Raw genomic sequence first — 57034 nt, forward strand, 5'->3', positions numbered from 1 at the left:
GACGACCGACCAGTCGTCCACACATAACCGAGGGTGCACCAAACCCGGGACGGTTCAATGATGGCCCTCGGAGGCTGCGCGGGCAAAGTGTCGGTCGCCCAGAACCCGACGTGGGACGCTACGGCACCGACAAGCTCGGAGAAGCCGGCGGCGGTGGATCTGCCCACCGGTTGCGAGCAGCAAAATGTCATGTCGCTCTGCCAGACCTATGACGTCAGCGGCGGCATGGCGGTGCAGACGAATGTGACCGTGTACGCCGAGACCGGCAATCCCAACGCGAACACTGAGTCCACCACCTGCGAGAAGCTCGCGAACAACACCGAGGGCTTCGCGTTCGGCGGACCGCAGGACGGGATGCTCGCCGGCCAGTCGACCCAGTTGTACTTCAGCGCCCCGGACTACAAAGGTCCCGGGCAGTATCCCGCTGGGGGTGCGTACATCGGCGAGTTCCAGAAGGACAACGGCGGTTCGGCGACCTTCGAGGTGAAGCCCGACGGATCCGGTGTCGTCACGATCAGCGGACTCCAGTCCCACGCCGGCGACAAGATCGACGGAACCATCAAGTGGACCTGCGTCGAGGCAAAGAAGTGATCCGGGTGCAGCCTTTCGGGCAGTAGCCGCTGCCCGATCGGTACGGCGGATCGTCGGGTGTCCGGGCCCTGTCAAGATGTGCAGGTGGAGCTGGCAGTGCGGGTTCTGGGGCCGACCGTGATCGAGGCCGGTGGCACGAGCGTTCGGGTCGATCGACCGTTCGAACGTGCTCTGGCCGTTCGGCTCGCGCTGGCCCACGGTAGCGGCGTACCCGACGACACGCTGATCCGCGATCTGTGGAGCGAGGACGCTGCGGCCAAGCCGGTCGAGCGGTTGCGGGCCTTGGTCTATCGGCTGCGGCAGACGCTTGGCGATCACGCGTCCGCGATCCGCCGAACCAGCAGCGGCTATGCCTTGGCAGCCGAGCCGGTCGACCTGGTCGCGGTGGATGCTCTGGTCGGTGCGGACCAGCTCGACGAGGCGCTTCAGCACTGGCGTGGAGAGGCGCTGGCCGATCTGCGGACCTTCCCGTTCGGTGCGTTGGAAGGTGTTCGACTGGATGCGCTGCGGCTGAGTCTGCGCACCCAGTCGATCGAGGCCAAACTCGCAACCGGCCAGAGCGATCCGGCTGAGCTCGAACAGTTGGTTGCCGAGAACCCCTTGCACGAGCGGGTCGTCGGGCTGTCCGCGATCGCGCTGTACCGCAGCGGCCGTCAGGCCGAAGCACTGCAACGACTAGCTGGTCTCCGCAAGGCGCTCGTCGACGAACTGGGGATCGATCCGGCTCCCGAGACCATCGCCCTCGAACTGCGGATTCTCCGGCAGGATCCGGATCTCGCCGATCAGCAGACAGTACGTCGTACCGGGGTGGGGAGGAGTGCATTCGTGGGTCGCGACAGCGAGCTGGAGACCCTGCTCGGATTGCTGACCTCACCGACGTTGATCACCCTGACCGGTGGACCCGGTATGGGCAAGACGCGGCTGGCCCGTGAGATCACGGCGGCCGTTCAGTCGCGCAACGGCCGGCCGATCGTGTGGCTCGACCTCGCCACCCTCGGCGTGGGCGAAGCCGTCCTGCCGGCGCTGGCCGCCGCCGCAGATGTCGAGGCGGGTACTGGTGATCCGCTGCCGCGGATCCTGGACAAGCTGGGCGGCGCACTGCTGGTCGTCGACAACGCCGAGCACCTGGTGGACGAGGTCGCCGAGCTCTTGCTGCGGATCCGCAGCAAGGCCGTCGGCCTGGCGGTGTTGGTGACCTCACAGCGTCCGTTGCGGATCAGCGAGGAGGAGGTCCATCAGGTTGGGCCGCTTAGCCGCGAGGCCGCCGGGGTGTTGTTCTGCTCGCGCAGCGGTCTCCAACCCAGCGATCAAATCGACCTGATCTGCGAGGCGCTCGATCGGCTGCCGCTGGCCGTCGAGCTCGCCGCCGGACTCACCCGGACATTGACTGTCGACCAGTTGGCTACCAGGATTCAGCACCGGCTCAGATTGCTTGTCTCCGGCAACCGTGACACGGGCATCCGGCACAGCAGCCTGCGGGCAGCTCTGGACTGGAGTCACTCGCTGCTCGAATCACCGGGCCAACTGGTGCTCCGGCGGCTGGCCGTGTTCGTGGGCGGCTGCACGCTGGAGGCGGCCGAGCAGGTCGTGTCCGGCGACGGCATCCACCCGGCCGACGTCGTACCGATCCTGGTCGATCTCACCGACCGCTGCTTGATCGGCGTGGAGCTGGATGGCGAGGGGGTTCGCTACCGGCTGCTGGAAACGGTTCGCGACTTCGCGCTCGAATGCTTGCAGGCTGCGGGCGAGGAGACCGCCGTACGGCGTCGTCATGCGGAGTGGTGCACCGAACTCGCGGCCAGGACCGAGAAGTACGGCGGATCGAACCATCGCGAGCTCCTGAGCGAACTCAGCCAGGAGGAAGCCAATCTGCGCGCAGCCCTCGACTGGTCGCTCGGACCGGATGGCGATTCCGGCAGGGTGCTGGCGATCGCGGCGCCGACCTGGTGGTACTGGTGGAGCCGCGGTCTGAAGGAGCCGGCCCAGGACTGGCTCCGCCGAGCGATCGAGATTGGCAAGCCGGAGCGGACTCGCGAGTGGGGTGTCGCACTGCGATCGCTTGCCACGTTGACCCGCTACAGCGGCGGGTACGCCGAGGCGCGCGTACTGGGTGAGCAAGCGCTCGAGCTGTTCCGCGAACTCGGGGACCACATCGCCGAGGTTTCCGCCCTCGTCGGGTTGTCGATCACGAGCATCACCCTGCAGGACTTCGAGAATGCGTTAGCGCAGGGGCGCCAAGCGATCGACAAGGCGGAACCGCTGGACAACCAACGGATGCTGGGAACAGCCGTCAATGTCACCGGCGTTGCCCTGCGCAACCTCGGCCGCTTCCGCGAGGCGGAGGAGATGTTCACCCGAGTCCGCGACCTCTGGAGCGACGACCCCCGCGGCCTCGCCGCGGCGCACAACAACCTGGCGACGGTCGCGTGGCAGTTCAAGGAACTCGAGCGCTGTCGCGAGCTGTGCCTGGAGTCGCTGCGCCTGTACCGCGAACTCGACCTGTCTGAGGGGATGGTCGACGTACTGGAGTTGCTAAGCAGCCTCGAGGTAGAGGAGGGCCGCCCGGCAGTCGCCCTCCGCCTGCTGACCGTCTCAGCCACCCAACGCCTCCGCATCGGCTCGCCCCTAGTCATTCCAGACGAACTCGCCGCCCGCGCCCGCGCCGAAGAACTAGCCCGCCGCATGCTAGGCCCCGACGCAGCCGCCGTGATCACCACAGCCCAAGACGAACCAATCGCCCCTGTAGTCGATTCCTTACTGGCATGACCGCCGAGCGGTGTCACGGATGTGTGATGTCGGTGAGACGGGGGCTCGGGAAGCTCAGGTGACAACTCATTTCCAGCGGGAGTAGCACCTGATGAAGAGAATTGACTACCGGTACGCCGTCGTGGCGGTTGCCCTGGCTGTAGGCGTGCTCAGTGGTTGTTCCGACCAGCCGGCGGCGGCGCCGAAGCCGGTCGTGAACACCACCCAGCAGGCCAAGCCGACGGGACCGACCGGGGATGCGAGCGAGCCGGTTGCGCCGACCGGAGAGCCCGCCGGTGACCAGCACCCGTTCTGCGCCAAGGTGACGGCCAACGGCGAAGTGCTCGACTCGATGTCCGATACCACCGCGATGAGCGACGCCGAGAAGAACAAGATCAAGGAGCAACTGACCGGGTTGGCCGAGGCCGCTCCGGCCGAGATCAAGCCGGTCATGGAGCAGATCGCCACCGGCTACGAGAAGTTGATGAACGGCAAGATCACCGCCGAGGACGAGGAAGAAGCACAGGCAGTCTCGGCGGCGGTTCTCAAGTTCGGCGAGTGGATGACCAAGAACTGCACCACCTGATCTGCGCAAGGCTGATCGTGTGCACGGAGGGCGGGCCGTGCACACGATCGTTGCCTGCTCAGGACGGCCAGGGTTCGGTCGTCACCGCGGTGGTGAAGACGGGCTTGTCGGCCTGGGTGACGGTGACTTGTACGACGCCCTGCGCGGGACCCGGCTCGGCGGTGACGAAGCACGGTTGGTCGAACTCGACGTACCGAAGGAACTTGGTGTCGAAGCGGGTGGTGGCCACCGGGGTCGGGGTGGTGGCTTGTGCGGCCTGGGCCGCGGCTTCGAGGAGGACCATGCCGGGGACGTGGTCGTGGGGATGGTCGAACAGGACGCAGTGCGTGGTGTCCACGCGCAACTGCCAGCTCAGCGGCTGGTCGATCGGAGTCAGTACGACGTTGCGGGTGTCGCTCCGACCCACCAGTGCCGGAGCGACGGGGGCGGTGAGCCGGATCGCTTTGCCGAATGCCTCCTTCGCGGAGGCATAGGGGCCGCGGAGGCGGTCGTAGATCGCCGGGGGATGCGCGCTGTAGCGCACCTCGGCGCCGCCGATCCGGCGGCCGTCGCTGACGGCGTCGATCCGCGAGACCAGGTAGACCGACCCCATCCGGCGCCGGGTGACGCTCGGGTGACTGACCAGCAGGGTGACCTTCTTCGCGCTGGTCTGGACGTCCAGCGCGCTCGGAAGAATCCACGAGTTGATCTCTTCCCAGCCGAGCCGGTGACCGAGCGGAATCGAATGAATACGTTGGCTGAGTAAAGCGAGTGCTTGCCGAAGGCTTTCGGTGAAGATCAATGGTGTGTAATGGTCGCGCTCTGTGTAGAACACGTGACTCTGCGGCCAGATCGCGGTGACGTCCTGGACGAGATCGGGCAGTTCTCGCCAGTCGGTGACGAGGGCCTCGTCGGATTTGGCCTTGCGGACAAGCGATTGGATGGGTGGTTCGGTCGGTGGCGCGGCGTCGGTGGTCACGGTCATGGCAGGTTTCCCCCCTGTGGGACGACAGGAATGGGACACGGACGGGTGGTCCCGCCCAGTGTCCACGTATAAATTAAATAATGTTGTTCTTTTCGTGAAGCGATTCGGGTCAGATTGCAGGGGAGAGGATGTCTTCATGGCTCCACGGGTGGTGAAACAGGCGCGCGCCGAGCGGACCCGGGCGGCGGTGATGCTGGCCGCGGCCGAGGTGTTCGCGGAGAACGGGTTCTCCGGTGCCAGTGTCATGAAGATCGCGGACCGCGCCGGCGTGACGCTGGGTGGGGTGTATTTCCACTTCCGGTCGAAGGAGGAGCTGGCCCGGGCGATCGTGGCCGGCCAGCCGGAGTTCGTCGTACCGCCGGAGACGTCGCACGGCCTGCAGCGGGCGATCGACGTGACCCGGGTGTGGGCGCGGCAGCTCGCGGAGAGCCCGATGCTGCGGGCCGGCGCCCGGCTGGTCTGGGAGCAGGACCGGTTCATGCCGGCGGGGGAGAACTCCCATCAGCAGTGGACCGGCCTGATGGCGGCCGATCTGCAGTCCGCGGTCGACGACGGTGAGCTGAAGCCCGAGGTGGACATCCAGGCGATCGCCCGGATGATCGTCAACGCCTGCACCGGCGCTCAGATGCACTCGTACGTCGAGACTGCGCACGAGGACCTGGTCGAGCGGGTCGAGGAGATCTGGCGCTGCCTGCTCCCGGCCCTCGGGGTATCTGACGAGTGCAAGGGAATCAAGGGGATCGGGCGTGACTGAAGCACTGGCCGGCAAGACGATCATGATCACCGGCGCCTCCAGCGGGATCGGCGCCGCGGCCGCCCGGTCGTTCGCGGCGGAGGGGGCGGCCGTCGTACTGATGGCTCGTCGGAAGGACAAGCTCGAGGAGATCGCCGCGGAGATCCGGGCGGCCGGCGGCCGGGTCGAGGTCGCTGCGGGCGATGTGACCGACTCCGATGCGGTGGAGCAGGCCGTCGCCACAGCGGTGAGCGCGTTCGGCGGGTTGAATGGTGCCTTCAACAACGCGGGCTGGGGGACGATCGGGACGCTCGTGCACGAGACGAGCGACGACGACTTCGAACGCACGATGGGCGTCAACGTCCGCGGGACCTGGAACTGCCTCAAGCACCAGTTGCCGGTGATGATGGAGTCGGGTGGCTCGGTGGTCAACACCTCCAGTACGGCGGGGGAGTTCGCCACTGGCGCTGGTGCGGCCTACGTTGCCGCCAAGCACGCCGTACTGGGTCTGACCCGGGCTGCTGCGGCTGAGTACGGGCAGTACGGCATCCGGATCAATGCGCTGATCGTCGGCACCACCCGCACCGAGTTGATCGAGGAGGCGATCCGCGCGTTCCCGCCGCTGGAGCAGGGAGCGGTCGCCCGGCAGATCCAGCCGCGGATGGCCGAGCCGATCGAGGTGGCCCGGGCTGCGGCCTGGTTGATCAGTGATCAAGCCTCGTTCATCACCGGCGGAGCGATCCCCGTCGACGGCGGCGCGAGCGCGATTTAGCCATCTAGTGCCACTTGGCCAGATGTTGACCGGACTTCGTTGACGAGAAAAAAAAGATCACTATGATTTTAGTGTCCTGGGGGGACGCTGCCGGTGAGGTCTCGTTTCGAGGGGCATGTGAGGTGAGCAGTGGCACAAGGGACTGTGCGCGTTCTTGTGGTCGAAGGGATCTCGGCGGAGATCGAGGCCAGACGGCAGGATCTGCGCAGGCAAGGGTATGCAGTGAGCAGTGTGGACACCGGAGCCAAGGCGTTGCGGGCGCACCGGAGTTCCGATTTCGTCTTGCTGGACTTGGATCTTCCCGATATCGACGGGCTCGAGGTGTGCCGGTCGATCCGCGGTGCCGGTGACAAACCGATCATCACGGTCTCCTCTGGTGGGACGGAGACGGATCGGATCCTGGCTCTGCAGGCCGGAGCGGACGACTGTGTGGATGCACGCTGCGGTTCGCGGGAGATGCTGGCCCGGGTCGAGGCGGTACTGCGGCGGACGCTGCCGTGCCGGCAACCGGGCCGGGTGATGACGGTGGGCTCGTTGAGCCTCGACGTTCAAGCGCATGAAGCACGGGTGCGTGGTGAGCCGGTCCGGTTGACCGGCAAGGAGTTCGAGCTGTTGCACAAGCTGGCCTCGCATCCGGACGAGCCGGTGTCGCGCAAACAGTTGATGGCCAGTGTCTGGGAGACGAGCTGGGCCGACTCGAGCCGCACGATCGACACCCATGTGCGGAGTCTGCGGGCCAAGCTCGGATCCAGTTCCTGGATCATCACGGTCCGCGGTGTTGGCTACCGGATCGGCAGAGGATAAAGAGGTGCCGTGTCCGTCCCGGGAAAACCCCACGACGGACACGGCCTCTTCGGCGATCAGGCTGCGTTTGGTCGCCGGCTCGGGAAGCCGTGCTTGCGGGCGAGGACGGCAACCAGCAGCACGGGGATGACCAGCACGAGCACGCCCCAGGGGAACGATTTCGGGCCGAGGACCGCGAGCAGGATGCCGCCGACAGCGCCGCCGCCGGCCATGAACGAGTTCCACGTGGTCACCAGGAGCGCCTGCCCCCGATCGCCACCGGCGTCGGTGACGGCCGTCTGCAGCAGCGTCGTGACGCCACCCCAGCTCAGGCCCCAGATGACCATGGCGGCGTACACCACGAGGTCGCTGTCGGCCGCGAGTCCGAGCATCGCCGCCGCGATGACGAACATCGCCGCGGAGCCGATGGTCAGGCCGCGCAGCTTGCGGTCGACCAGTGCGCCGGTGACCACGATGCTGACGACCGAGGCGATACCGAAGACCAGCAGTACGACGTCGCGCCGTCCGCCCATTTGGTACTCGTCGAGGAAGGTCGAGATGTAGGTGTAGAGGATGTTGTGCGCCAGCACCCAGGCCGCGACCGTGAACAGTACGGCGACGACGCCCGGAAGCTTGAGTGCCTTGAAGATCGGCTCACGCTGTCCGACCGGCTGGCCAGGTGTGGACGGGACGGACAGCCCCATCCAGCCCAGCAGTAGGACCGAGAGTGCGGCCACGATGCCGAAGGTGACTCGCCAGCCGAAGAGGTTGCCGAGGAACGTGCCGACCGGGATGCCGAGGGCCAGTGCGAGGGGGACACCGGCCATCGTGATCGAGATGGCTCGGCCTTGCAGGTGTGGCGGCGCCAACCGGCGCGCGTAGCCGACCAGCTCGGCCCAGACCGCGGCCGCTGCGATACCGGCCAGCAGGCGGAAGCCCATGGTCAGCACGTAGCTGGAGGAGATCGCGGTGACGATGTTCGCGAGGCCGATCATGGCGACCGCGAGCAGCAGCAGTTTCTTGCGGTTCCAGGTCGCGGTCGCCACGGACAACGGGATCGCCGAGACGCCGGTCGCGATAGCATAAATCGTCAGCGACTGGCCTGCTGCGGACTCGCTGACCGACAGGTCGCGGGCCATTTCCGGCAGCACGCCGGCGGGTAGGGCCTCGGTCAGGATGCCGACGAACGCCGCGGTGCTCAGCGCCAGCAGGGGTGACCAGGGGAGCTTGTTGTTCCCGCCCCCGACGGGCGGTGGAGAGATCTCAGTCTGGGAAGCAGCCATGGGAGATATACTCAAACCTTCTCATTGATGTACAGGTCAAGGTCTTTGGACATGTGAGGTGCACCACATGCGGATCGGAACTCTGGCGGAGCGGACCGGGACGTCCCGGCGGTTGTTGCGCTACTACGAGGAGCAGGGCCTGATCGGCTCGCAGCGATCCGCCAACGGCTACCGGGACTACGCCGAGTCCTGTGTGGACAAGGTGATCCAGATCCGCGGCCTGCTGGACGCCGGACTGCCGACCCGGGTCATCCGGGAGGTCCTGCCGTGTATGGACACCCCGCGGGCGATCCGGATCTCCGCGCCCACCGAGGAGACGGTTGCGCTCCTCGAAGGCGAGCGGGACCGGATGTCCGAGCGCATCCGCTTCCTCGAGCGCAACCGCGATGCCATCTCCGAGTACCTGGTCGCGGTCCGGGAGGCTCAGGCAGAGGGCGCCCCCCAGACCCCGAACCCGTCCGAGGCCGCGGTCTCCGCCTGACCGGCGTACACGACGTCGTTGGCCAGGACGACACCATGGCTGGCGATGTCGAAGATGATCCGGTCGCCGTCGGCGATCCGATACCCCGCGTGCCAGCTGGCCTTGTCCGACCCGAGGAGCAGGTAGTTCACCAGGCCGGGCCGCCGCATGCCGGCGTAGGAGAAGAGGTTGTCGACCATGTCCGGGACGCGCTGGAAGATCGAGTCGGCGCCGGCTGAGAAGTCACCCTTCCAGGCGACCTCGCCGTCGCGTTCGATGATGATCTGCCCGGTGACGGTGGTCGGCGGTTCGCCGAGGAACAGCCACGGGGTCAGCGACGTGTCACAGAGCTTCGCGTACGGCGTCCATCCCCACGGGTTCTGCAGATGCAGCCCGATGTCGTTCAGGTCGTTGCCGAACGTGTAGCCGGCGTAGTGCGGGTTGCCGAACTCGTCGTTGACGAAGACCAGCCCGACCTCCGGCTCCTCGAGTAGTTCGTCCGCCGTGGACGGCACGGTCAGCGGACCGCCGTTGGTCTCCAGCCACGAGCCGAAGCCCTTGATCAGCCAGTTCGGCGCCTTGAACTCCTCGTCCGGAGCAGGCGGCGCCGGGAACTTGGAGCGATGCGTGCCCATGAACCCGGTGACGAGCGAGTTGTTCGAGGCGGGCAACAGCGGCGGCAGGAAGTGCACCTCCGGGTCGTCGGCCGAGACCGTGATCGTGTCGGTCCCGGAGGTCAGCGAGTCCAGCAGCGCCTGCGTGCCGCCACCGGCCAGTACGGCGTTCCGCAACTGGTCCTCGGCCACCGGGAACAGGGTGACTGGCGCATCGGTCGGCAACCCCACCCCCGCGTAGCGCCGGCCGCGGAACTCAACTTCGAAGATGACGGTGGACATTGCTCTCCTTGGTGTTGGTCAGGTGGGTCAGGACTTCGGTCAGGCGGTCGATGGACGCGCTGATCCAGGGCAGCGTGAGCGGGTCCGGCGCTATCAGGGCGGCTGAACGCTCGGCATCGGTCTCGCCGTACAGGCGGCTGGTCGCGGCCCGGATCCGCAGTGAGCGCTGGGGTTCGCCGAACGCCGTGCCGGGGAGCAGGGCGACGCCGTACCGGGTGCTGAGTAGTTGGGTGAGTTCGTCGCTGCTGTTGACGCCGAGCTGACCGCGAAGCGGCTCGAAGTCGGGGTAGAGGTAACAGGTGGCCTGGACCGGGGCGAGTTCGGCGCCGATCGCGGTGAAGACGGTGGCAACTTCCCGTACGACGCGTTCGTGCAACCGGCGAGACGCCGTCACTCGCTCGATCACCTCCGGCGGTTCGGCCAAGGCGTACGCAGCCGCCGCCTGGACGGGAGCCGTCGTACTCGACCAGACCTGGCTGGCGATTCCGATGAGCCGGGTGCGGAGTTCGTCGGTTGGCAGGCGGGCGATGCCGAGCCGCCAGCCGCCGACGGCCAGGTTCTTCGTCAGGCCGGTGGTGACGACTGTGCGTTCCGGTGCGTAGGTCGCCGGGGAAACGGTGGGTGCGTAAGCCAGGTCGCAGTAGATCTCGTCGGAGATGATCACCAGGTCCAGTTCGCGCGCCACTTCGGCGAGTTCGCGAACCGTCTCGGGCTTGGCGATCGTCCCGGTCGGATTGTCCGGCAGTGTCACCACGACACTGCGCGGATTTCCGCCTTTGGCTCTAGCGTTGAGCACGCGTCGGCGGAGCTCGGTCGGATCCGGTACGCCGCCTTCCCCGGGCCGCGTCCGTACCGGAATCGACTGCAGACCGGCGAGCTGCGCCTGCGCGGCATAGCTCACCCACGTCGGCACCGGTACGACGACATCGCCGCCGACCGCGAGCATGAGCGCGAACAGCAGCGGTTTCGTCCCCGGCCCACAGACCACGTCGGCCGGATCGGTCGGCAGACCGCGACGACTCCAGTAGCCCGCAGCCGCCAACCGCAGTTCGGCCGAACCGGCCACCGGCCCGTACGCGTTCCGGCCCGCCGCTGCGATCAGGCGCTCGCGCAACTCCGGCAGAACCGGTAGCCCGATCTCACCGGTGGCCAGGAACAACACCTGCTCCCCGGCCAGCCGCCGCCGTTCGAACTCCTGGTCGGCGGCCAGGGTCGCAGACATCTTCATGCGTAGAGCTTTCGCAGCTCGACCTTGCGAACCTTGCCGGTCAACGTCTTCGGCAGTACGTCGACGACTTCCAGTCGCTCCGGGTAGAACCGTTCGTCCTGACCGGCCGACCGGAGGTGCGCCTGAATCTCCTGCAGGGTCGGCCAAGTGTTGCCGTGGGCAACGGCGACTGCCAGGATCGGGTCGTCCGTCGAGCCGGTGGTTCCGACCAGCGCTGCCTCGGTGACCTTCGGGTGCTGGGAGATGACGGCTTCCAGCTCGGCCATCGGTACGACGATTCCGTCCCGCACGATCGTGTCTTTCGCCCGGCCGAGGATCCGGATGCCGCCGCGACCGTCTTCACGCGCCACGTCACCGGTGTCGAACCAGCCGTCCTCGGACACCTCGGCGTCGAACACGTCCTGCTGCTTGAAATACCCGAGCGCTTGCGATGCGCCGCGGACTCGCAGCCGGCCAACGGGAGCACGCTTCGACGGGTCGTGGCAGAGGTCGACGCGAATCTCCATCGAGTCGATCGGCCGGCCGTGGCTGTGCGCGGCCCAGTCCTGGTCGTAGTCGAGCCGGGTGATCGTGATCGGACCGAACTCCGACATCCCCCAGACCGAGTACGTCCGCGACCCGAACGTCGATCGCATCTCGTCGACGAGCCCCTGGAGCACCGGCGCCGCACCGGTGACCGTGTGCTGAAGGCTCGAGACATCGTGCGGATCGGCCTGCTGGACCCGTGCAACACCGCTGAGGGTTGGAGGGGGACCGTACAGAAGCGTGGCGCGATAGCGCTCCACGAGGTCCAGCAGGCCGGCTTTGTCGGGACCGTCCTGGAAGGCGACCGTCCCGCCGAGCAAGACGCTGGCGAGCACCCCCTGGCCGAAGCCCGAGTAGTGCACCAGCGGTGTGGTGTTGGCGACGACCAGGTCGTCGCTGAGCATGAACGCGTCCACATAACCCCGTACGCCGGAATGCACGGTGTTCTGACTGTGGACAACACCTTTGGAGAAACCCGTCGTACCGGAGGTGAACAGCACGACGAAGGGATCATCAGGCCGCAGCTGTCGACCCGTGAGATCGGATGTGTCTTCCCAGTGCGTGCGAATGAAGTGGTCATGGAACGCGGCCGTGCCGACCACGATCAGGTGCTCGAGCGGCAGCTCGTCCTGCATGGCGCCGATATCGTCGGCCAGCTCCGGGACGGTGATGCACACCTTGACCTCGGTCAGTGCGAGGCGGTGGTGCAGTTCGTCACCTTGGCACTCGGGAGCGATCGGGACGATCACCGCGCCGACCGCCATGGTCGCGAACATCAGCGGCACGATCTCCCACCGGTTCGGGAGTTGGACCGCGACAGTGTCACCGCGCTCAATCCCCAGCTGTAGAAGGGCTCCTGCGAACCGATCGGTCAGCGTGGACAGCTCCGAGTAGTCGAGAGTGTCGGTATGGGCCTCGTCGAGCCGGCGGCCAGCGATGGCGAGCTTGCGGGGCCGTTCGCGAGCCTGCTTGCGCAGGTCGTCGAGGAAGGTGTCGTCCCGCCACCAGCCACGACGCCGGTACTCCGCAGTCATCGGCCGCGCTCCGCACGTCGTACGGCGAGGAGTTCGGGCAGCGGATCGCCCGCACCGGCCTTGGCAATCTCCAGCAGGGCCTGGGTGTTGAGCTTCACCCGGTTGCCAACCCAGTCGAAGACCCACGCCTTGCGGGCCTCCGCCTCGAGATCGAACGGCACGACGCGAGTGACCGCGAGCGCCGCCGAGGCCGCGCCGCCGATGTTCGCGATCACGCCAGGGACCAGTACGGCGCCGGCCGCGCGCGCCTTCTCCTGAGCCTCGGGAGTGGAGGCGATATTGGCGCCCTCGACAACGAGTTCGGCCCGGAGTCGGTGCACGTTCTCGTCGTTCAGTGCACGCTTCTGGGCTGCGAGGATGAGCAGGTCCGCGTCGACATCCAGCCAGGCGTCCGATTCACTCGATACCGTGACGTTGGCCGGCAAGCGCGTGCGGTCGATCCGGCCGAACTCGTCGGTGATCGCGATCAGTTCGTCGACCGGCAACCGGTCGGCGCTGATCGTGCCGTCGATGTCGGCAACCCCGACGACCACGTGACCGCGGGCCTGGAGGAACTGCGCGACCGCACGGCCGACCGCGCCGAAGCCCTGGACGACGACCCGCGCTTGTTTGCGGCCGCTGGCCTCCAGCGCAGTCACCGCGCCGACGCCGACACCGTGGCCGGTGCAGTCGATCAGCGGCTCGTAGTACGTTCGCCAGTCGATCGGCATGTCCGGGGCGCCGAGGCGGTAGCGCGGGTCGTACTTGGCCTCTTCGAAGAAGATCGCGCGGTCGGCCGGGGTTACGCCCATGTCGATGCCGAGGTGGATTCCCCCGTGCAGCAAGGGTTTCACGGTCCGGCCGAAGGTCTTGAACGTCGTCTCCCGGTCGGTGCCGTCGGAGACGATGCCGGCCTTCGCGCCGCCGATCGGCAGACCGGCCAGGGTGAACTTGTGGGTCATGTCGCGGGCCAGCCCGGCCACCTCCGCCTCGGTGACCCCGGGCGTCATCCGGGTACCGCCCATACCGAGGCCGTCGTACAGGGAGTCGATGACGACCCAGCCCTTGATCTCGCCGCCGGCGCCGTTCAGGTGCACGGTCAGGGCGGGCTTGTCGTGCTCAGTCATGCGAGAAGTCCTTTCAGAGGAAGAGCTGGGCGAAACCGCGGAGGATCTCGCGGCCGTCGTCGCGGAACTCGAGGTGGGCCTGGGATCCGAGGATCCGGCCGTCGTCCGAGCGCAGGAACTCGACCGGCGCGTGGTCCGAGCGGCCGATGGACCGGAAACCGACCGGTGCCGCCTGCAGATACAGGGTGTGCCGGTGGAAGACCGTCACGGTCGGCTTCACGAAGGTGAACAGTGCCTCGCTCTTGTCCACCTCGGCGTCGTGCCCGCCGACCCGCTGCTCACCCTCGGCCAGCTCCGCGCCTTGGGAGACAGCGATGATCTGCATCCCGCCGCAGATCCCGAAGACCGGGACGTCGGCGGTCATGACGAGATCGATCAAGGGCTTGTAGTACTCGGTGTCGTAAGCCCGCACCTTGGTCCCGCTCAGCACGATCGCCTGGTGGCTGCCGCTCAGCTTCGCCGGCACCTCGGTGCTGCTGACTACATCGGTCGCCGCCCCGAAGTCCTCGAACCGCTTCCGGAGCTGAGGCAGAGACAAGGTCTTGTTGTTGACGACCAGCACACGAGCTTGCGCCATGGTCACTGCTCCTTAAGGGCTTGGGTGGCGGTGCCGTCGCGGCCGGGCGCCAGCTCTGAGGCGGGAGCTCGGGTGATCACCGTTCCGGTGCGTCCGGCTAGCAGGTCGGAGACGGGGGCGCTGCCGATGACGACCTCGGTCACGCCTTGCGCCAAGGCCTCGCCGGCGGCACGCAGCTTCTTGCGCATGCCTCCGGTGGCGCCCTTGTCGCGGAAGGCCGCGGCCGCGTCGGCGTCGATCCGCGATACCGGCTGGTCGTCGATCAGCAGGTGCGCGACATCGGTGACCAGGACGAGGTTGGTTGCCCCGATCGCACCCGCGATGGCCGCAGCTGCCCGGTCGGCATCGGTGTTGACCTCTTGGCCGAGCTCGTTGCTGGCCAACGGCGTGACCAGGTAGACGTGACCGGGGCGGAGGTTCTTGAGCACGCTCGGCTCGACCTTGGTGATGGGGCCGACCAGGTTCTCCAGTTCCACCAACTGCTTGCCCTGCCACCACCAGCGCTCGCCGGGGCCGGCGTACACGAGACCGTCGCTGCCGAGTTTCCGCTCGAGCGTGATCCCGCGGTACTCGAGCCGGGTGGCGACGTCGTCGGCCATCACCGTGCTGACCGTCTTGATGTCCTCGATCACCTCGGTGGTGGTCCAGCGACTCTGGTTGCCGTAGCGGTCCCGCAGAATCGCGGACGGGTCGCTGTACCGCGAGCTGAGCTGCTTGAGCGGTTTCGACCAGCCGTGCACCAGTACGACGGGGTGTTCCGCGGCATGCACGGCCAAGTCGTTCCACCAGGCGCCGGCGAGGTCGTCGAGGCAGCTGCCACCGAGTTTGACCACGATCGGGCTCATGCGGGCATCACCGGCTGCATCGTCAGCCCACTCTCCTCGGGCAGTTCGAACCGCAGGTTGGCGGCCTGAATCGCTTGTCCGGCTGCGCCCTTGACCAGGTTGTCGAGCGCCGCGAGAGCCACGATTCGCTTGGCCTCTTCGTCGTACAGGACGGTCACGTCGCAGTAGTTGGAGCCGAGCACAGCCTGCGGATCCGGGACCGGGATCAGCGTCTCGTTGTGCCGCCGTACGCGGACGAACTGCTTGCCCTTGTAGAAGCGGGTGTACGCGCGATGGAGGTCGCGTTGGTTGACCTCTTGGTCGGTGAAGACGTAGCTGCTCGTCATCAGGCCGCGGACGTGCGAGACGCCGTACGCCGACATGGACAGCGAGCCGATGGTTCCGGGCTTGGCGCGCTCGAAGAAGTCGCGAACCTCACCGGCATGGCGGTGGCCGGTGGGGGAGTACGGGGCGATCGCGCCGTTGCGGAGCGGGTGCAGGTCTGTCTTGCGCATCGACAGACCACCACCGGACGAACCGCTCTTGCCGTCGATCACCACCGTCTTGAGGTCCAGGCCGAGCTCGAGCGTGAGCGGGGCCAGGGCGAGCGTGATGGAGGTGGCGTAGCAGCCTGGCAACGAGATCAGGGTTGCTTGTGGCAACTGATCGCCGATGAGCTCGGGGACGCCGTACACGAAGCGGTCGGCGAGCTCGGTGCTGCGGTTGACCTTCGGGTACCAGCGGTCGTGCAGCTCGGTGGTACGGATCCGGAACGCGCCGCTGAGGTCGATGATCGTCGGCCCTTTGTCGGCCAGCAGTCGTGCCAGGTCCGCCGAGACGGGCGCGGGGGTGGCGAGGAACAGGACATCTGTTTTGTCCGCAACGGCCTCCGTCACGGCTTCGACCGTGAGGCCGAGGTCCATCCGGAGGCCGGGGTGGAGCTCCGCCGGGCGGCGGCCGAGGTTCGACGAGCCACCGAGGAAGGTGAGTTCCAGCTCGGGATGCTGGACGATCAGTCGGATCAGGTCGCCGCCGGCCAGCCCGGAGGCGCCGACGATTCCGGCCCGGATCATCCGAGCACCTCCTCGAGATAGTTGCCGATGGCCACGGCCACGTCGACACCGGTCGCGGTGGCGACACCGCGGAAGCCGGGCGCGTGGTTGACCTCGTTCACGACGTAACCCTTCGGCGTACTGAAGAGATCGACGCCGTAGATGCCCGGGCCGAGGACGTCGAGAACGCCGCTGACGATCTTGGCGACGTAAGGGTCGTCGGCTGCGGCGCGACTGGTGTTGCCGAGGGCTGCGTTGTTGCGCCAGTCCTCGCCGCCGGTGGTGAACTCGGCGACACCGACGAGCTCGGTACCGACGACCAGGCAGCGCACCGAGGCGCCGCCGGCCAGGAACGGTTCGACCAGACAGGCCTGCTCGAACGCGTGACCGAGGTCCTCGACGTAGTCGTAGACGGAGTGGGCGAGATCCGAGTCGCGGATCAACGTGACGCGCTTGCCCATCCCGCCGTACACGGGTTTGAGGACGACCGGCAGCTCGAACTCGGTGAGTGCCTTGGCGAAGTCCGAGCGGGAGAAGACCATCCGGAACTCCGGGACCGGGATGCCGGCTTTGCGGAGCGCGGTCCGGAGGACGGCCTTGTTCTCACACAGGTTGATGGCGTGCGCCGAGTTGATCACCCGGGTGCCGGACTCCTCGGCCAGGGTGGCGATCAGGCCACCCCGGGTGTAGCTCCGGCTGCGCAGCAGTACGGCGTCGAAGCCGGCCAGCGCCGAGGCGTCCGGGTTGCCCAGGCAGAGCGACTCGTCGTTGATCCACTCTACGGACAGGCCCAGTGCGGGCCCGGCCTGGATCAGTTGCCGCTCCTCCCAGGCGATCCGGTCCGCGACGATCGCGATGGACTTCGTGGGCATCTCACTGCCCCCAGTCGCGCAACTGCACCTCGACCATCGACAGGCGCAGCTGGCCGTCCTCGATGCCCTCGACGCGCAGCGTCAGCATGCACTCGGGGCAGGAGAAGGTCTCGCCCTGGACGAGCGCGGGAACGGTCAGGTCGGTCTCACACTCGGGGCAGACACCGGAAAGGGTGGCGGTGGACATCGGTGAACTCCAGTCTTCTTTTAAGGGTGGTTTAGATTGCCTGGAAGTCGACGGCGGCTTTACGGATACCGTCGCGATCGAGCAAGTGGCGGCCGGTCTCTTCCTGCCGGGTGATCAACCACGGGGTGAATTCGTCGACATCGACCGTCAGGCCGGAATCCTTCAATGCCCATTTGACCAAGGCCGGAGTCAGGCGGGTGCGGACCAGGAGTTCGCGGGAATTGCCGACCAATTCCGCCGGAACGGTTTCGTAGGCTTCCGGGTTGGTGAGTTGCCCCGGCAATTCGTAGGCGAAGGCGTGCGGCGACGTCGGTCCCGACTGGAACGCCGTACCGAGGCCTGCGCCGCGCAGCGCAACCTTGGACAGCTCGGTCAGGTGCGACAGGTCGAACCGGTCGTCGCCGTGCACGATGCGCAGTGCCATCAGCAGCTCGGCCAGGGGTGCGTTGCCGCCGCGTTCGCCGATGCCGCCGACGGTCGCGGAGATCCACTTGGCGCCGGCCCGGATCGCGGCGAGCGAGTTCGCCACGGCCATACCCAGCATGTTGTGCGAGTGGATCTCGATCTCGGAACCGTCGATCTCGGTGAGGCTCGCGATCTGGTCCTGCATCTGCCACGGCGACAGGTAGGCAACGGTCTCGGCCACGCGGAACCGGTCCGCGCCGACCGCGAAACCCGCTGTGACATAAGGAACCAAGCGCTCCTTGGGGGTGCGAGCGCCGTCCTCACCGCTGAACGTGACGTGGAAGCCGCGGTCCTTGGCCTGCGTGATCGCGGACTTCGCCAGCGCCTCCAGGAAGCGCGGGCTGGGCGATCCGAGCTTGAGCTTGGCGTGCTGCTCCGAGGTCGGGATCGAGTACATGATGTGGTGGACGCCGAGCCGCTGCGCCTCGTCCAGGGCGGTGGCGACCTGCTGGCGGTCGCGGACCACCACGAGCGACATGCTGCGCTCGGGACCGATCGCCTCGTGGGTGGCCTCGATCAGATCCGCGTCCTTGCTGTTCGGGCCCGAGATCATGCCGACCTCGACGAGCTCGATCCCGGTCTTCACCAGCAGATCGGCAATGATCGCCGCGTCCTGCGGGCCGAATTCGACCCCGGCCATATGGGCCGAATCCCGCAACGTGGCGTCGGACAATCGGGGGCGGATTTCCTGCCCTTCGGTGCTTACCGCTGATTCCATTGCTGTTGTGCTCCCTTGGCTGCGGATGGCGAGTTTCCGGCCGCGGGGCAGCCCCGGGGTTCGTGAGAAGCGGGGCGGCTTCGCGAGCTGTTCACCACCTTGCGGGGGCCGGACCAGGCGGGGCAAGCAGGTCTGTGTCAAGGATTGTGGAGCCTTGTGAGGCCGCGCGAGGATGCGTGTCGAAATCTGCCGACCGGTGGTTTTTCGTGATGATTCCGGCTCTGCTGAGGAATCACGGATACGTTTCCTGAGATCTGGCCCGCAGTTGTGAAGGGAAGGGATTCAGCGTGCTTCCGAAATTCCCTGGTGACAGCAATGACGGTGCTGGGGCGGTGATCGAGCAGGTCCGGCAGTTGGCCGGTCACCTCGCTCGTCCGACCGTCGCCACGCGCGATCGGCACCGCGAATGGGACGAGACCCTGTTCAAGGCCCTGACGGTTCCGGGCACCTTCGGTGGCGGGCTGACCGCCGTACAGACGGCTGCGTTGCTGACGGCGTTGGGGGAGGGATCGCAGGATCCTGGGCTCGCTCTCGCGGTTGCTACGCATGCGGTACTGGTGACTGTGCCACTGCGGACCTTTGGGACCGAGGCGCAGCGGTCGCGTTATCTGCCGTCGATCGCTGCGGGTGATTGGATCGGTGGGCTGTCGTTGCTGCAGACCTCCGGTGGCCCCGCGGTGGTGACGGCCCGAGCCGCTGGTGCCGATTGGGTACTGTCCGGTGCGCTCGAACTGGTTGCCCTCGGCCCCAAAGCTCATCACTTCCTGGTGGTCGCTGAGCACAGCACCGGATCTCGTACTGCGTTCCTCGTCGATGCCGACACCCCTGGTCTTTTCATCGAGGAGTCGACGCCGGCGGCGCTGCGCACGTGTCCGTGGGGACGGGTTGTCTTCGACGACTGTCAGGTGCCGGCCGATGCCGTCCTCGCTGCGGTCGGCGCCGCCGCCACTTCGGTTGAGCCGCTGCTCGCTGCGCTCGACTGGGTCTTCGTCAGCGCTGCGTGGCTGGGCATCCTCCGTGCTCTCGCGACTGACTCGCTCGCCGCCTCCCGCACGCGTGCGTTGTGTGGCGCTCACGTGCTGGATTCTCAGTCGGCCCGCTTCACCTTGGCCGACTTGGCAATTCAGAACGAACTCGTCTCCGGACTTCTTGAGAAGGTGGCAGGTCAGCTCGACGAATCGGCGCCGACCGCGTACCAGGACGCCGCATCCGCCCGCCTGTTTACGGCGTTCGCCGTACGGGCTGTGACTGAGGCTGCGGCGGAGCTGGCCGGTCCGGCGGCCGCGGACGAGGGGCAGTTGGTTGACCGCGCGTATCGCGATGCGCGCTTCTTCGTCTCGTCCGGTGGCGGTTCGGAAGTCCTTCGCCCGGTGATCGCCGCGTCGATTCTTGAGGATTGATGATGACTATTACGTACGACGGGATTGCGGCGCGTGCTGCTCAGGTCGACGCCACCGGTTCGATCCCCACCGAGAACTGGCAGGAACTCGTTGCCAGCGGCTACTTCGGCGTCTTCCACCCGGCTGAGTTGGGCGGCACCGGAGGCGATGCGGCCGCGCAGGTCGCCGCGATGGAGGCACTGGCCCGGGCCTGCTCCGGTACCTACTGGACCGCGACCGTCTCGGCCTTGCTGTGCGGCAACCTCCTGCGCACGTATGGGAACTCGCGGCATGACGATTTGGTTCGTTCGCTCATCAGCGGTGAGCGCCTGGCCGCGTTCGCGATCGTCGAAACGGCGGCTGGGAGCGACGCATCCACCTATCAAACGCTAGTACGCCGCACTGGCGACGGCTTCGTGATCAACGGCGAGAAGTCGCGGATCACCAACGCTCCGCGCGCCGACCTCGCGGTGACGTTGGCCCGGCGGGAAGTCGGCGACGGTGGTCCCGAGTGGTGCCTGGCCTTCGTCGAACTCGACCAGGCCGGAGTCCGCCGTTACGAGATCCCGCACATGGGCCTGCGCGGGATGCCCTGGGGCGGCATCGTGTACACCGACGCTCACGTCGACGAAGCCAACGTCATTCCCGTCCCCTTCACCGAACTCGCCGAAGGCATGACCTGGGGCTGGCTCCTCGTGTCGATCGCCGCTATCGCGACCGCTGAATCAGCGCTGGCCGCTTCAGTCCGGCACGCCAAACAACGCGTCTCCTTCGGCCGCCCGTTGGCCCACATGGAAGGCGTCCAAGCCCAGTTGGCCGACTCCCGCGCCCAGCTCGACGCCGCTCGCGTCTTGGCCCTCCGCGCCGCCACCGAACGCGTAGCCGGCAACTCTGCCAAGGACCTGATCGGCATGCTCAAGGTCTACGCCACCGAACTCGCAGTAGAGATCACCCAACGCGCCGTCCAGATCCACGGCGCGTTGGGCGTAACCCAGGGCCACGAAGTCGAACGCCATTACCGAGACGCTCAGATGAACGTAGTAGGCGCCTTCGCCACCAACCGCCTTCGCGAACAGCTGGTCGAGAACCTCACCCAAACCCCCGCCACCTACCGCCCGTCCACCTGGCGAAACCCAGTCACCATTAACCCGGCCCCCACCTGGTGGATCCCGACCACGGGCTACTGATCACAGGCCGGCCGAGGCACCGCCCCGCCTCGGCCGGCCTGTCTCACCGAATCATCAGCGTGGCGCCAGCGCGAGCAGAGATGTTCTGCACAGTGCTGAACACCATGTCCACGTTGTTGTCACCGGCGCAGTCCACGGTTCCGGTGTGCTGGCCCCAGGCCTTCACGGTGTAGGGGTCGTACGTCGTCAACCAGGGCGCACCCGAATCACCCTGCCGAGTCACACCGGCGTCGGCGTCAACGCACGTCTGCTGGTTGAGCAGGACCCCACTGACCACCACCGAGCTCGTGCGGGACGCGATTCTTCCGCAGACCAGGCCGGTGATCGCCCCGCTCGAACAAACCGTCACCCCGGTGACTGTCCCGGTGTCGATCCCCGTGACGTCGCGGTATGCGTCGGTGTCCGCACCGCCGACGTACACGATCGGAAGCACGCCGCCGACGGTGACCTTGACGAAGGCGAAGTCGATGTACTCGCTGTTGTTGAGGTACCTGGTCCCGATGTAGCCGATGCGCTGATTCTTGTCAGCCTGGAAGATGCTCGTGCCGGCGGACGCACAGTGGCCGGCGGTGCTCACGTACCCCATGCCGTCGGAATGGCGGGTCCAGTTGAACCCCGCCGTACAGGTGGCGGTGCCAACGGTGCGGGGGTCGTTCTGGTCGTCCCACAACGCCATGCCACCGAGGTACGGCGAACCTTGGTAGTACCGCGACTGAGCCTGCGGGGCCGCGCCCGGCGTGATGTCGACCGCGCTACCGAAGTTCTTCCGCGCCGCAACCTGGAGGGCGGCCGCACCTTTCACCGCGTGCGCCTTGATGCGGCCAGTCAGCTCGTCGACGGACCCACTCAGCACGTTGTCGACGGCCGCCTTCCCGCCCCACTTGCCTCGGTCCTGCATGAACCTGGCGATCAGCGCCTTCTGCTCGTCCAGCGACAACGGCACTGACCGGTACCTGGTGGTGACTGTCGAGGTCGCCAGCCGGCTGCTGATCGCGGCCTGCACTTCTTGCCGACGGTCAGCCTGTTTCGCCTTTGGCTGCACGAGATTGATGTACAACACCTTCGCGGCCGCGTCCCAGTGCGCACCGGCATACGAGCCTGCGTACTTGGCGGCAACCTTCTCGGCTTCATCAGCCGCCGCAAGCACCGGAACCTCTTCAGCCGGCGTCAGATTCCCGGCGGCTGTTGGTGGGGCGGGAGGCTCCGCGGCAACAGCTGGCACACCGATGGCACCAAGCACCAACGCCGTCGAAACCAAAATGGGCAGAGCAAAGCGAACTCTTCGCATAGGACAGTTCCTCACTGAGGTCGCACCGACTGTGCTGATCGCCCCACCAACAATGACCGCCCCCCGCACCCCACGGCACCCCTCTCCCCACATTTGCACGAACTGGCAAGAGTCGGGCTCGGCGGTCTCCGGTGGCTGAGGTTCGCTGGCATGCGGCCGGTGTCGTGGGTGCCGGGTACTCACCGCTGCGGCCGGCTCACAGAGGATGTGTGGCTGGCCAAGCAGATGGCTGAGCGGGATGGCGAGCCCGCGACCGCGTGCACGTGGCCTATGGCTGACGGGCTCGGGTTGCCGCAACAGCAGGATGCCGAGGCCGCGACCAGCGTGCACGTCGCGTGTGGTTGCTGCTGCGACACGTGGTGGAGGTGGTTTTGCTCGATCCGCGGAGTGCGACTGCCACAGAGCGGCAGCGATCTTCCGCCAAGCGCCGCCACCAACCGATCTCATCGCACGAGGTGGTGAGTGTGGGGCGCATCTTGGACCGCCGAGGCCCATAACCTTCCCCACCCCGCCCAACCACCGCCGACATACCTCCCCGCCCACGAACCACCCGACGTACGTCCGCCCCCGTCAACCACCTGACACGCGTCGCAACCCCGGCCAACCACCCGACGTGCCCTCCGCGCTCACCAACCACCCGCCATACGTCCCGGCCCTGGCCAACCATCCGCGACGGTCGCTTGATGGACAACCTCTTCGTCGACCGCGACCCAAGCCCGTCAGCCGTAGGTGGCGTGCACGCGGTCGCGGGCTCGCCATCCCGCCCAGCCACCTACCGGGCCCAGCCACACCTCCTGTCTAGGTCGGCCGCAGCGGCGGGGACCCGGCACCCACGACACCGGCCGCGGACCAGCGCACGGAGACCCCCACTCCCTCGGTGGGTGATAGTTCGCAGTCACGGAGAGACGACTTTGTTCCACGGAGGTGCGGAAGGACAGGAGGTGGTGGGCGGATTGGGGTGGGGAGGGCGAGAAGGTAGGCGTGGGTGGGGGTGTACGTAGGTGACTACGTCCTGTTGGTCGGGTGGGTGGGGAGGGTTAGGTGGCCGCGGATGGCGGCTCTGGTTATCCAGGGGACGGCGGTTAGGGTGCCGGCGGTTAGGAGGATGAGGGCGGGGCGGAGGCCGATGGCGGCGCCCAGGAGGCCGCCGGTTAGGCCGCCGATGGGGCCGGTGCCCCATTCGATGAGACGGATGACGGCGCCTACGCGGCCTAGCAGGGCTGGCTCGATGGTGTGTTGGAGCATGGTGGCTCGGATGATGATGAGGTGGACCACGCCTAGGCCGAGGAGGAACTGTCCTAGGCCGATGGTGGCGATCACCAGGAGGTCGGGGCCGTTGGCGAAGGGGATGAGGATTCCGCCGCCGACGAGGATCGCGGCGATGACGGCGGTCCAGGCGGTGCTGAAGCGGCGGGTGAGGGGTGTGGTGATGAGGCCGGCCAACAGCGGGCCTAGGGAGCCGATGACGGCGATGGCGCCGATGGCGGCTGGGGAGAGGCCGAGCTCGCGAACGGCGTACAGGACGTAGAGGGCGAGGACGCCCCAGTGGAAGAAGTCGGCGCTGCCTTTGCCGACGGTGATGGCGACGATCCCGGGCTGCTGCCGGAAGGCGGCGAAGCCGGCTCGGATGGACAGTCCGAAGCGAACCTTCTCCGAAGGCGGTAGCGGATCCGGACCACGGCCGCAGGCTTGCAGTACGGCGGCCACCAGGAAAGACGCGGCATCGACAGCGACCGCAATAGGTGCCGTGAGCAACTGAACGAGCACACCACCGAGCCCAGGACCGGCAACCGCGGTGACCGAGTCCGTGAGAGCGATACTGCTGTTAGCAGCGGTCAGCTGCCGCCGGTCGGTGACCAACGCGGGCACATAGGCGGTATGCGCCAATCCGTAAGCGAGCGCGAGGGTCCCCACGGCGAAGGTCACGACGTACAGCTGCCCCATCGTGAGCACCCCGAAAGCGGCCGCCAGCGGAACGGTACCGATCAGCACGCCCTGCCCGATGTTGGACCAGAACAGCAGCCGCCCACGCCGGAGGCGGTCGACGTACACACCAAGGAACAGCGCAAGCACCAAGCTCGGCAGCGACTCGAGTGCAGTCAACACACCCATCGCGGTCGGCCCCGCAGACAGCGTCAGTACGGCGATCAGTGGGATCGCGAGCTCGCTAACCTGCGTACCGGCGTTCGACAGCAACTGAGCCGTCCAGAAGAACGCGAACGGCCGGTTCCGCCGCAACGGGACGACTTCGGACATCCCCCGAGTATCCGATGAGCCGTCGTGAGCAGCCACCGATTTCGTTTCCTATATGATGTACGATCAAGCGTGCTTGATGTGACGGAGTTCGGAGCGGACCCCACCGGGGTCGCCGACAGTACGGCGGCCGTGGCGGCAGCGATCGAGGCCGCGCGGGATGTCGCCGGCCCCAAGGGGTTGGTCTTCCCGAAGGGGACTTACCACTTCTACCCAGACCAGGCCGTCCCCCACGAGCTGTACCTGTCGAACACAGCCGGCGCCGACCCCGCGGTCCGCTTCAAGCGATTCGCGCTGTACGTCGAGGGCATCGACGACCTCACCATCGACGGTCAAGGCTCGCACTTCCAGCTGCACGGCCAACTCGGCCTCTTCGCCGTCCTCGGATCCACCAACGTGACGCTGACGAACTTCGAGTTCGACCACTCAGCCCCGCGCATCATCGACCTGACGGTGATCGAGACCGGCCCGGGCTACCGCATCGTCTCCGTCCCCGCCGGCAGCCCGTACGTCGTCGAGGCCGGCCAAGTCTCATTCCTCACCGACCCAAGCCCGTACGACGGTCAGCCGTACTGGCGCCACTCGTCGGACGAACTGTCCAACGGCCAGCAGGTATTCGACCCAGTAGCCGGCCTAGCAAGCCGCCGCCCACCGTGGTTATTCGAGAACGTCATCTCGGTGACCGATCTCGGCGAACGGCGGTTGCGCATCGACTACGGCTCCGAGGCAACGCCAGACGGGCTAGGAATGGTCTATTCGCTCCGCGAGGTTACGCGAGACACAGCGGCCGGATTCATCTGGCAGTCGAAGGATGTCGCGGTGACCGATCTGCAGGCGCGGTACCTGCACGGGTTCGGCATCCTCGGCCAGTTCAGCGAAAACATCGTTGTCTCCGGCAATGAATTCGTCACCGACCGCGCATCCGGGCGGATCGCAGCGGCCTTCGCGGACTTCGTGCAGATGTCGGGTGTCAAGGGAACCGTGACGATCACCGGCAACACCTTCGACGGTGCACATGACGACGCGATCAACATCCACGGGACCTATCTTCCGATCACCAAGATCGACGGTCGCACCTTGCACCTCCGCTACGCGCACAACGAGACGGCCGGGTTCCCGCAGTTCGCCGTCGGTGACGAACTCGAGATCACCAACCGGGCCAGCCTCCGCGCGGTCGGCCAAGCGACCGTAACCGCCGTGACCGGCCCGACTGGCCGAGACTCAAGGCAGCTGACCACGATGACCGTCGTACTCGATCGAGACGTACCAGCCGACGTGGTCGCGGACCCGGAAGCGTTCGCCGTCGAGAACACCACCTACACGCCGGCGGTCCGAGTCGCCGGGAACACCTTCCGCAACATCCCCACCCGCGGAGTCCTGGTCGCCACCCGTCGCCCGGCCGTCATCGAGGACAACGTGTTCGACGGCCTGGACATGTCCGCGATCCTGATCACCGCCGACGCGTCAGGCTGGTACGAGTCCGGTCCGGTCCGCGACCTGACGATCCGCCGCAACACCTTCCGCCGGCCCGTCAGGAACCACGCCAGCATCCTGATCAACCCGGAGAATACGGTCTTCGACGGTCCGGTCCACGAGAACATCCGGATCGAGGACAACACCTTCGAAGGCGGCCTGGTGGTCGAGGCCAAGAGCGTCCGAAACCTTGCCATCCGCAACAATCACGTCGATGGCGGGACCTCGGACGACAGCTTCCGCTTCACCGATTGCTCCGAGATCACCCTGGAGAACTAGTACTCCGAACACAGACACCCGACGCCACGCTCGATCCACTCGGGGAGTCGCCAATCGGGGTGCCGCTCGATCATCAGCGCCCGAACCTCCTCGGCGATCGTCTCCACCGGCAGCGCGGAGTCCCGTCGTACCCAGGTCTCGTCCCGCAGCTCGGTCAGGTAGTCGCGAACGTCGACCAGCAGCCGCGTGTCGCCAACAGCTCCATGGCCGGGTACGACGATCGCCGGGTTCGACGCGGTCAGATGCTCCATGACCTTGATCCAGGCGACGCCGGAGACATCGGTCTCGTACGGCGGGAACCACGGGAAGATGGCGAACTGACCGGTCTCGACGAGGTCGCCGGTGAAGACCGCCGAGACGTCCGGTACGACGATGAGCTGGTCGCCGTTGCTGTGCGCCCGCCCGGTCGGCCGTAGCCGGACCACCCGACCGCCGAGGTCGATCTCATGGCTATCGGCGTAGACGAGATCCGGTGTCGGCTGCGAAACACCGTCGAGTTCGCGGGCGACCGCGGGGCCGAGCTGATTGAACATCGCCAGCGTGCTCTCCCACTTCGACGATAGATCGGTCGCCTGGGTGGAGTTCACCAGGTACGTCGCCTCGCCGGCGAACGCCGTTGCGCCGAAAGCGTGCTCCGGGTGGAAGTGAGTCGTGGTCAAGTACAGTCGCCGGCCCGCGGCGTACTCGGTGGCGAACTTCAGCACCTGCTCGGCGTTGCGCGGGCCGAGCCCAGTGTCGACCACCAGGACCGATTGTGAGCCGCCGATGATGCCGATGTTCGGGACCAGATCGACGTCCTGGTTGGGGATCACAACCAGATCCCGCGCGATCTCTTGAGCGGTTGAGGTGTCGACGATTGGATGGTCGGTCATGTGATCATCCTTGGTCGATCGATCAGACCCGTCCAAGACTTCTTCCGCATGGCCGATACCCACTGGGTATCATCGCTGGTCATGGACCTGCGACTGCTGCGCTACTTCGTGGCGGTCGCCGAAGAACTCCACTTCGGGCGGGCCGCGACCCGCCTGCACATGAGCCAACCGCCGCTCAGCCGGGCGATCCGCCAGCTGGAAGCTGACCTCGGTACGACGCTTCTGCATCGCTCTGCCGCGGGTGTTTCGCTCACCCCGGCCGGCGCGACGCTGCTCACCGAGGCCCGCAATCTGCTGGCGCAGTCCGAGCAGGTCCGCGCGCGAGTGAATGCCGCGGCCAGCCTCACGGTTGGGATCCTTGCCGACAGCACCGATCCCGGTATCGCCCGCCTCGCCGACAGCTACCGCCGTTTGCATCCGACCGTCACAATCACCATCCGCGAGGCCGACCTCACCGACCCCACCTGCGGGCTCCGCACCGGTCTGGTCGACATCGCCATCACCCGCGCTCCCTTCGACCCGACCGGTTTGCACCTGCACGAACTCCGCGCCGACCCAGTGGGCGCCGTACTCCGCACTGATGATCCACTCGCCTCGCGCGACCACCTGGCGCTGGCCGACCTGGCTGACCGGGCGTGGTTCCAGTTCCCGCCTGGTACCGACCCGGTGTGGCAGTCCTTCTGGAACGGTGGCGAATCTCGCGAGGGCCCGGTTGTCCGAGCCGTTCAGGAATGCATCCAGGCTGTGCTCTGGAACGGGACCGTCGGTCTCGCCCCGCTCGGCCACCACCTGTCGGACGAACTGGTCGTCGTACCGGTCATTGACCTCCCGCCCAGCCCAGTAGTAGCCGCCTGGTCTGCCAGCGACACCAACCCGCTGATCCCCACCTTCGTGCGGCTCGCAGCGACGGCGTACACGCCTTAGTGCATCACCGTCGCGATTAGCGCGGTCCCCGGAGCGGTGCGGCCGCCGGGGCCCGGTGTGGGGGTGACGTGCTCGATGTCGAGTGGTTCACCGCACTCGGAGCAGGCGACTGTCGGTGTCGTCCGGTGGCCGCAGGTCGTGTGCGTGAACTGGATCGGCGGGCCGCCGTCCGGAGTCACCCACCGGTCGCCCCAGGCGGTCAGCGCCATCAGGATCGGCAGGAGCTCGCGGCCCGCTTCGGAGAGCGTGTACCGGTAGCGCACCGGGTTGTCCTGGTACGGCGTCCGCGCGATCAGGCCGCCGTCCATCATGGTTTCCAACCGGTTGGTTAATAGATTCCGCGAGATGCCCAGGTCGGTGACCAGTTGGTCGAACCGGTCCAGCCCGAGGTAGAGATCGCGCAGGATCAGCGGCGACCACCAGTCGCCCATCACCTCCAGCGACTGGGCGAGCGAACAGTGGAATCCCGCGAACGACGTGTTCCGCATGATCTCCATCCTAGTCAGTTGCGTTATTGAACGCACTATCCGTAGGTTGGGTGCTGAAGCCGAGTCAGAGGAGTGAGCGATGTACCACCGATTCGTTGCGGCCCAGGTCCGGAAGGCCTTCGCCGAGATCACCGCCGGCAACTGGGAGGCGATGGTCCAGGGCATGGCCCCGACCTTCACCTACCGCTTCTACGGCGACCACGCCCTGTCGGGCGAGCGCCACACCCACGAGGCGCTGCGCCGCTGGTGGGAACGAGCCTTCCGGCTGTTGCCCAACACCCGGTTCACCGTCGACGACATCCTGGTCTCCGGCTGGCCGTGGAACACCCGCGTCGCCACCGCCGTCACCGTCGACGTAGGCCTCGCCGACGGCACGCGGTACGAGAACGTCGTCAACCAGTTCATCCGGATGAGCTGGGGCAAGATCACCGAGGTCCGCACCCTGGAAGACACGGCAGTCCTCCAAGCGGCCCTGGACCGCCTGGCCGCCGCCGGCTACCCCGAAGCCCACGCCGAGCCCATCACCGGCTGACCTATCCGGACCTGCGCCACTCACTAACCCTCCTTTGGGCACGTCGGGCGGCGGATGTTGAGCGTGAACTGCATCAGCTGAGCGAGGTTGGTGAGTGGGGGCGGTCCGCCCTACGACCAATCCGGCGGGGCCGCGGCTCCGAAGCACCTCCATGGCGACGAGAGCGGTACGGCGATTCGCGGGCGTGGTCGGTGGGGTTGTGGCGGCCGGTGCTGCGCTGGCGGTCGGCTACCTGGTCGCGGCCGTGACAGGCGGCCCCTGGCCGGTCGATGCAGTCGGCGTCCAGGTGATCGACCTGTCGCCGGGCCCAGTGAAGGACTGGGCAGTCCGCGAACTCGGTACCGCGGACCGCCCGCTCCTGCGGGTAGGCATCTGCGTAGTACTCGTCGTGGTAGCCGCCGTCGCCGGCCTGATCGCCAGCCGAGGCGGTCGCCGCATCGCGGTGGGGTTGGCGGCCGGCCTGGGCTTGGTAGGCCTGGCCTTCGCCATCATCAGCCGCTCAGCCGCAACCGGCCTGCTTGACCGCCTGCTGCCGTCCATCGCCACCCTGCTCACCGCAGTCATCAGCATGTCGTTGGTGGCGCAGGTGTTCAAACCCGAATCACCCCAGCCACACAAGCCGTGGCAGCTGGGGCGTGAGGTGGCGGGGTCGGCGGGGCTCGGGGAGGAGGAGCCGCCGGCCTCTGAGAACGAGCGGCCGGTGGGGTTTGATCGGCGACGGTTCTTGGTGACGGTGTCCGCGTTGGGTGTGGTGGGTGCTGCGGGATGGACTGCGACGAGGGTGCTACCGGTTCGGGCCGGGGAAGCGTTGCGGGAGAAGTTCCGGGTGCCGGTGCCGGGTGATCCGGCGAGTGCGGTTCCGGCGGCTGCGCAGGTCGACGTACCGGGGGTGACGAGGTTTGCGACGCCTAATGCGAAGTTCTATCGGGTCGACACGCTTCTCGAGGTTCCGCGCATTGATCCCGACGACTGGGAACTGCGGATCCACGGGATGGTGGACAAGGAACTGCGGTTGTCGCTCAAGGATCTTGTCGATCGGCGGTTGGTCGAGCGCGACATCACGTTGACTTGCGTCTCGAACGAGGTCGGCGGACCGTATGTCGGCAACGCTCGCTGGATCGGCGTACCGGTTGCGGACCTGCTAGCCGAGGTCGGGGTCCGCGCCGGGGCCGACGCCGTGAAGTCGACGAGCATCGACGGACTCACGATCGGTACGCCGTTGGCCGCGCTCACCGACGGTCGCGACGCCATCCTCGCTGTTGCGATGAACGGGGAACCGCTGCCGTTCGAGCATGGGTTCCCGGTTCGCATGGTGGTTCCGGGCTTATACGGCTACGTGTCGGCCACCAAGTGGATCGTCGACTTCGAGGTCACTCGCTTCCAGGACTTCAGCGCCTACTGGACAGACCGCGGCTGGTCAGTCGAAGCCCCGATCAAAACAGCCTCCCGAATCGACGTGCCCAAAGGGCTATCGACCATCAAGGCCGGTCCCGCGATGGCCGCCGGTGTCGCCTGGGCTCAGCAGCGTGGCGTCGACAAGGTCGAGGTCCGCGTCGACGACGGCGAGTGGCAGCCCGCCGTACTCGCCGCCGAGGACACCATCGACACCTGGCGCCAATGGACGTTCCGCTGGAACGCAACCCCCGGCATGCACCGCCTCACCGTCCGCGCCACCGACAAGGCCGGCGAAGTGCAGACCGCCGCCCAGGCAGCACCCCGCCCGAACGGTTCCTCCGGTCTGCACGACGTCGTCTTCACTGCCGAAGAGATTTGACCGTCGCGATGACCTGGTCCACTTCTTCGTCGGTGTTGTAGTAGTGCGGTGACAGCCGCAGGCACCAGTTGACGTTCTTGTCGCCGAAGTCGAACTGCGCAAAGTTCCGGAAGCTCAACGCCGAATTGATGCCTTGGGCATCCAACGCCGACTTGAACTCTTCCGGCTGCCAGTCGTCGACCGCGATCGTCACGAGCGCGCCCAACTGCTCACCACGGTCGAGCGCCCGCACGCCAGGGATCGCGTCGAGCCCGTCGCGCAACCGGGCGGCCAGTTGCGGGGTCCGCCGGGAGATCGCCTCGATACCAACCTCCCGCGCATACCGTACGGCGGCCGCGCAGCCGAGGACGGTTGCGTACGGGAACTCCCATTCCTCGAACCGGGACGCGGTACGGCTCGGGGTATACGCGCCCGGCGCCGTCCAGTTCGCACCATGCATGTCGATGAACAACGGCTCGTGGCCGGCGGCAAGCGCCCGGTCGGACACATACAGGAATCCAGATCCGCGAGGCCCACGGAGAAACTTCCGGCACGTTCCGGTGAGGAAGTCGGCGCCGATCTCCTCGACGTCGATCGGGTACTGGCCGACCGACTGGCAGGCGTCGACCAGGTACAGCAGGCCGAGTTCGCGGCAATGCCGGCCGATCTCGGCGACCGGCTGGACCAGTCCGGAGTTGGTCGGGATGTGGGTGGCGGCGACCAGCCGGGGTCGGTGCTCCTTCATCAGCAACGCCATCGCCGCCACATCGACGCCACCCTCGGGCAGATCGGGCGCATGCACGAGCTCGATGCCGAATCGCTTGCGCAGCGACAGGAACGCGATCTGGTTGGAGATGAAGTCGTTCCGCGTGGTGAGGATGACGTCACCGCGCTCGAACGGGATCGACGACAGCGCGGTCGAGTAGGCGTGGGTCGCGCTGCTGGCGAAGGCGAAGTTGTCCGGCCACCCGCCGAGTAGTGCAGCCAGCTCCACATAGAACTCGCGAACCTCGGCAGCGCGGGATGCGGATGCCTCGTAGCCGCCGATCTGGGCCTCGAGTTGCAGATGCTCGAGCATCGTCGTCAGCACCGGAGTGGCGAGCAGTCCGCAGCCGGCGTTGTTGAAGTGGATGACCTGTTCGCAGCCCGGAGTGTCGGCGCGGAGGGCGGGAAGCGATTCTCCCCAGGTCGCAGAAGCGCTACAATGTGCTCTCATGAATGACAGTAGCACTTCTGCGGAGCTGCTGACGACGCTGCGAGCTGTCGTCCGCGAACTCGCACCGGGGGACCGGTTGCCGAGCAGTCGTGAGCTGATCGACCGCCATCGGGTCGGTCCGGGGACGGTCGCTCGGGCGATCGCGCAGCTCACCGCGGAAGGTGTCGTCATCACCAGGCCGGGCAGCGGCACCTACGTGGCGCCGCGAGCACGCCGTACCGACGCTGTGATCGACACCGGCTGGCAGACGGTCGCGCTCGCTGACCGCAGCGTCGACGCCCAATCGCTGGCCGACTCCGCGGCGCCGGAGGGGGCGATCCGGCTGGACGGCGGGTACCTGCACGGCTCGCTGCAGCCGGCGCGGGCGTTGACCGCGGCGCTCGCTCGCGCGGCCCGACGGCCTGATGCTTGGGATCGCGCCCCGGCGGCCGGCTTGAGTTCGCTCCGGACGGTTTTCGCGGCTTTGGCCGACGCCGATGTCCGCGCGGACGACGTGTTGATCACCTCGGGCGGGCAGAGCGGACTATCGATCGCCTTCCGGGCCATCGCGGCGCCGGGCAGTCCGGTGCTGGTCGAGTCGCCGAGCTACCCGGGCGCCTTGGCGGCGGCCCGAGCGGCCGGGCTGAGCCCGATCCCCGTTCCGCTGGACGAGTACGGCGTACGGCCCGATCTGCTCGCGGAGGCGTTCGCTCGGTCGGGAGCGCGGTTGTTCTACTGCCAACCGACGTACCAGAATCCGACCGGAACCGTACTGAGCGACGAACGGCGGCAGCAGGTACTCGCGGTTGCCCGGGCGGCCGGCGCGTTCGTGCTCGAGGACGACTTCGCGCGGCTCCTGCATCACGGTGGAACCGTGCCGAAACCCTTGCTCAGCACGGATCGGGACGGGACGGTCATCTACCTGACCTCACTGACCAAGCCCGCCGCGCCGAGTCTGCGCATCGGTGCATTGATCGCGCGCGGGCCAGTCCTCGAACGGTTGCGAGCAATCCGGCAGGTGGACGACTTCTTCGTCGCACGTCCTTTGCAGGAGGCAGCGCTCGAGTTGCTCAGCTCGCCGACCTGGGACAGGCACCTGCGCGGCCTCGCGGTTGCGTTGCGGGATCGGTGTGGGGCGCTGGTCAACGCACTCGCGGATGCCCGGCCGGACTGGGAGGTGAGTCAGGTCCCGTCCGGCGGCCTGCACTTCTGGGTGCGTCTGCCGACCGATGATGTAGCCGCCGCTGCCGAAGCGCGGCAAGCCGGCGTCATCGTCAGCCCCGGCGGCCGCTTCTTCGCGACTGAGAGACCGGGCGCCTGGCTTCGCCTGAACTTCGCCGCCACCGCCGACCTCGCCGACCTGTCGGCCGCCGCCGACCGCCTGGGGAACGTTTCCAGTCAGTAACGAGACACGATGTCTCGAATCTGATATCTTCGGTACGGCGAGGTGCGTTGCCTCGTTCACGCTGGGGAGGAATGCCATGTGCCGGGCCTGCGGCTCGACCGACCACCAGCCGGGTCCCGCCCGGTCGCCACGTTTCGCCGGACTGCGCAACCGCGATGCGCGGCCGTACCTGTTCGGGACCGGCCTGGCGATGATGGGCGACAACGTCGAACACGTCATCACCTACTGGGTGTTGTGGCGTGAGTTCCATTCACCGGCGCTGGCCGGCTTCCAGGTGATCAGTCACTGGTTGCCGTTCCTGCTCTTCTCGGTGCTGTCCGGGTCGCTCGCCGATCGGTACGACTGCCGGCGGATCATCCAGTCCGCGCAGGCGTTGTTCATGTTCGTCTCGCTCTGCTGGGGTCTGCTCTTCCTGACCGACTCGCTGCAGATCTGGCACGCCTGTGTCCTCTTGGTGCTGCACGGTTGCGCCGGCGCGCTGTGGGGCCCGGCCGAGCAGATGATGCTGCACGACTTCGTCGGCCGCGAGGACCTACCAAGCGCCGTACGGCTCAATGCGACATTCCGAAGTCTGGGTGTGTTGTGCGGCCCGGTTGTCGGCTCGCTTTTCCTTCTCCTGCTGGGCCCAACCGGCGGCATCTTCGCCAACATCGCCATTTACTTGCCGTTGACAATCTTCTTGTTCCGCACCCGCTTCACCGGCCATCTCCGCGAAGGCGTCGTCTCCCGCGCCCGCCTCGGGCCCATCGCCGCCCTGCGCGCGAGCCGCGGCGTACCGCTCGGCCCGACCATCGCCGGCATGATCGTCCTGGCCGGCCTCGGCTCGTTCTTCGTCGGCGCCTCGATCCAAACCGCGATGCCCGAGTTCGCCGAGGACCTCGGAGCAGGCTCCGCCGGTCTCACGTACGGCGCTCTGCTCTTCGCCAGCGGATTCGGTGGCGTCGTCGGCGGCCTCGTCATCGAAGCCACCGGCTGGCTCCGCCCCACCGTCAGAACCGCCGTAGCCGGCACAGTCCTCTACGGCCTCAGCATCGTGGTCTTCGCCATCACCAGCAACTACGTGCTCGCCCTGGTAGTCCTCGCGATCAGCGGTGTCGCGAACTTCGTCTCGATGTCGATCTCACAAACCGTCGTACAACTCGAAGCCCCACCCGCCGACCGAGGCCGAATCATCGGCCTCTACAACACCTCCTCCGGCGGCCTCCGCATCGGCAGCGGCCTCACGGTCGGCCTCACCGGCGCCGCCATCGGCATCCAACACTCCCTAGCCCTAAGCGCCGCCATCCTCACCATCGCCGCCCTAGCCACCGGCGCCTACGCCGCCCTACCCCGAAAACCCCTCCCCACCTAAACCCCTCACCCCCACCCATTTGACTCTCGGGGCAATCGGGCCATCCACTGCCGCCGCGACCGAAGCCACCGTGCGCCCGCGACCGAAGCCACTGTGTGCCCGCGACCGAAGCCACTGTGCGAGTGCGAGGAGTTGCCCGGCGAGTGGGAGGACCGTGCTCCCGGAAATCGAATTCCAGCGACATACTCGCCACACTCGAGTGGCAGCCGCACGGTGAAGCCAGTCGGCGAGCGCACGGTGGCTTCGGTGGGCGCCGGGGTGGGCGCAGGGTGGCTTCGGTCGCGGGGGGTGGGGCCGACGGGTGGGCGCGTCGAAGGGTTGAGCGTGCGCGGCACGGTGGCTTCGGTCGCGCGCACGGTGGCTTCGGTCGCGGGGCATGGTGGTGCGGACCTGGGGGCCATCACAAGTGGATGTTCTGGGGGAGTTTGAGCGTGGGGGCGGGGGAGGGCGGGTGATTGTGATGGGCTGTGGGTTCGGGCGCAACGAGGACCGGCCCGGCAGTCGGGGAAGACTGGCGGGCCGGTGGGGTGTGTGGGTTAGTTGGATCGGGCGGCTAGTGCGGTGCCGTCGGCGGCGGGTTGGCGTTGGGCGCCTACGGTCCAGAGGCGGGTTCCGGTGGATTCGGCGCCGGTGAGGGTGCCGATTTTGGCGGCGGGGCTGGTGGTTTCGGCGAACTTGCCGTTCTGGAGGGCGATCACGAAGGGGTGCTCGGTGACGATGCCTTCGGAGGAGGTGGTGAACTTCTCGCCGACCGCGATCGGCTGATTGTTGTGCAGGGTGATGTCGTACAGCTGCGAATCCGTCTGCGGTGTCGCGACCTGCTTCCACGCCTTGCCGTCGTAGTGCAGGACCAGCGGGCGCTCGCCCTTCACGGTGTGTACGACGCCGGAGGCCCAGATGTCCGTCGGGCTTGCCGCGACCATGCCCGTGGGGATGTGCGAACCATCAGCCGGTACGTCGTCAACCAGCTTCCATGTTTTACCGTCGAAGTGCGCGATTCCGCCGTTCAGTCCCAGCCAGGCGTCTGTCGCGGACAGGACCGTCAGCGTGTTGCCGTTGATGGAGTTCTCGAGGCCGGCGGTCAGTTGCTGCCAAGCGCCCTTGGCGTAGCGGTAGACGACCGCGTGTTCGCGGCCGCCGACATCCGCCCAGCCCGACACCCACGGCGTACCGTCCGGGGCGATCGTCACGTCGCTGAAGGACCCGGCCGGGACAGACGGTCCGGGGACGACCTTCCACGCCGTACCGTTCCAGCGCATCGCGAACGGCTTCGACTGCTCCGGTACGGCGTGGTCCTCGCCGACCGCCCAGACCTCCTTGGCGCCGGCCACCGCGACGCTGTTGAGAGTCGCGTTCGTGCGCACCGGCTGCGGTGTCTCGACCCAGCGCGTGCCGTTCCAGCGGAACGCCAGTGGCCGGGTATCGCTGTAGGAATCGATCAGGTCGACGCCGACCGCCCAGGTCTCGCTGCCCTTCGAGTCGATGTCAGCCAGCGAAGACGGCTTCGACTTGGTGGGTGTCACAGTCCAGGTCAGAGCTGCCTGGGCGGTCAAGGTTGGTGCCATCAGGACACCAGCCAGGGCAGCGGTCAGTATGGTCTTGCGCAGCATCATCGATTCAGATTCTTTCCGTAGTTGGCGGATGGGAAGCTCCACGAGTTGTTGTCGACCATCTCGAGGAGCTGGTCGATGGAGAGCGGTGGTTCGGGGCGCGTCGCCGGTGTCTTCAGAGCGAGGCTGTTCGTGCTGGTCAGGCTGATCGCGCGCCGGTCCGGGTACTCGAGGATCACCGAGTTGAGGGTGCCCTTGCCGTCCGAGCCCACGTACGACCGGAGGACTGTTCCGTCCGGCCGGACCCGGCAGTTCTGGCTCTCCGGCTGGTTGATGCAGTCGGGGTCGTACTTGACCGTCTGGACGCTCACCTCGAGCCACGCCTTGCCCTTGCCGTCGTCGACCAACAGGCCGACGGCGATGAAGTCGTCGCCCCAGGTCTTGTCGCCGGAGGTCGAGAGCCCGGCAGGCAGCAGCGCCTTCAGCGTCTGCAATGTCTGGGCGGGACTGGCCGGAGGCAATGGAACGGGTTTCGTCGAGACCTTCGGCGAAGGCTTCGGCGTCGGCGTGCTGATCCCGGCCACCGGTGGCTGACCGGCGTGCTGCCCCAGATTCGCTTGTACGGCGGCAATCCCGCCAATAGTGATCGCGACCACGGCCGCGGTCGCCGCGGTGCTCACCACCCGACGCCGACGCCGCCGTACGACGCCTCGCTGCATCCCGCGTTCCACCAGATCGGGGTACCGGGGTTCGAGGGTCTCGGTGGCGCGCCGCATCAAATCGGGTAGCCGGTCGTCTGTCGTTTCCACGGGGTCCTTCTCCTGCCTGTTCACAGTGCGATGACCGCCTCGTCGCCGAGAACCGCCCGCACCCGGACCAACGCCCGGGCCGTCCGGTTCTTGATCGCGCCGGCGCTCTTGCCGAGATCGCGTGCCACCTGCTCGACACTGCGATCTTCGAAGAACCGCAGCACCAGCACCGCTCGATCCAGCGGAGGCAATCCGTCCAGCGCCTGCAACAACAGGAGTCGCAACTCGTGATCCTCAGCTGAGACCGGCAGCTCCGGTACGGCGTCGGTCGGCTGCTCGTGCCAGCTCCGCCGCCGTCGTTGCGAGATGAACGTCCGGGTCAGCACGGTCTGCGCATAAGCCGCCGGCTTCTCCATCCGCCGTACTCGGCCCCACACCCCGAACAGCTTCCCGAGCGTCTCCTGCACCAGGTCGTCGGCGTGGTAGGAGTCCGCGGTCAGCAACCACGCCGTCCGGTACAGCTGATGCGTATGCGCCCGTGCGAAGGCCTCGAAGTCGCCCTCGGTGGAGTTCATCGCCGTCACACCCCTACCAACGCACTGAGCTACTCATCGGGTCACACCCACAACGAAGCTACTTTTCGATGAGGCCAGAAACGCTGTCCGTTACTGGCCAGATTCGTTGACCGGATTTTGCGGCGACTGCGATGGTTTGGGCCCGCACCGACCCGCACTGGCCCGGACGACTGGGGAATCATCGTGAAAGCTCTGGTTCTGCTTGCCTCTGCCCTATTGATCACGGCGACTCCGCTCACCGCAGCAGGTGAGGTGACCGCCACGGCGGCAGCACCCGTGGTGTCGACTCTGCGGACCAACCACCTCAGCGAGCCGCTCGCGGTCGTAGCCGGAGTGCCTCGACTCAGTTGGCAACTGGCGGCAGACCGGCGCGGGTTGAGCCAGCAGCGCTATGAGATCCACGTAGCGTCCTCGCCCGACAAGCTGCAAACTCCCGACATCTGGAACAGCGGCCAGGTCACGTCCGGCCAGTCGATCGACGTCCCGTACGGCGGTCCCGCGCTCACCCGCTACTCGACGTACCACTGGATTGTCCGGATCTGGGACGAGACCGGTACGGCGTCCGCGTGGAGCTCGCCGGCGAAGTTCGAGACCGGCGCACTGCAACCGTCCGACTGGGCCGGTGAATGGATCGGGGCCGATGACACGGTCGGTCCGGAGTGGACCGACTACACGGTCGACGCGGATGTCACTGTCCAACGCGAGGCGCTCGGGGTCTTCTTCCGCGGCCGATACATGTGGCAGCTGAATACCACCGAGGGCCGGATGCGGTTGCGCCCCCATGTCCGGCAGGCCGACGGACAGTACGTCGTACTGGCGGATGTCGACGTACCGGTCGACCTGCGGCAGCGGAACAACCTGCGCATCACCGTGGCCGGTCAGACGATCACCACCTGGATCAACGGGCAGCAGGTCGACCAGCGCAACCGGTCCGACGCCAACGGTCCGGGGCTGATGGGGTTCCGCACCTACGGCCAGGAGGAAGGCGTTGTCCATCGGCTCAAGGTGACGAGTGTGGGTGGCGACGTACTGATCGAGAGTGCTTTCCCCGCGTACGACCAGACGTTCCCGGGTGCGCCGCTTCTGCCTGGTGGCGGGCTATCGCTAAAGGTTGCCCAAGGCGCCGAAAGTCATCTGCAGGTACCGAACAACGCGAAACCCCTGCTCCGTAAGGACATCCAGCTCCCGACCGGCAAGACCGTCGTACGGGCGCGGCTGCACGCGGCCGCCCAGGGCATCTACGAGATGCGCATCAACGGTACGAAGGCCGGCGACCATGAGCTCGCCCCCGGCTGGACGGACTATCGCCAGCGGATTCAGACCCAGACGTACGACGTGACCTCGCTGATCCGCTCCGGGGCCGCGAACACCATCGGTGCTGAGGTAGCCGGCGGCTGGTTCACCGGTCAGCTCGGGGTCTTCCGGCCGGAGCGCTACGGCAAGAGCACGGCGCTGACCGCGCAGCTGCGGATCACCTACGACGACGGCACCACGGCAGTCTTCGCCACGGATGCGACTTGGCGGACGAGCCAAGGACCGGTCCGAGCCGGGGACCTGCTCCACGGCGAGACGTACGACGCCCGCGCGGCCCAGACGGGTTGGGACAAGCCTGGCTACCCTGCGACCGGATGGAGAGCGGCCGTCGTCAGGCCGTCCGCAACCGCACGGCTAGTGCCGCAGGCCGACCAGCCGGTGCGCGTGACGCAGCAGCTGAACGCTACGGCCATCCGGTCCAACGTGCCCGGGACGTTCTTGTACGACCTCGGCCAGAACATGGTCGGCGTACCGCAGCTCACCTTGACCGGGACGCCTGGGCAGACCGTGCGGCTGCGGTTCGCCGAGGTGCTCGACAAGGACGGCAACTTCTACACGGCCAACCTGCGCAGCGCCCGCGCCACGGACTACTACACCTTCGCCAGCAGCTCGCCCGAGACCTACCGGCCGCGGTTCACCTTCCACGGCTTCCGGTACGTCGAGATCGCGGGGCTGGCGACGGCGCCGCCGGCCAGTGCGTTGAAGGGGCTGGTGATCGGCACGGACGGCGCGCGGACTAGCCGGCTCACGACGAGTTCGCCGTTGGTCAACCAGCTGCACAGCAACATCACCTGGGGCCAGCGCGGCAACTTCCTCTCGATCCCGACCGACACTCCAGCCCGGGACGAGCGGCTGGGCTGGACCGGCGATATCAATGTCTTCGCGCAAACAGCCGTCTACAACCAGGACTCGCAGGCGTTCCTGAGCAAGTGGTTGCGCGACCTCCGGCTGGAACAGCGGGCCGGCGGTGCGTACCCGAGCGTCGCACCGACCGTCCCCGAGGACTTCCACGGCGGGAACAACAACTCGGGCTGGGCCGACGCCGGGGTGAACGTCCCTTGGACGCTCTGGCAGGCGTACGGCGACACCGGGATCATCAGCGAGCAATTCGACTCGATGAAGCTGTACGTCGACTCCCTGGCGACCGGCGCGACCGGCTTCATCCGGCCCGGCGGTGATTACAACGACTGGCTGAGTCTGGAGACCAATGCCAGCGACACCAACCTGATCGGAACCGCTTTCTACGCCAAGAGCGCCCGCCAGCTCAGCCAGATGGCGAGTGCGATCGGCCGGACCGCCGATGCGGATCGCTATCAGCGGCTGTACTCGGACATCCGCAACGCGTTCGCCACCAGGTTCATCAAGGACGGCCGGGTGAGCCAGGGCAACCAGACCGACTACATCCTTGCCATCACCAACGACCTCATCCCGACCGACCAGGTCGAGGCCGTCGGCAACAACTTCGCCGCCTCCATTGCTGCGGCCGGTCACTTGAAGACCGGATTCCTCGGTGTCGACGGTCTGCTGCCGGCGCTGTCGAAGATCGGTCGCACCGACCTCGCCTACATGCTGCTGCAGCGCACCGAATTTCCCTCGTGGGGTTACGAGATCGGCAAGGGTGCCACCACGATCTGGGAGCGCTGGGACTCGATCAAACCCGATGGCACCTTCGGTGACGTCGCCATGAACTCGTTCAACCACTATGCGTACGGAGCCGTCGGCCAGTGGATGTACGGCACGATGTCCGGGGTGTCCGCGCTCGAACCCGGCTATCGCAAGGCGCTCATCGCACCGACGCCCGGCCCCGGACTCAACTTCGCCGACTTCGGACACCAGACGCCGTACGGCGAGATTGCCACCCGCTGGGAGCGAGCCGGTACCGACGGGCTGAAGCTGGATGTCACGGTTCCCGGCAACACCACGGCCGTCGTTCGCGTCCCGGCGTCGGATCCGAGCCTGATCACCGAAGGCGGTGTCGCGCTGACCGCGGCGCCGTTCGTGACGAACATCGTCGACGACGGTGACACGGTCGCCGCGACAGTTGCTGCAGGCAAGTACCAGTTCGCCGTACGAGGTGTTGAGGGTGCATCCGACTACGTGGATCTCGGTCAGTCGGCCTCCGAGACTGCTCATGGGGTGACCGCGGCGCCGTCGTCCGGCACCGGGGTCGAGGCCGGGCGGACTCGGCGGTACTCGGGTCTGCAGGTACCGGGCTCGTGGTTCGAGTTCGACCTGCGGATCCAGGCCGGTCAGCCGTTCGTGATGCGGCTGGTTGAGACCTTCGACCGAGCGCAGGTCAAGGACTACGAGGTGCGGATCAACGGCGTACTGGTGCATCACCGGGTGAACAACCGCGCGAAGGGCGGTCTCGACACCTACCAATTCCCCGTCGATGATCCCGCGTTGCTGACGAACTCCACCATCCGGGTCCGGATCCAGCACAACGCTGCCGCCTCCGGTTACGACCCATCGCTGGCTGATGTCTGGGCGCTCCCGCGGACCTGACACGAGACCGGTTGCGTCGAGCGCGAGTCCGTTGTTGACTCCAGTCTCCGGGAGGGGGCTGGGGTCGTGGAGTTCGGAGTACTGGGCGAGGTCGAGGCACGGACGGATGGCGTCACCGTTGAGCTGGGTACGGCGCGCCAGCAGGTGGTGCTCGCGGTTCTGCTGATCGAGGCGGGGCGATCGCTGCCGGTCGATCGGCTGATCGAGCGGATCTGGGGCGACCGGCCGCCCCAGCGTGCGAAGGAATCGCTCTACAGCTACGTCTCCCGCCTGCGCACTGCGCTGGTTGCCGCAGGTGGTCCCGCGATTGAGCGGAGCTCGACCGGCTACGCGCTGATTGCGGATCCAGCGGTGGTGGATCTTCATCGGTTCCGGCAAGCCGTCGCCGAGGCTCGCGATGCCGGGGACGAGCGGCTCCCGAAGTTGGAGTACGCCCTGGCGCAATGGCGGGGCGAAGCGTTCGCCTCCCTCGACAACGAGTGGCTGAACCAGGTTCGCGCGACCTTGAACGAAGAGCGCTTGGCCGCGGAGCTGGACCGCGACGATCTCCGGCTGGAGGCCGGGCGGCACGCTGCGATGGTGGCTGACTTGTCTCAGCGGGTCGCCGAACATCCGTTGCACGAGCGGCTGGCCGGCCAGCTCATGCTCGCTCTGCATCTCAGCGGTCGCCAGGCTGACGCACTTGCGCAGTACCAACAGGCCAGGCAGCGGCTGGCTGACGAGCTTGGCGTCCAACCCGGTACGGCGTTGCAGCGGTTGCATCAGCGGATTCTCACCAGTGGTTCGCAGGCTGTGTCGCCGGAGAGGTGGCGGCCGGCTCAGCTGCCGATCACCATCGCGGCCTTCACCGGGCGCACGGACGAGCTCGCCCAGCTCGACAAGCGGTTGACCGACCGCACGGTCGCGGTGATCTCCGGGATGGCGGGAGTGGGGAAGACGGCGCTGGCCGTTCAGTGGGCCCATCAGGTGGCCGAGCAGTTCATCGATGGGCAGCTCTATCTGAATCTGCGCGGGTTCGATCCGTCCGGTTCGCCGCTCACGCCCGAGAAGGCGTTGCGGGCGCTGCTGGAAGGCTTGCAGGTCTCGGCCGAGCGGATGCCGATGGGCCTGGACGCGCAGGTGAAGCTCTATCGCAGTCAGCTGGCCGGCAAGCGGGTGCTCATCATCCTCGACAACGCGCGCGACGCGGATCAGGTTCGGCCGCTGTTGCCGGAGTCCGAGACCTGTTTCGTTGTGGTCACCAGTCGCAGCAGATTGACCGGGCTCGTTGATGCTCTTCCGGTCAAGCTTGATCCGCTGGCGGCTAACGATGCCCAGACGCTGCTGGCCAACCGGATCGGCCGCGATCGGGTGCTCGCCGACCCCGAGGCGGCCGAGGCGATCGTCGACCTGTGCGCGCGACTGCCGTTGGCCTTGGCGATCGTGGCCGCCCGGGCCGCCGTCCAGCCCGGGTTCCCGTTGGTTGCCCTGGCCAACGAACTCGCGGTGGGACGAGACCGCCTGGCGGCTTTCGACGGCGAGGACGCGGCGACCGACGTACGGGCGATGTTCTCGTGGTCGTACGAAGCCCTCGATCCGGCGACGGCACGGATGTTCCGACTCCTGGGTGATAGTCCGGGCCCTGGTATCAGCGTGGCCGCGGCCGCCGCGCTCTGCGGCGTCACGTCGCCAGCCGCACAACGGCTGTTGGGTCAGTTGGTCGAGGCGAACCTCGTTCAGCAACCGCATCCGGATCGCTATGAGCAGCACGATCTGGTGCGCATGTACGCAATCGAACTCGCGCACAGTACTGACTCCTCGGCGGAACTCGAGGCTGCGCTTCGGCGGGAGTTGAGCTTCTATCTCCACTCGGCCGCCAACGGCCGTGCCGCACTCGGCCGAGCTGGACCCTTGATGGAGATCGAAGCACCCTTCGACAACATCGTTCCGCTCGAGTTCGCCGATGATCGACAGGCATTGGACTGGTTCGACACGATGCGCGAGACGACGCTTGCCGCCGTACAGCTGGCAGGTGAACGTGGGCTCGACCGGGTCGGCTTCGAGCTGAGTCATCTGATGGGCATGGCCTTCCACTACCGCCGCGCCTACGTCGACCTGCTGCGCGTGCACGAACTGGGTCTGGACTGCGCGCGGCGTACCGAGGAGGTTCTGTTCATCGCGATCTCGGAACGTGACGTCGGTACGACGGCTTCCGAGCTCGGTCTGTCAGCTGCAGCGGTTGCCCACATGGAGCGGGCAGCTGCGCTCTTCGGACAGACCGACTCTGCACGCGGTCACGCGGACACCCTCGAATCCCTGTCCTGCGAATACGAACGATCCGGCCGCCATACCGAGGCGATCGAACTGATCCTGCGGGCCATCGAACTCACCCGCCAAGCCGGCGGAGATCCGACCGAAGCGCGGAAGCTCAACAACATCGCGGTCTCTTATTTGAGTGTGGGCGACTACGAGGCGGCAAGGACAGCAGCCCAGGACGCCCTGACGCTCTCCGGCGGATCGAACCGGATGCTGGCGTCCTACGCGTGGGACAACCTCGGCTTCGCCCAGGCCGCACTAGGTCAGCACGACCAGGCCGTCGACGCCTATCAACGATCCCTTGCCTTATGCAACGAGCTCCACCAGCAAGTGCTCAAGTCGGAGGTGCTCGGTCACCTCGCTGCGGCGCAACATGCACTGGGCCACACAGCCCAGGCCCGCATCACCTGCCAGCAGGGCCTGCAGACCCTCGCCGGCCTTGAGGACGACCCGCTCGCCGAAGCCAGGCGATCCGAACTGCTCGCCATTCTCGACAGCATCAACTAGCCCAGGAGCGGGAGCGCCCGGAAGGTGTGGTCCTGCCAGAGCAGCCGAGACGCCGCCTCGGGATAGGCGCCGAGCGTCGAGGGTGTGTCGAACACCTGGGTCAGCTGGCCGTCGTACGGCGGCCAGCCCGGCGTCCCGTGGGTGGCGAAGTCGACCCAGGCCTTCTGCATCTGGTCTGACAGCGACTGCGCCTCGCTTGGATCGCCGATCAGGGTGGCGGGGTGTCCGGTCGTGAGGTTGCCGAAGACCAGGGGGATGTCGAGGCCGTGGGTGGCGCCGAGCGCGCCGTTCCAGGTGAGTTCGTAGAGGTGAGCCTGGCCGCCACCGGCGAGTTGCGCGTCGGCCAAGTGGAGGCTGGGCATGCGAAACAACCAGTCCTGGTTGACGATTTCGTACAACTCTTCGTCGGACGCGGCCGGAAACGCCTCTCGATAAGGGAGCCCTGGAGCGAGCATCTGCAGCGCGGCCTCGGTCTGCTCGGCCGTGACCTCACCCAGTACGCCGTCGATCAGGCTGAACAACCGGTGTTCGTCGCGGGTGTGCCCCACGAGCAGGTTGATGTCACGAGCCGCGCCGTCGGCCAACGCCTGCCAAGGAGTCCTCGGCAGCACGTCGCCGTCGACAACCGGGGCGAACGGGATCGGCCGATGGGCGATCGGTCCCCAGCGATCAAGCCATTGGATCGCCTTGTCCGAGATCGCGTCCCCGATGAGCGGCAGCATCTCCGGCGCCACAGTTGAGAGACTCACGCCGAGCTCGGCCGCGCAGGCCGCGGCGATGTCGGCGGCCAATTCGGGGGAGAAGAACGTCCCCGGCATGCTCTGCACGATCGCTTGCCGGAAGAGCCCCTTGGCGCGCGGCATCGCAAGCAGTGCTGCCACCGAACCACCACCCGCCGACTGACCGAACACCGTCACCCGATCGGGATCACCGCCAAACGCCCGGATGTTCTTCCGCACCCAATGCAGCGCCGCAACCTGATCAAGCAATCCCCGATTGTCCGGAGCCCCCTCAATATGCCCGAACCCCTCGATCCCCAACCGATAATTCAGCGACACCACCACGACACCACGCGCCGCCAGCCGCGCCCCGTCGAACTCCGGCCGACTGGAATCGCCAGCCATATAAGCACCACCGGGAATCCACACCATCACCGGCAGCCCGCCCACGTCCGATGTCCAGACATTGAGCGTCAACCAGTCGTCACGTTGATCAACCCGAGTCCTCCCCAAGAGCTCGGACTGCGGTGGCGCCGGACCGAATTCAGTCGCCGGTCGCACCCCGTCCCACGGCCGAACCGGCTCCGGTTCCCCGAATCGCCGTGCACCAACGGGAGGTTCGGCGTACGGGATCCCCCGGAAGACCGCACACCCCGCCTCCCGAACACCCCGCAGCACCCCGACCGCCGTCCGAACCTCAGTCATCGAGCCCCTCCCGAGCGGCGACTAGTTCACAGATTTGAGTACTGGGAGTACTTGCCCGGGGATGCTGTCGTGAGATAGGTTCTTCTCAGGTCGACGAGCCCACCTCTGGGTGGCGACATAGCAATGCCCCGGGTGGCATGCAGAGCAGAGGCGTACCCGGGGCTTACTCATGCATCGTAGCACGTCGTGTGCTGCCCAGATGAGATCGGAGGTGTTCGGGTGACCGTTGAGATTGACTGGATGTGGCACGCCTTGTCGCAGGCCAGGCTCAGGCCGTATGTGGAGAAGGCCAGCGGTGATCTGACCGCCGCCGCCGAGCTCTACTGGTGGAACGTCGACATCTCGGCTGCCTTCTACGCGCCTCTTCAATGCTTCGAAGTGGCGCTCCGCAATGCAGTGCACTCACAGCTGGTTCTGAGCTATGGCAGGGTTGACTGGTGGGCGATCGCTCCATTGCAGGAGGTAAGTCAGCGGCTCGTCGGGGCGGCCTGCCGGCAAGCTGCGAGTGCTCCTCGCGAGGGTACGGCCGACGATGTCGTGACCGAGTTGACGCTCGGTTTCTGGGTTGCTCTCCTCAGTCGACGCTACGACCGCACGCTGTGGGTTCCACACCTACATGAGGCATTTCCGCACTACCGTGGACCGAGGCGCAGGCTGCACGAGGAGCTGGAGACCATCCGGCTCTTTCGCAATCGGATCATGCATCACGAACCAATCCACTATCGCCATCTCGAGGCAGACCACCGGACGATTCTCCGGGTCCTGCGTTACGTCTCGCCCGAGATGGCGTCGCACCCGGCTGTTACCACCGCGGTGGAGGTAGTGCTCCAGCGTCGGCCTCCAGTGCTGGAAGGGTGCTGATGGATGAGCCTGGAGATCGGCTGACGCCGATCGAGATCGCGGATCGTGTCGGCGTGCGGCTGAGCGCCGTCTCCAACTGGCGGAGCCGGCACGCCGATTTCCCGCAGCCGCTCGAGGCGTCAGGCCAGGAACGGTACGACCTCGCGAGCATGATCTCCTGGTTGCGAGGGCGGCAGATCCCAAGGAACCGGCTCCGCCCGAACGAAGCACCTGGTACGACGTACGGTGACCGGCTTGAGCGCGTGCCGACTGCGACAGTCATCGATTCAGCTGACCAGGCCGCACCTGTCCAGATGATGACCTGGCAGCAGGGCCTCTGGGCGGCGATGGACAGTCTGCGTGGCGCGCATGACGCCGCGGCATCGCGTGAGTTGCTTCTAGCCTTCGTCTACGTCAGGGCCTGCCATCCGGAGTTGTGGTCGCTGTTCGTGCAATTGAGACCGGGTGAAAACCTGGAAACAGCCGTCGGCCGGCTCGGGGTGGCTCTCGGCGATGACCGGATCTTTCTCGAGGCGATCAACGCTCTGAGGATCACCGCGGACCGCGCCGTGCTGGAGGCCATCGACAGCATCAGCAAGGTCGACCTCGGTCATGAGTTTGGTCCGACGTCGCCTGCCGCAGAACTGGCGGATGCGGTCCTCGCAGACCTGGAGCGAGGGATGGGCAGGGCCGGTGGGCAGTTCACTCCTGCAGGCGTTGCCGATTGTCTGGCCGGGCTCCTCGCGCCACGGCCTGATGACACCGTTCTTGATCCGTTCTGTGTCTCGGGAGAGCTGCTCCTGGCGTTCGGTGCCACACGCCGCTACGGCCAGCCTCCGAACGATCGGGCGATGGCGATCAGCACCATGAATCTTGCGCTGCACGGCGCGGATGCGGAGCTCAGCCGACCGGCCCTTGCACTGGATCTTGATCAATTCTCGAGTCACCGCTTCGATCGGATCATCAGCAACCCCCCGTTCAATCTTCGCTGGCAGGATCCAGATCCAGCATCCTGGCGGTACGGCGATCCGCCATCGAGCAACGCAAACTTTGCCTGGCTGCAGTACATGCTCAGCAAGCTGAATCCTGGAGGCAGAGCTGCGGCTGTCGTGGCCCCGGCCGCAGCGTTCAGCCAGAACAGCAGAGAGTCGGCCATTCGCCGAAACATGATCGAGGCGGGCGTCATCGAGTGCGTCATCTCGTTGCCTGCGCAGCTGTTCAGATTCACTGCTATCGCGTCAATGATCTGGATTCTCAGACCGGAGGACCCATCGGAACAGAGCCGAGAAACCCTGGTTATCGACGGTAGCGAGCTAGGTGAGCCGGACGGGCCCGCGAGGCGCCGATTGTCTCCGAGTGACGTCGAGCAGATCGTCAACGAGTACCGGTCATGGCGTGAGGACTGCACTGAGTTCGAGAGCACACGTGGATTCTCAAGGGTCATTGACATCGACGGGTTTCGCGAGAACGACTTCACGCTCGTTCCTGCGCGGTACGTCGTACCAGCACAGGACAAGGTGCGTGCCGCACCGTCGGCAGCCGACCTTGCTGCTGCGCGAGCTGAGTATCAGCTGGCCACGAGCGCGGTCGGACGAGCAGACGCGGCAGTCAACACCATGCTGGCCGCTTTCGGGCCGGATCAACCGAACAGCGACCGACAGATGCTTTCCCTCGGAGCTGTCAGCGAGATCGTTGCGGGGCCAGGAAAGGCAACGAAGGACGGCAGTGAACCGGACGGCGTCCCGCTGGTCTTGCCCAGGCATGTCAGCAATGGCCGGATCAGCATCGACAGTCTGAGCATGGTCTCTCCGAAGACGGCCGGCCGCATGAACCGGTACAGGTTGGCGCCAGGCGATGTAGTCAGCATTCGCGTGGGCACCCTCGGACGTTATGGGCGAATCGTGGACGAGCAGACCGGGTGGCTGCTCGGGCCAGGCTGCGTGAGGTTCCGGCCAGGCCCAGGAGTCGATCCTGACTTCCTCATCTGTTACCTGTCCGGACCGTCTGCGTTGCGATGGGTCAACGCCAACGCCTCGGGTTCCGCCGTCCAGCATCTCAGCGCGGCGACGCTTGGCAGAATGCCGATCTGGTTGCCGCCACTCAACGTCCAACGACAAATCTCCCGCACTTTGGCTGTGGTCAGTGGAGCTGTATCAGCTCACGAACAAGCGAAGGTGGCGGCCGGCAATCTGCAAGATCTCCTGAACGAGATGCTTCTCCCTAGATGATGCCTCGGCTGGCACCCGCGCCTCCGCTCATCGGCAATCCATTGTCCGCATGACCGCAGCCGTGGTCGGCCGCACCCCGACGGCCGTCCGAACCTCAGTCACCTGGCCGACGATCCCAGTGCTTCCATTCACCGGCAATCCATTTAACGGACTGAGCTAGACATTGATCGGGGTTTGAACGTCAATGCGCTTTCGCGCAGCTTTCCGGGTGTTGTCGCGGTCTTTGGCGGCTTTTACAGTGATCGCCGGGTGATCGACTGACGACGTGAGGTAGTCAGCGTCACCTGGCTACCCTTGGGGAGGGTATTTTCATGAAAGGTATCCGCCGTCGCCTGGCTGCCGCCGCCGCGGTTCTCGCGACACTCACTATCGGCCTGACCGGATCACCGGCCGGGGCCGCACCGCCCACCGCAACACCGGCACCGGCTGTCGTCGACAACGGTGACGTCTACACCGTCCAGCAGTTGCCCAACGGTCAGACCAGGATCGGTCTGCACCAGCACGCGGGGAACGCCGAGGCCTTGCGGAACTCCTTGCGCGCACAGGGCAAGAACGTTCTGGCGGCCGGTCAGGCGCCGCCTGGCCAACGCATGGGCCTGCTGGCCTGTGAGTCGTACGGAACCGCTGTCCAGTGGTGTGATCACGCTTGGAGCTATGGGGGGTTCAACGATCCGCAGGTCTACTTCCTGGACCACACACCGGCCGGGTTCCCGGTCACCGACGCGGTGAACGACTGGTACCAGGCAGTCGGCATCGACGCCTACTACCGCTGGTACACCGCGGGCTGCCCGGGAGGCGGCCGGCACTGTGTCCACGTCCGGACCTACAGTCCGGGACCGGACGAGTTCGGTGTCACGTACTGGAACGCGAACGCGCCTGAGGGACCGGTCGACGTCTACCTCGCCAGCCACATGGCCGGCACCAACCAGGCACGCAAGTCGACCTGCCACGAGCTCGGTCACGCACTCGGTCTCGGGCACAACTCCTCGACGAACTCCTGCATGAAGCAGGGCAGGATTGCTGCGGGCTGGTCGCTGCGGCCGTCCAGCCAGGACTTCGAGGTGCTGAAGCGGATCTACCCGCGGCCGGGTACGTAACCCGTTCGATGATGTGAAGGCGGCGCCGGTCCCCAACGGGATCGGCGCCGCTGGTCTGTTCAGCGCAGGTCGTTCGACAGGGCTTCGGCGGCCTGCGTGAGCAGCGGGACAGCCCGATCGACCAGGGCTTCGGTCATCCGGGGTGCGGGGCCGGAGACCGAGATGGCCAGGGGAGTGGGCGCATCCGGTACGGCGACAGCCACGCAGCGGACCCCGAGTTCTTGTTCGCCTTCGTCTGTCGCATAGCCGGATTGAGCGGCCTGATGGAGTTGGCTGGCGAACGCATCCGGAGTGCTGATGGTGTTCTCGGTGTGCTGCGGCATCCCGGTCCGGGCGAGCAGTTCGCGGACTGCACCTTCGGGGTACTGGGCGAGGATCGCTTTGCCGACGGCGGTGCAATGCGGGAGGACGCGGCGGCCGACCTCGGTGAACATCCGCATCGAGTGCCGCGACGGGACCTGGGCGAGATAGACGATCTGGTCGCCGTCGAGCATCGCCATGTTGGCCGACTCGCCGAGCTCGTCGACCAGGCGGGCGAGATGCGGCCGGGCGAACACACTGAGCATGTGCGACGAACTCTCGCCGAGGCGGATCAGCTTGGGACCGAGGACGTACTGCCGCGAGGGCTCTTGACGCACATAACCGAGGTCGACGAGGGTGCGAACCAGGCGGTGGATCGTCGGCAGCGGCAGGCCGGAGGCCGTGGCCAGCTGGGACAGCCCCATCATCCCGCCGGCGTCGGCCATCGTCTCGAGCAGGCCGAACGCGCGCTCGATCGACTGCACACTGCCGGTCCGCGGCTTGCTGGTCTCAGTCATCGGTCACCCTTTCATTATCCGCAGAGTAGATATTAGTCTCCGCAATACGGAAAACGAAGGAGGCGAGCTCATGGGGCTGGAAGAGCTTGGTGCCGAGCTGGACCGGCGGCTGGGAGCGGCCGACGCGGCCCTCGCGGCCGACTATCCGGGGGATCGCGGTGTGCGGCAACCGGTGCACACGGTCTACATCCCCGCCGACCGGTACGACGATCGCACGGTCGCCGACTGGGGTTCGCAGGCGCGCGCAGCCCTTGCCGGCCACGACCTGACCGCCGTACTGGGGATCTCTGCCGAGGTCCACGATCGGATGGTGGCGAAGCTCGAGCGGGAGCCGATCGAGGACCTGCGGATCGACTTCGAGGACGGGTACGGCGATCGTCCGGATCCGGAGGAGGATGCGGCGGCCGTGGCGGCGGCGCGGGTCGCGCGACAGACGCCGTACTACGGACTGCGGGTGAAGTCGCTGGAGGCGCCGACTCGGCGGCGGTCGATCCGGACGCTGGATCTGTTCGTCCGGGAAGGCGGTGTCGGCGACGGGTTCGTGGTCACGCTGCCGAAGGTGACGTCGGTCGAGCAGGTCTCGGCGTTCGTGTACGTGCTGGAGACGCTGGAAGACACGTATCGCGTGCCGGAGTTGAAGTTCGAGATCCAGGTCGAGACTCCACAGGCGATTCTCGGTGCCGATGGGACTGCGCTGATCGCTCGGATGCTCAAGGCTGGTGGGCGTCGCGTCACCGGGCTGCATTACGGGACCTACGACTACAGCGCCTCGCTCGGCGTCGCTGCGGCGTACCAGAGCATGGAGCATCCGGTCGCCGATCACGCCAAGGACGTCATGCAGCTGGCCGCGGCCGGGACCGGAGTGTTCGTGTCGGACGGTTCGACCAACGTGCTGCCGGTCGGCGAGGCGACCCACGAGGCCTGGCAGCTGCACTTCCGGCTGGTACGGCGTTCGCTTGCCCGCGGCATCTATCAGGGCTGGGACATGCATCCCGCTCAGCTGCCGACCCGCTTCGCGGCGACGTATCTGTTCTATCGCGAGGGCTTCTCGCAGGCCGCGCTGAGGTTGCGCGCCTACCTCGGCCAGGGCGAGTCCGGGTATCTCGATGAGCCGGCAACCGCAGTCGCGCTCGCCGGTTTCGTCCTGCGCGGCCTCGATTGCGGTGCGATCGACGAGGCAGAGATCGATCAGCACATCGGCGTCGAGATGGCGGCACTCGCCAAACTGGCGCGCCGACCTTAGCCTCGCGGTATGCGATTGGTTGCCGAGTTCACCACTGAGCCGTTCGATGTCGAGGGTCCGCCGCCTGCGCACGTGACCGAAGCGCTGCGGGCTGCGGAGGAAGCCGGGCTGGACTGCGACTTCGGCCCGCTGGGCACGCTGGTTCGCGGCGAGCAGCAGGATGTGCTCGCCGCGCTCCCGCACGTGCTCGAGGCGGCCTTCGGTGGAGGTGCGAGCCAGGTGACGCTTCAGGTACGACGCGATGCCTGAGCATCCGCTGGTGGTGGCGATCGCCCCGCTGATCGAGCGACTGAACGCGGAACTCGTCGCGCCTGACGAGGCTCAGGACGACGACATTCCCCTGCTGTGGAAGGGGAAACCGGTGGTCGCTGTTCGGCTGACGCCCAAGCCGGCGGACGGCGTACAGGGTTTGCTGGCCGAGGTCGCCGAAGAGCTTGGCGGTCCGCTCAATGAGTTGTCGCGTACTGACAAGCAGCAGGCCGTGTTGTTGCTGGAGGCCCGGGGTGCGTTCGAGTACCGGAAATCGGCCGAGATCGTGGCCGAGGCGCTCGGCGTCACCCGCTTCACCGTCTACAACTATCTGAACCGCGCTCGGTAAAATTCAACAAACTGTTGACGGTAGGTCGGGTGAGATGTCAGGCTCTGGCCATGGATCTGGTGGAGTTCAACGCCTCGCCCGTCGATCGGCTGCGGCCGGAGCTGGCGAGCTGCTGTGACGTCCCACGCTGGATCGAGGGCATCCTGGACAAACGCCCGTACGCCGATCACGCCGCGCTGACCGCGGTCGCCGATCAGCTGGCGCGGGAGTTCGACGACAACGAGGTCGATCGTGCTCTCCAGGCGCACCCGCGGATCGGCGACCGGCCGCAGGGTGCAGGGACCGAGGCCGAGTGGTCCCGCAAAGAGCAGTCCGGCGTCGGTGACGACCCTGCTGTCCGCTCGGAGCTTGCCGAGGGCAACCGTGCTTACGAGGACCGATTCGGGCGGGTGTTCCTGATCTGCGCGACCGGGTTGTCCGCCGTGCAGATGCTGAACAGCCTGCAGGATCGCCTCACGCACGATGATGTGACCGAGGCGGCTGTTGTCCATGAGGAGTTGCGCAAGATCGCGCTGCTCCGGCTAGCCAAGTTGGTGATCGCATGAGCAGCTTGTCGACACACGTTCTGGACACCGCGCTCGGGCGGCCGGCGGTCGGCGTACCGGTCCGGCTTTATCAGGGGACCGTGCTCCTGGCGACCGCTACCACGGACGACGACGGCCGGATCGCCGAGTTGGCGCCGACGCTGGCGCACGGGACGTACCGGCTCTGGTTCGACGTGGCGGCGTACGACGAACACGGCTTCTTTCCGGAGGTCTCCGTGACCTTCACGGTCGTCGATGAGCGGCACTACCACGTCCCGTTGCTGCTCAGCCCGTTCGCGTTTTCCACCTACCGAGGGAGCTGACCGCAATGGCGATCCGCCTGGGAGCCAATCAGTACGGCAAAGCCGAGAGTCGCGTGGTGCGCATCTACCGCGACACACCCCGCCACCAGATCCGCGATCTGAACGTCTCCACGGCACTCCGTGGCAACTTCGCCGATGCACACACCACCGGTGATCAGAGCGACGTACTGCCGACCGACACGCAGAAGAACACCGCCTTCGCCTTCGCCAAGGAGAAGGGGATCGGTGCGATCGAGGACTACGCGCTGACGCTCGGCGCCCACTTCCTGGACGCGTCACCGGCCGCGGAGGGTGCACGGATCTCGGTCGAGGAATATGCGTGGGAACGGATCTCGGTGGACGGCGCCGAGCATGACCATGCGTTCGTGCGCGGCGGGAGCGGCGTACGGAACACGATCGTCAACGTCGAGGGTCGTAGTGCGGATCGTCGCGCCTATGTGGTCTCCGGGATCAGCGATCTGGTCGTGCTGAAGTCGACCGGGTCGGAGTTCCATGGGTTCCTGAAGGACAAGTACACGACGCTGCCGGAGACGAACGACCGCATCCTGGCGACCTCGCTGGTAGCCCGCTGGCGCTACGACCACACTGAGGTCGACTGGGACAAGTCGTACGACGCGATCAAGCAGTTGCTGCTCTCGCGGTTCGCGACGATCCACAGTCTCGCCTTGCAGCAAACCCTTTACGGCATGGGCGAAGCGGTGCTCGCCGACCATCCGGAGGTCGCGGAGATCAAGTTCTCCGCACCGAACAAACACCACTTCCTGGTCGACCTCAGTCCGTTCGAGGTCGAGAACCCCGGTGAGGTCTTCATCGCCGCCGACCGCCCGTACGGGCTGATCGAGGCGACGGTCGTCCGGGACGAAGCGAGCGACGCCGGGAGCGCGTGGCACGCCGTACCAGGCTTCTGCTGATGTTGGTCATCGAGGGCGCCTACGTGGCGACCCTCGATCCGGCCCGGCGCGAGTTCGTCGGGCACGTGGTTGTCGACGGCAACAAGATCGTTGCCGTCAGCCCCGGAGCGGCGCCTGGGTACGACGATGCTCAGGTCATCGACGGATCGGGGTGCCTGGTCACACCGGGCTTCGTCAACACCCACCAGCACCTGTACCAGTGGGTGACTCGCGGCCTCGCCGTCGATGACACCCTGTTCGGCTGGCTGCAAACGCTCTACCCAGTGTGGTCACGCATCACCGAAGAGTCCGTGTACGTCGCCGCGCAGGCCGCCCTAGCGCAGTTGGCCCTGACTGGTTGCACCACCGCCGCCGACCACCACTACGTCTTCCCCCACGGCGCCGGCGATCTCCTCGCCGCCGAAATCACCGCTGCAGCCGAGGTCGGTCTACGATTCCACCCGACCCGCGGCTCGATGGATCGCGGCCAGAAGGACGGCGGCCTACCCCCGGACTCGGTCGTCGAGGACCGCGACGACATCCTGGCCGCGACCTCGTCTGCGATCGACCGCTGGCACGACCCCTCCTTCGACTCGATGCTACGCATCGCCGTCGCCCCGTGCTCCCCGTTCAGCGTGAGCGGCGAGCTGATGCGTGAGTCCGCCGTACTGGCCCGCAGCAAAGGCGTCCGCCTCCACACCCACCTCGCCGAAACCACCGACGAGACCGCCTGGTGCCTGGAAACCCACGGCTGCACGCCCCTCGAGTACGCGGCCGACCTAGGCTGGACGGGTTCCGATGTCTGGTTCGCCCACGGCATCCACTTCGACGACGCCGAAATCAAAGCCTTGGGCACCACCCGAACCGGCATCGCCCACTGCCCCAGCTCCAACGCCCGCCTAGGCGCCGGCATAGCCCGCACCGCCGACCTCCGCGCCGCCGGCGCCCCAGTAGGCCTAGGCGTAGACGGCGCCGCCAGCAACGAAGCAGGCAGCCTAGTAGAAGAACTCCGCAACGCACTCCTACTAGCCCGAGCCCGCAACGGCCCCCAGTCCCTAACAGTCCGAGACACCCTGGAAATGGCCACCCTAGGCGGAGCCCACCTCCTAGGCCGCTCCGACGAGATCGGTTCCCTAGAACCCGGCAAACTAGCCGACCTAGCCCTCTGGAACCTCAACACCCTCCAACACGCCGGCATCCCCGACCCGATCGCAGCCCTGGTCCTCTCCACACCCCCACCCCTAGCCCTCTTACTGGTCAACGGCCGCCCCGTAGTCGAGCAAGACACCGTCCTCACCCTCGACCAGCACACCCTTGCCCACCAGGTAGCAACAACCCAGGCCGCCCTCGCCTGACTCAACTGACAGGCCCGGTGGCCTGTATGGCTTCTGTGCGCGTACCTGTATGTCGCGCTTCTAGCCTCCTTTCACACCCAAGAGCGGAGACGCATCCGCGGCGGTCCGAAGGTTTTCCGAAGGTCTCGCTGCGAGTCTCTCCACTCCACCGCCCGTGAAAGGACCACGATGATTATTCGGCGAGTATGTACGGCGCTCGCAGCGCTCGCCCTCCCGGCCGCCTTGCTGGTCACGGCGACTCCCGCTGCGCACGCGATCGCGGGACGTTGCCCGGACTGGACGCATTCTGTCGGCGCCGGGCCGAAGTCGATTTCGAACGGGTCGCACTGGCTCGGGAACGTCGACGTCCGATACAGCTATCAACAAACCATCTGGTGTGTCGAGGTGAACACCGGCTGGTCCGACAGCAAGGTGAACGTGAAGTACAACGCTTCGTCGACCTGGGGTCCGGACACCGTAGGCGACGGTCCGATCCATGTCTGGCTCAACTCCAACGGCGGGAAATGCGTGGATGCCTTCGGCTCGATCCAGGGGTCGGCGGTCACCATCCAGCGCTGCCGGGTCTGAGGAGATCATCCATGCGACAACGACTGATCGTCAGTGTGCTGCTGGCAGTGACCGCGGCTGTCGGAAGTCCGTCGGTGGCAGGAGCGTCTGATCCTCCTGTCGGCCAGGACCAGCAGCCACGTCAGGTAGGGCCGAGTGCGGACGAGCTGGACCGTCAGGAGCAGATGTTCTCGGTCTTCGATCCCTTCTATCGCAAGATCTCGAAGCACCCGGACGGAGACGGGTTCGCGCAGGCACAGGTGTCGGAAGGTGTTCGGTCACTCATCCTGTACTGGCGCGGCACCATTCCGAAGCAGGTCAGAGAATTCGCGGCCAACAGTGTGTTCCCGGTGGAGCTCAAGCCGGCCAAGTACTCCGAGGCAGACCTCGGCCGACTGGCACGTTCGATCAAGACTCGCTGGAACCCACACTGGGGGAGCTACGCGGGCCTCAGTCCCGAGATCGGCCTGAGCTCGTTCGCCGTCGATTGGACGCCGAAGGCCGGTGTGGATCCGAAGGGCGTTGCGCGGGTTCTCCGGCAGTCGGTTCCCGGCCTCGGGGACTCGGTACGGCTGCACGCCGCGCCGGCGCTCGAGCGTACCGCCGACGACTGGAGATGGAACGACAGCAGCCCGTGGAACTCCGGTGGCGGTCTCGCCCTCGGCGATGGTGGGCCGGACAAGACGACGTGCACGCTCGGACCGGCGCTCCGGGTGAACGGGGCTGAGCGGTTCCTGACCGCCGGACACTGCGGTGCGCACGACTGGGTGGACGGAACCGGCGTGGCCATCGGGTCGACGACGTTCGTCTCCAGCCTGCACGACTACCAATTCGTCGCTGCCAACGCGAGCGGGAAGGTTTTCGTCGGCGCCT

51 protein-coding genes (1 of these 51 cut by a window edge) are annotated in these 57034 nt (G+C 66.7%); 29 read left to right on the forward strand and 22 right to left on the reverse strand.

Annotated features, from left to right (window positions below):
• The first annotated feature begins 57 nt into the window (after nucleotides 1–57).
• From ABD231_RS23560 to ABD231_RS23570, 3 genes are all read left to right on the forward strand, one after another.
• The gene (locus tag ABD231_RS23560) at nucleotides 58–591 is read left to right on the forward strand and encodes a hypothetical protein (RefSeq protein WP_344155866.1); all 534 of its coding nucleotides are present in this window, start codon (nucleotides 58–60) and stop codon (nucleotides 589–591) included.
• An 84-nt stretch (nucleotides 592–675) separates the two neighbouring features.
• Nucleotides 676–3357, forward strand: coding sequence for an ATP-binding protein (locus tag ABD231_RS23565; RefSeq protein ID WP_344155869.1), 2682 nt, complete (start codon nucleotides 676–678; stop codon nucleotides 3355–3357).
• A gap of 91 nt (nucleotides 3358–3448) precedes the next feature.
• A complete protein-coding gene (locus ABD231_RS23570) occupies nucleotides 3449–3922 on the forward strand; it encodes a hypothetical protein (RefSeq protein ID WP_344155872.1) in 474 nt (157 codons plus the stop codon).
• A gap of 58 nt (nucleotides 3923–3980) precedes the next feature.
• Here ABD231_RS23570 and ABD231_RS23575 read toward each other — a convergent pair whose 3' ends face one another.
• Complete coding sequence (locus tag ABD231_RS23575; protein ID WP_344155875.1) at nucleotides 3981–4886, reverse strand: ScbA/BarX family gamma-butyrolactone biosynthesis protein; 906 nt, start codon at nucleotides 4884–4886, stop codon at nucleotides 3981–3983.
• A 136-nt stretch (nucleotides 4887–5022) separates the two neighbouring features.
• Between ABD231_RS23575 and ABD231_RS23580 the strand changes: the two genes are divergently transcribed.
• The 3 genes from ABD231_RS23580 (at nucleotide 5023) to ABD231_RS23590 (ending at nucleotide 7195) form a co-directional block, all read left to right on the forward strand.
• Nucleotides 5023–5640: a ScbR family autoregulator-binding transcription factor gene (locus ABD231_RS23580; protein ID WP_344155878.1), complete on the forward strand. Its 618-nt coding sequence runs from the start codon at nucleotides 5023–5025 to the stop codon at nucleotides 5638–5640.
• Nucleotides 5633–6391: an SDR family NAD(P)-dependent oxidoreductase gene (locus ABD231_RS23585; protein ID WP_344155881.1), complete on the forward strand. Its 759-nt coding sequence runs from the start codon at nucleotides 5633–5635 to the stop codon at nucleotides 6389–6391. The genes ABD231_RS23580 and ABD231_RS23585 overlap by 8 nt, the downstream gene beginning before the upstream one ends.
• Nucleotides 6392–6547: 156 nt before the next feature.
• On the forward strand, nucleotides 6548–7195 hold the full coding sequence (locus tag ABD231_RS23590; protein WP_344158193.1) for a response regulator transcription factor: 648 nt from the start codon (nucleotides 6548–6550) through the stop codon (nucleotides 7193–7195).
• A gap of 56 nt (nucleotides 7196–7251) precedes the next feature.
• Here the strand turns inward: ABD231_RS23590 and ABD231_RS23595 are convergent, their stop codons facing one another.
• Nucleotides 7252–8457 (reverse strand): MFS transporter, encoded by a 1206-nt coding sequence (locus ABD231_RS23595; protein WP_344155884.1) that lies wholly within the window; start codon nucleotides 8455–8457, stop codon nucleotides 7252–7254.
• A gap of 67 nt (nucleotides 8458–8524) precedes the next feature.
• Between ABD231_RS23595 and ABD231_RS23600 the strand changes: the two genes are divergently transcribed.
• On the forward strand, nucleotides 8525–8938 hold the full coding sequence (locus tag ABD231_RS23600; RefSeq protein ID WP_344155887.1) for a MerR family transcriptional regulator: 414 nt from the start codon (nucleotides 8525–8527) through the stop codon (nucleotides 8936–8938).
• On the opposite strand, the gene ABD231_RS23605 is transcribed toward ABD231_RS23600, so the two are convergent.
• The 10 genes from ABD231_RS23605 to ABD231_RS23650 are packed head-to-tail and all read right to left on the reverse strand — an operon-like array spanning nucleotide 8881 to nucleotide 18401.
• Nucleotides 8881–9813, reverse strand: coding sequence for a hypothetical protein (locus ABD231_RS23605; protein WP_344155890.1), 933 nt, complete (start codon nucleotides 9811–9813; stop codon nucleotides 8881–8883). The two genes, ABD231_RS23600 and ABD231_RS23605, sit on opposite strands and share 58 nt — an antisense overlap.
• Nucleotides 9788–11041, reverse strand: coding sequence for a pyridoxal phosphate-dependent aminotransferase (locus ABD231_RS23610; protein WP_344155893.1), 1254 nt, complete (start codon nucleotides 11039–11041; stop codon nucleotides 9788–9790). Before ABD231_RS23610 ends, ABD231_RS23605 begins: the two co-directional genes overlap by 26 nt.
• A complete protein-coding gene (locus ABD231_RS23615; RefSeq protein WP_344155896.1) occupies nucleotides 11038–12600 on the reverse strand; it encodes an AMP-binding protein in 1563 nt (520 codons plus the stop codon). Before ABD231_RS23615 ends, ABD231_RS23610 begins: the two co-directional genes overlap by 4 nt.
• On the reverse strand, nucleotides 12597–13706 hold the full coding sequence (locus ABD231_RS23620) for a Glu/Leu/Phe/Val dehydrogenase dimerization domain-containing protein (RefSeq protein WP_344155899.1): 1110 nt from the start codon (nucleotides 13704–13706) through the stop codon (nucleotides 12597–12599). Before ABD231_RS23620 ends, ABD231_RS23615 begins: the two co-directional genes overlap by 4 nt.
• A 13-nt stretch (nucleotides 13707–13719) precedes the next feature.
• Nucleotides 13720–14283 carry a glutamine amidotransferase-related protein gene (locus tag ABD231_RS23625; RefSeq protein ID WP_344155902.1) on the reverse strand — a complete coding sequence of 188 codons (564 nt, stop codon included), beginning with the start codon at nucleotides 14281–14283 and terminating at the stop codon, nucleotides 13720–13722.
• 2 nt (nucleotides 14284–14285) lie between these two features.
• On the reverse strand, nucleotides 14286–15128 hold the full coding sequence (locus ABD231_RS23630) for an amino acid kinase family protein (protein WP_344155905.1): 843 nt from the start codon (nucleotides 15126–15128) through the stop codon (nucleotides 14286–14288).
• A complete protein-coding gene (argC, locus tag ABD231_RS23635; protein WP_344155908.1) occupies nucleotides 15125–16180 on the reverse strand; it encodes an N-acetyl-gamma-glutamyl-phosphate reductase in 1056 nt (351 codons plus the stop codon). The genes ABD231_RS23630 and argC overlap by 4 nt, the downstream gene beginning before the upstream one ends.
• Nucleotides 16177–17031 (reverse strand): ATP-grasp domain-containing protein, encoded by an 855-nt coding sequence (locus ABD231_RS23640; RefSeq protein ID WP_344155911.1) that lies wholly within the window; start codon nucleotides 17029–17031, stop codon nucleotides 16177–16179. The genes argC and ABD231_RS23640 overlap by 4 nt, the downstream gene beginning before the upstream one ends.
• Before the next feature lies 1 nt (nucleotide 17032).
• Nucleotides 17033–17218, reverse strand: a complete 186-nt coding sequence (locus ABD231_RS23645) for a hypothetical protein (RefSeq protein ID WP_344155914.1) — start codon at nucleotides 17216–17218, stop codon at nucleotides 17033–17035.
• Nucleotides 17219–17249: 31 nt separating this feature from the next.
• A complete protein-coding gene (locus tag ABD231_RS23650) occupies nucleotides 17250–18401 on the reverse strand; it encodes a hypothetical protein (protein ID WP_344155917.1) in 1152 nt (383 codons plus the stop codon).
• A 287-nt stretch (nucleotides 18402–18688) separates the two neighbouring features.
• On the opposite strand from ABD231_RS23650, the gene ABD231_RS23655 reads away from it, so the two are divergent.
• Nucleotides 18689–19801, forward strand: coding sequence for an acyl-CoA dehydrogenase family protein (locus tag ABD231_RS23655; protein ID WP_344155920.1), 1113 nt, complete (start codon nucleotides 18689–18691; stop codon nucleotides 19799–19801).
• Entirely contained in the window at nucleotides 19801–20967 is a 1167-nt protein-coding gene (locus tag ABD231_RS23660) for an acyl-CoA dehydrogenase family protein (protein ID WP_344155923.1), read from the forward strand. Before ABD231_RS23655 ends, ABD231_RS23660 begins: the two co-directional genes overlap by 1 nt.
• A gap of 43 nt (nucleotides 20968–21010) precedes the next feature.
• Here the strand turns inward: ABD231_RS23660 and ABD231_RS23665 are convergent, their stop codons facing one another.
• Nucleotides 21011–22189 carry a chymotrypsin family serine protease gene (locus ABD231_RS23665; RefSeq protein ID WP_344155926.1) on the reverse strand — a complete coding sequence of 393 codons (1179 nt, stop codon included), beginning with the start codon at nucleotides 22187–22189 and terminating at the stop codon, nucleotides 21011–21013.
• A gap of 1071 nt (nucleotides 22190–23260) precedes the next feature.
• Entirely contained in the window at nucleotides 23261–24511 is a 1251-nt protein-coding gene (locus tag ABD231_RS23670; protein ID WP_344155929.1) for an MFS transporter, read from the reverse strand.
• A 78-nt stretch (nucleotides 24512–24589) separates the two neighbouring features.
• On the opposite strand from ABD231_RS23670, the gene ABD231_RS23675 reads away from it, so the two are divergent.
• Nucleotides 24590–26260, forward strand: a complete 1671-nt coding sequence (locus ABD231_RS23675) for a right-handed parallel beta-helix repeat-containing protein (RefSeq protein ID WP_344155932.1) — start codon at nucleotides 24590–24592, stop codon at nucleotides 26258–26260.
• On the opposite strand, the gene ABD231_RS23680 is transcribed toward ABD231_RS23675, so the two are convergent.
• The gene (locus tag ABD231_RS23680; protein ID WP_344155935.1) at nucleotides 26257–27132 is read right to left on the reverse strand and encodes an MBL fold metallo-hydrolase; all 876 of its coding nucleotides are present in this window, start codon (nucleotides 27130–27132) and stop codon (nucleotides 26257–26259) included. The two genes, ABD231_RS23675 and ABD231_RS23680, sit on opposite strands and share 4 nt — an antisense overlap.
• Before the next feature lie 81 nt (nucleotides 27133–27213).
• Here ABD231_RS23680 and ABD231_RS23685 point away from each other — a divergent pair, with 81 nt between their 5' ends.
• Complete coding sequence (locus ABD231_RS23685) at nucleotides 27214–28056, forward strand: LysR family transcriptional regulator (RefSeq protein WP_344155938.1); 843 nt, start codon at nucleotides 27214–27216, stop codon at nucleotides 28054–28056.
• Here ABD231_RS23685 and ABD231_RS23690 read toward each other — a convergent pair.
• Complete coding sequence (locus tag ABD231_RS23690) at nucleotides 28053–28544, reverse strand: winged helix-turn-helix transcriptional regulator (RefSeq protein ID WP_344155941.1); 492 nt, start codon at nucleotides 28542–28544, stop codon at nucleotides 28053–28055. The genes ABD231_RS23685 and ABD231_RS23690 overlap by 4 nt on opposite strands.
• 79 nt (nucleotides 28545–28623) lie before the next feature.
• Here ABD231_RS23690 and ABD231_RS23695 point away from each other — a divergent pair, with 79 nt between their 5' ends.
• Nucleotides 28624–29076 carry a nuclear transport factor 2 family protein gene (locus tag ABD231_RS23695; protein ID WP_344155944.1) on the forward strand — a complete coding sequence of 151 codons (453 nt, stop codon included), beginning with the start codon at nucleotides 28624–28626 and terminating at the stop codon, nucleotides 29074–29076.
• Nucleotides 29077–29227: 151 nt separating this feature from the next.
• Nucleotides 29228–30850, forward strand: coding sequence for a molybdopterin-dependent oxidoreductase (locus tag ABD231_RS23700; protein WP_344155947.1), 1623 nt, complete (start codon nucleotides 29228–29230; stop codon nucleotides 30848–30850).
• On the opposite strand, the gene ABD231_RS23705 is transcribed toward ABD231_RS23700, so the two are convergent.
• Complete coding sequence (locus tag ABD231_RS23705) at nucleotides 30831–32045, reverse strand: aminotransferase class V-fold PLP-dependent enzyme (RefSeq protein WP_344155950.1); 1215 nt, start codon at nucleotides 32043–32045, stop codon at nucleotides 30831–30833. The genes ABD231_RS23700 and ABD231_RS23705 overlap by 20 nt on opposite strands.
• Between ABD231_RS23705 and ABD231_RS23710 the strand changes: the two genes are divergently transcribed.
• Nucleotides 32044–33429, forward strand: a complete 1386-nt coding sequence (locus ABD231_RS23710; RefSeq protein WP_344155953.1) for an aminotransferase-like domain-containing protein — start codon at nucleotides 32044–32046, stop codon at nucleotides 33427–33429. The two genes, ABD231_RS23705 and ABD231_RS23710, sit on opposite strands and share 2 nt — an antisense overlap.
• A 76-nt stretch (nucleotides 33430–33505) precedes the next feature.
• The gene (locus tag ABD231_RS23715; protein ID WP_344155956.1) at nucleotides 33506–34780 is read left to right on the forward strand and encodes an MFS transporter; all 1275 of its coding nucleotides are present in this window, start codon (nucleotides 33506–33508) and stop codon (nucleotides 34778–34780) included.
• A 536-nt stretch (nucleotides 34781–35316) separates the two neighbouring features.
• Here ABD231_RS23715 and ABD231_RS23720 read toward each other — a convergent pair.
• The 3 genes from ABD231_RS23720 to ABD231_RS23730 are packed head-to-tail and all read right to left on the reverse strand — an operon-like array spanning nucleotide 35317 to nucleotide 37654.
• Nucleotides 35317–36393, reverse strand: a complete 1077-nt coding sequence (locus ABD231_RS23720) for a hypothetical protein (protein WP_344155959.1) — start codon at nucleotides 36391–36393, stop codon at nucleotides 35317–35319.
• The gene (locus ABD231_RS23725; RefSeq protein WP_344155962.1) at nucleotides 36390–37139 is read right to left on the reverse strand and encodes a hypothetical protein; all 750 of its coding nucleotides are present in this window, start codon (nucleotides 37137–37139) and stop codon (nucleotides 36390–36392) included. The genes ABD231_RS23720 and ABD231_RS23725 overlap by 4 nt, the downstream gene beginning before the upstream one ends.
• Before the next feature lie 20 nt (nucleotides 37140–37159).
• The gene (locus ABD231_RS23730; RefSeq protein WP_344155965.1) at nucleotides 37160–37654 is read right to left on the reverse strand and encodes a SigE family RNA polymerase sigma factor; all 495 of its coding nucleotides are present in this window, start codon (nucleotides 37652–37654) and stop codon (nucleotides 37160–37162) included.
• Nucleotides 37655–37837: 183 nt separating this feature from the next.
• Here ABD231_RS23730 and ABD231_RS23735 point away from each other — a divergent pair, with 183 nt between their 5' ends.
• Together ABD231_RS23735 and ABD231_RS23740 are read left to right on the forward strand one after the other, a co-directional pair.
• Nucleotides 37838–41473, forward strand: coding sequence for a family 78 glycoside hydrolase catalytic domain (locus ABD231_RS23735; RefSeq protein ID WP_344155967.1), 3636 nt, complete (start codon nucleotides 37838–37840; stop codon nucleotides 41471–41473).
• A gap of 66 nt (nucleotides 41474–41539) precedes the next feature.
• Nucleotides 41540–44275, forward strand: coding sequence for an AfsR/SARP family transcriptional regulator (locus ABD231_RS23740; protein WP_344155970.1), 2736 nt, complete (start codon nucleotides 41540–41542; stop codon nucleotides 44273–44275).
• Here the strand turns inward: ABD231_RS23740 and ABD231_RS23745 are convergent.
• Entirely contained in the window at nucleotides 44272–45699 is a 1428-nt protein-coding gene (locus ABD231_RS23745; RefSeq protein ID WP_344155973.1) for a carboxylesterase/lipase family protein, read from the reverse strand. The two genes, ABD231_RS23740 and ABD231_RS23745, sit on opposite strands and share 4 nt — an antisense overlap.
• Before the next feature lie 219 nt (nucleotides 45700–45918).
• Between ABD231_RS23745 and ABD231_RS23750 the strand changes: the two genes are divergently transcribed.
• The 3 genes from ABD231_RS23750 to ABD231_RS23760 all read left to right on the forward strand — a co-directional run bounded on the left by ABD231_RS23750 (nucleotide 45919) and on the right by ABD231_RS23760 (nucleotide 49864).
• Entirely contained in the window at nucleotides 45919–46560 is a 642-nt protein-coding gene (locus tag ABD231_RS23750; RefSeq protein ID WP_344155976.1) for a hypothetical protein, read from the forward strand.
• A gap of 53 nt (nucleotides 46561–46613) precedes the next feature.
• Nucleotides 46614–48767 (forward strand): N-6 DNA methylase, encoded by a 2154-nt coding sequence (locus ABD231_RS23755; RefSeq protein WP_344155978.1) that lies wholly within the window; start codon nucleotides 46614–46616, stop codon nucleotides 48765–48767.
• Nucleotides 48768–49078: 311 nt separating this feature from the next.
• The gene (locus tag ABD231_RS23760; protein WP_344155981.1) at nucleotides 49079–49864 is read left to right on the forward strand and encodes a zinc metalloprotease; all 786 of its coding nucleotides are present in this window, start codon (nucleotides 49079–49081) and stop codon (nucleotides 49862–49864) included.
• Between the two features lie 59 nt (nucleotides 49865–49923).
• On the opposite strand, the gene ABD231_RS23765 is transcribed toward ABD231_RS23760, so the two are convergent.
• Nucleotides 49924–50682, reverse strand: a complete 759-nt coding sequence (locus ABD231_RS23765; RefSeq protein ID WP_344155984.1) for an IclR family transcriptional regulator — start codon at nucleotides 50680–50682, stop codon at nucleotides 49924–49926.
• A 70-nt stretch (nucleotides 50683–50752) separates the two neighbouring features.
• Between ABD231_RS23765 and ABD231_RS23770 the strand changes: the two genes are divergently transcribed.
• From ABD231_RS23770 to ABD231_RS23810, 9 genes are all read left to right on the forward strand, one after another.
• Nucleotides 50753–51925 carry a DUF6986 family protein gene (locus tag ABD231_RS23770; protein WP_344155987.1) on the forward strand — a complete coding sequence of 391 codons (1173 nt, stop codon included), beginning with the start codon at nucleotides 50753–50755 and terminating at the stop codon, nucleotides 51923–51925.
• Nucleotides 51926–51934: 9 nt separating this feature from the next.
• Nucleotides 51935–52174, forward strand: coding sequence for a thiamine-binding protein (locus tag ABD231_RS23775; RefSeq protein ID WP_344155990.1), 240 nt, complete (start codon nucleotides 51935–51937; stop codon nucleotides 52172–52174).
• Nucleotides 52167–52523 carry a helix-turn-helix domain-containing protein gene (locus ABD231_RS23780; RefSeq protein WP_344155993.1) on the forward strand — a complete coding sequence of 119 codons (357 nt, stop codon included), beginning with the start codon at nucleotides 52167–52169 and terminating at the stop codon, nucleotides 52521–52523. Before ABD231_RS23775 ends, ABD231_RS23780 begins: the two co-directional genes overlap by 8 nt.
• Nucleotides 52524–52573: 50 nt before the next feature.
• The gene (gene uraD, locus ABD231_RS23785) at nucleotides 52574–53068 is read left to right on the forward strand and encodes a 2-oxo-4-hydroxy-4-carboxy-5-ureidoimidazoline decarboxylase (protein WP_344155996.1); all 495 of its coding nucleotides are present in this window, start codon (nucleotides 52574–52576) and stop codon (nucleotides 53066–53068) included.
• The gene (gene uraH / locus ABD231_RS23790; RefSeq protein ID WP_344155999.1) at nucleotides 53065–53370 is read left to right on the forward strand and encodes a hydroxyisourate hydrolase; all 306 of its coding nucleotides are present in this window, start codon (nucleotides 53065–53067) and stop codon (nucleotides 53368–53370) included. Before uraD ends, uraH begins: the two co-directional genes overlap by 4 nt.
• Before the next feature lie 5 nt (nucleotides 53371–53375).
• Complete coding sequence (gene pucL, locus ABD231_RS23795) at nucleotides 53376–54281, forward strand: factor-independent urate hydroxylase (RefSeq protein WP_344156002.1); 906 nt, start codon at nucleotides 53376–53378, stop codon at nucleotides 54279–54281.
• The gene (locus ABD231_RS23800) at nucleotides 54281–55615 is read left to right on the forward strand and encodes an 8-oxoguanine deaminase (protein ID WP_344156005.1); all 1335 of its coding nucleotides are present in this window, start codon (nucleotides 54281–54283) and stop codon (nucleotides 55613–55615) included. Before pucL ends, ABD231_RS23800 begins: the two co-directional genes overlap by 1 nt.
• A 168-nt stretch (nucleotides 55616–55783) precedes the next feature.
• Entirely contained in the window at nucleotides 55784–56182 is a 399-nt protein-coding gene (locus tag ABD231_RS23805; protein ID WP_344156007.1) for a hypothetical protein, read from the forward strand.
• 11 nt (nucleotides 56183–56193) lie between these two features.
• Nucleotides 56194–57034, forward strand: the 5' portion of a protein-coding gene (locus ABD231_RS23810; protein ID WP_344156010.1) for a chymotrypsin family serine protease. It continues 404 nt past the right edge of the window; only the first 841 of its 1245 coding nucleotides appear in the window; the start codon lies at nucleotides 56194–56196; the stop codon falls past the right edge of the window.

Origin of the sequence: Kribbella yunnanensis (genome assembly GCF_039529655.1) — a bacterium.
GTDB classification, from domain to species: Bacteria; Actinomycetota; Actinomycetes; order Propionibacteriales; family Kribbellaceae; genus Kribbella; species Kribbella yunnanensis.

Bases quoted from the DNA above. Each gene is read 5' to 3' on its own strand.
- ABD231_RS23560 (WP_344155866.1), top strand. From the start codon at position 58: ATGATGGCCCTCGGAGGCTGCGCGGGCAAAGTGTCGGTCGCCCAGAAC.
- ABD231_RS23570 (WP_344155872.1), top strand. From the start codon at position 3,449: ATGAAGAGAATTGACTACCGGTACGCCGTCGTGGCGGTTGCCCTGGCT.
- ABD231_RS23575 (WP_344155875.1), bottom strand. From the start codon at position 4,886: ATGACCGTGACCACCGACGCCGCGCCACCGACCGAACCACCCATCCAA.
- ABD231_RS23580 (WP_344155878.1), top strand. From the start codon at position 5,023: ATGGCTCCACGGGTGGTGAAACAGGCGCGCGCCGAGCGGACCCGGGCG.
- ABD231_RS23595 (WP_344155884.1), bottom strand. From the start codon at position 8,457: ATGGCTGCTTCCCAGACTGAGATCTCTCCACCGCCCGTCGGGGGCGGG.
- ABD231_RS23600 (WP_344155887.1), top strand. From the start codon at position 8,525: ATGCGGATCGGAACTCTGGCGGAGCGGACCGGGACGTCCCGGCGGTTG.
- ABD231_RS23605 (WP_344155890.1), bottom strand. From the start codon at position 9,813: ATGTCCACCGTCATCTTCGAAGTTGAGTTCCGCGGCCGGCGCTACGCG.
- ABD231_RS23610 (WP_344155893.1), bottom strand. From the start codon at position 11,041: ATGAAGATGTCTGCGACCCTGGCCGCCGACCAGGAGTTCGAACGGCGG.
- ABD231_RS23615 (WP_344155896.1), bottom strand. From the start codon at position 12,600: ATGACTGCGGAGTACCGGCGTCGTGGCTGGTGGCGGGACGACACCTTC.
- ABD231_RS23620 (WP_344155899.1), bottom strand. From the start codon at position 13,706: ATGACTGAGCACGACAAGCCCGCCCTGACCGTGCACCTGAACGGCGCC.
- ABD231_RS23625 (WP_344155902.1), bottom strand. From the start codon at position 14,283: ATGGCGCAAGCTCGTGTGCTGGTCGTCAACAACAAGACCTTGTCTCTG.
- ABD231_RS23630 (WP_344155905.1), bottom strand. From the start codon at position 15,128: ATGAGCCCGATCGTGGTCAAACTCGGTGGCAGCTGCCTCGACGACCTC.
- argC (WP_344155908.1), bottom strand. From the start codon at position 16,180: ATGATCCGGGCCGGAATCGTCGGCGCCTCCGGGCTGGCCGGCGGCGAC.
- ABD231_RS23640 (WP_344155911.1), bottom strand. From the start codon at position 17,031: ATGCCCACGAAGTCCATCGCGATCGTCGCGGACCGGATCGCCTGGGAG.
- ABD231_RS23645 (WP_344155914.1), bottom strand. From the start codon at position 17,218: ATGTCCACCGCCACCCTTTCCGGTGTCTGCCCCGAGTGTGAGACCGAC.
- ABD231_RS23650 (WP_344155917.1), bottom strand. From the start codon at position 18,401: ATGGAATCAGCGGTAAGCACCGAAGGGCAGGAAATCCGCCCCCGATTG.
- ABD231_RS23660 (WP_344155923.1), top strand. From the start codon at position 19,801: ATGATGACTATTACGTACGACGGGATTGCGGCGCGTGCTGCTCAGGTC.
- ABD231_RS23670 (WP_344155929.1), bottom strand. From the start codon at position 24,511: ATGTCCGAAGTCGTCCCGTTGCGGCGGAACCGGCCGTTCGCGTTCTTC.
- ABD231_RS23680 (WP_344155935.1), bottom strand. From the start codon at position 27,132: ATGACCGACCATCCAATCGTCGACACCTCAACCGCTCAAGAGATCGCG.
- ABD231_RS23685 (WP_344155938.1), top strand. From the start codon at position 27,214: ATGGACCTGCGACTGCTGCGCTACTTCGTGGCGGTCGCCGAAGAACTC.
- ABD231_RS23690 (WP_344155941.1), bottom strand. From the start codon at position 28,544: ATGCGGAACACGTCGTTCGCGGGATTCCACTGTTCGCTCGCCCAGTCG.
- ABD231_RS23695 (WP_344155944.1), top strand. From the start codon at position 28,624: ATGTACCACCGATTCGTTGCGGCCCAGGTCCGGAAGGCCTTCGCCGAG.
- ABD231_RS23700 (WP_344155947.1), top strand. From the start codon at position 29,228: ATGGCGACGAGAGCGGTACGGCGATTCGCGGGCGTGGTCGGTGGGGTT.
- ABD231_RS23710 (WP_344155953.1), top strand. From the start codon at position 32,044: ATGAATGACAGTAGCACTTCTGCGGAGCTGCTGACGACGCTGCGAGCT.
- ABD231_RS23705 (WP_344155950.1), bottom strand. From the start codon at position 32,045: ATGAGAGCACATTGTAGCGCTTCTGCGACCTGGGGAGAATCGCTTCCC.
- ABD231_RS23715 (WP_344155956.1), top strand. From the start codon at position 33,506: ATGTGCCGGGCCTGCGGCTCGACCGACCACCAGCCGGGTCCCGCCCGG.
- ABD231_RS23720 (WP_344155959.1), bottom strand. From the start codon at position 36,393: ATGATGCTGCGCAAGACCATACTGACCGCTGCCCTGGCTGGTGTCCTG.
- ABD231_RS23730 (WP_344155965.1), bottom strand. From the start codon at position 37,654: ATGAACTCCACCGAGGGCGACTTCGAGGCCTTCGCACGGGCGCATACG.
- ABD231_RS23745 (WP_344155973.1), bottom strand. From the start codon at position 45,699: ATGACTGAGGTTCGGACGGCGGTCGGGGTGCTGCGGGGTGTTCGGGAG.
- ABD231_RS23760 (WP_344155981.1), top strand. From the start codon at position 49,079: ATGAAAGGTATCCGCCGTCGCCTGGCTGCCGCCGCCGCGGTTCTCGCG.
- ABD231_RS23765 (WP_344155984.1), bottom strand. From the start codon at position 50,682: ATGACTGAGACCAGCAAGCCGCGGACCGGCAGTGTGCAGTCGATCGAG.
- ABD231_RS23770 (WP_344155987.1), top strand. From the start codon at position 50,753: ATGGGGCTGGAAGAGCTTGGTGCCGAGCTGGACCGGCGGCTGGGAGCG.
- ABD231_RS23775 (WP_344155990.1), top strand. From the start codon at position 51,935: ATGCGATTGGTTGCCGAGTTCACCACTGAGCCGTTCGATGTCGAGGGT.
- ABD231_RS23780 (WP_344155993.1), top strand. From the start codon at position 52,167: ATGCCTGAGCATCCGCTGGTGGTGGCGATCGCCCCGCTGATCGAGCGA.
- uraD (WP_344155996.1), top strand. From the start codon at position 52,574: ATGGATCTGGTGGAGTTCAACGCCTCGCCCGTCGATCGGCTGCGGCCG.
- uraH (WP_344155999.1), top strand. From the start codon at position 53,065: ATGAGCAGCTTGTCGACACACGTTCTGGACACCGCGCTCGGGCGGCCG.
- pucL (WP_344156002.1), top strand. From the start codon at position 53,376: ATGGCGATCCGCCTGGGAGCCAATCAGTACGGCAAAGCCGAGAGTCGC.
- ABD231_RS23800 (WP_344156005.1), top strand. From the start codon at position 54,281: ATGTTGGTCATCGAGGGCGCCTACGTGGCGACCCTCGATCCGGCCCGG.
- ABD231_RS23805 (WP_344156007.1), top strand. From the start codon at position 55,784: ATGATTATTCGGCGAGTATGTACGGCGCTCGCAGCGCTCGCCCTCCCG.